This is a genomic window from uncultured Roseobacter sp. (assembly GCF_947501835.1).
Classification (GTDB): Bacteria; Pseudomonadota; Alphaproteobacteria; order Rhodobacterales; family Rhodobacteraceae; genus Roseobacter.
In genome coordinates this window covers 57,672-114,750 of sequence record NZ_CANMXR010000003.1, presented here as the reverse complement: position 1 = coordinate 114,750, position 57,079 = coordinate 57,672, and the positions used below count along the sequence as shown (strand labels likewise).

The 57,079-nt window shown below is 59.4% G+C and carries 55 protein-coding genes and 1 tRNA gene (2 of these 56 only partly in view); 27 read left to right on the top strand and 29 right to left on the bottom strand.

Features of this window, described 5'->3' with window-relative positions:
* A protein-coding gene (locus Q1A20_RS07305; protein WP_299402583.1) for a MurR/RpiR family transcriptional regulator crosses the window boundary here: on the top strand, positions 1-390 show its 3' end. 483 nt of this gene lie to the left of the window's left edge; 390 of the gene's 873 nt are visible here — the last part of the coding sequence; its start codon lies beyond the left edge, outside the window; the stop codon is at positions 388-390.
* Positions 391-423: 33 nt separating this feature from the next.
* Positions 424-2,139, top strand: coding sequence for an AMP-binding protein (locus tag Q1A20_RS07300; protein WP_299402582.1), 1,716 nt, complete (start codon positions 424-426; stop codon positions 2,137-2,139).
* A gap of 62 nt (positions 2,140-2,201) precedes the next feature.
* Here Q1A20_RS07300 and Q1A20_RS07295 read toward each other — a convergent pair whose 3' ends face one another.
* Positions 2,202-2,738 (bottom strand): peroxiredoxin-like family protein, encoded by a 537-nt coding sequence (locus Q1A20_RS07295; RefSeq protein ID WP_298974224.1) that lies wholly within the window; start codon positions 2,736-2,738, stop codon positions 2,202-2,204.
* Between the two features lie 180 nt (positions 2,739-2,918).
* Between Q1A20_RS07295 and Q1A20_RS07290 the strand changes: the two genes are divergently transcribed.
* Positions 2,919-4,256: an MmgE/PrpD family protein gene (locus tag Q1A20_RS07290; RefSeq protein ID WP_299402581.1), complete on the top strand. Its 1,338-nt coding sequence runs from the start codon at positions 2,919-2,921 to the stop codon at positions 4,254-4,256.
* Here Q1A20_RS07290 and Q1A20_RS07285 read toward each other — a convergent pair.
* Genes Q1A20_RS07285 through Q1A20_RS07275 form a run of 3 tightly spaced genes read right to left on the bottom strand, consistent with a single transcriptional unit; the run spans position 4,253 to position 6,832 of the window.
* Positions 4,253-5,047, bottom strand: a complete 795-nt coding sequence (locus tag Q1A20_RS07285) for an ABC transporter permease (protein WP_299402579.1) — start codon at positions 5,045-5,047, stop codon at positions 4,253-4,255. The genes Q1A20_RS07290 and Q1A20_RS07285 overlap by 4 nt on opposite strands.
* A complete protein-coding gene (locus tag Q1A20_RS07280; RefSeq protein WP_299402578.1) occupies positions 5,040-5,807 on the bottom strand; it encodes an ABC transporter ATP-binding protein in 768 nt (255 codons plus the stop codon). Before Q1A20_RS07280 ends, Q1A20_RS07285 begins: the two co-directional genes overlap by 8 nt.
* Positions 5,808-5,812: 5 nt before the next feature.
* On the bottom strand, positions 5,813-6,832 hold the full coding sequence (locus Q1A20_RS07275; RefSeq protein WP_299916601.1) for an ABC transporter substrate-binding protein: 1,020 nt from the start codon (positions 6,830-6,832) through the stop codon (positions 5,813-5,815).
* A gap of 156 nt (positions 6,833-6,988) precedes the next feature.
* On the opposite strand from Q1A20_RS07275, the gene rpe reads away from it, so the two are divergent.
* A complete protein-coding gene (gene rpe, locus Q1A20_RS07270) occupies positions 6,989-7,681 on the top strand; it encodes a ribulose-phosphate 3-epimerase (RefSeq protein ID WP_299402574.1) in 693 nt (230 codons plus the stop codon).
* Positions 7,682-7,712: 31 nt separating this feature from the next.
* On the opposite strand, the gene Q1A20_RS07265 is transcribed toward rpe, so the two are convergent.
* From Q1A20_RS07265 to Q1A20_RS07225, 9 genes are all read right to left on the bottom strand, one after another.
* The gene (locus tag Q1A20_RS07265) at positions 7,713-9,206 is read right to left on the bottom strand and encodes a class I adenylate-forming enzyme family protein (RefSeq protein WP_299402573.1); all 1,494 of its coding nucleotides are present in this window, start codon (positions 9,204-9,206) and stop codon (positions 7,713-7,715) included.
* Positions 9,203-10,204, bottom strand: a complete 1,002-nt coding sequence (locus Q1A20_RS07260; RefSeq protein WP_299402571.1) for a nitronate monooxygenase — start codon at positions 10,202-10,204, stop codon at positions 9,203-9,205. Before Q1A20_RS07260 ends, Q1A20_RS07265 begins: the two co-directional genes overlap by 4 nt.
* Complete coding sequence (locus tag Q1A20_RS07255; protein ID WP_299916598.1) at positions 10,201-10,971, bottom strand: oxepin-CoA hydrolase, alternative type; 771 nt, start codon at positions 10,969-10,971, stop codon at positions 10,201-10,203. Before Q1A20_RS07255 ends, Q1A20_RS07260 begins: the two co-directional genes overlap by 4 nt.
* Positions 10,971-11,372: a PaaI family thioesterase gene (locus Q1A20_RS07250; RefSeq protein ID WP_299916597.1), complete on the bottom strand. Its 402-nt coding sequence runs from the start codon at positions 11,370-11,372 to the stop codon at positions 10,971-10,973. Before Q1A20_RS07250 ends, Q1A20_RS07255 begins: the two co-directional genes overlap by 1 nt.
* Positions 11,353-12,486 (bottom strand): acyl-CoA dehydrogenase, encoded by a 1,134-nt coding sequence (locus Q1A20_RS07245; RefSeq protein ID WP_299916595.1) that lies wholly within the window; start codon positions 12,484-12,486, stop codon positions 11,353-11,355. Before Q1A20_RS07245 ends, Q1A20_RS07250 begins: the two co-directional genes overlap by 20 nt.
* Positions 12,483-13,682, bottom strand: coding sequence for an acyl-CoA dehydrogenase family protein (locus tag Q1A20_RS07240; RefSeq protein ID WP_299402565.1), 1,200 nt, complete (start codon positions 13,680-13,682; stop codon positions 12,483-12,485). The genes Q1A20_RS07245 and Q1A20_RS07240 overlap by 4 nt, the downstream gene beginning before the upstream one ends.
* Before the next feature lie 9 nt (positions 13,683-13,691).
* Complete coding sequence (locus tag Q1A20_RS07235; protein WP_299916593.1) at positions 13,692-14,867, bottom strand: acetyl-CoA C-acyltransferase; 1,176 nt, start codon at positions 14,865-14,867, stop codon at positions 13,692-13,694.
* A gap of 3 nt (positions 14,868-14,870) precedes the next feature.
* A complete protein-coding gene (locus Q1A20_RS07230; RefSeq protein WP_299402561.1) occupies positions 14,871-16,961 on the bottom strand; it encodes an FAD-dependent oxidoreductase in 2,091 nt (696 codons plus the stop codon).
* A 114-nt stretch (positions 16,962-17,075) separates the two neighbouring features.
* Positions 17,076-17,561, bottom strand: a complete 486-nt coding sequence (locus Q1A20_RS07225; protein WP_299402559.1) for a class I SAM-dependent methyltransferase — start codon at positions 17,559-17,561, stop codon at positions 17,076-17,078.
* A 172-nt stretch (positions 17,562-17,733) separates the two neighbouring features.
* Here Q1A20_RS07225 and Q1A20_RS07220 point away from each other — a divergent pair, with 172 nt between their 5' ends.
* From Q1A20_RS07220 to Q1A20_RS07195, 6 genes are all read left to right on the top strand, one after another.
* Entirely contained in the window at positions 17,734-19,506 is a 1,773-nt protein-coding gene (locus Q1A20_RS07220) for an ABC transporter ATP-binding protein (RefSeq protein ID WP_299402557.1), read from the top strand.
* Positions 19,499-21,421 (top strand): ABC transporter substrate-binding protein, encoded by a 1,923-nt coding sequence (locus Q1A20_RS07215; RefSeq protein WP_299402556.1) that lies wholly within the window; start codon positions 19,499-19,501, stop codon positions 21,419-21,421. Before Q1A20_RS07220 ends, Q1A20_RS07215 begins: the two co-directional genes overlap by 8 nt.
* Positions 21,418-22,446 carry an ABC transporter permease gene (locus Q1A20_RS07210; RefSeq protein ID WP_298974247.1) on the top strand — a complete coding sequence of 343 codons (1,029 nt, stop codon included), beginning with the start codon at positions 21,418-21,420 and terminating at the stop codon, positions 22,444-22,446. The genes Q1A20_RS07215 and Q1A20_RS07210 overlap by 4 nt, the downstream gene beginning before the upstream one ends.
* Complete coding sequence (locus Q1A20_RS07205; RefSeq protein ID WP_298974249.1) at positions 22,443-23,597, top strand: ABC transporter permease; 1,155 nt, start codon at positions 22,443-22,445, stop codon at positions 23,595-23,597. The genes Q1A20_RS07210 and Q1A20_RS07205 overlap by 4 nt, the downstream gene beginning before the upstream one ends.
* An 89-nt stretch (positions 23,598-23,686) precedes the next feature.
* Positions 23,687-24,694, top strand: coding sequence for a sterol desaturase family protein (locus Q1A20_RS07200; protein ID WP_299402553.1), 1,008 nt, complete (start codon positions 23,687-23,689; stop codon positions 24,692-24,694).
* Positions 24,691-25,806, top strand: coding sequence for an acyltransferase (locus tag Q1A20_RS07195; RefSeq protein ID WP_299916590.1), 1,116 nt, complete (start codon positions 24,691-24,693; stop codon positions 25,804-25,806). Before Q1A20_RS07200 ends, Q1A20_RS07195 begins: the two co-directional genes overlap by 4 nt.
* Here the strand turns inward: Q1A20_RS07195 and Q1A20_RS07190 are convergent.
* Complete coding sequence (locus tag Q1A20_RS07190; protein ID WP_367180875.1) at positions 25,772-27,973, bottom strand: mechanosensitive ion channel family protein; 2,202 nt, start codon at positions 27,971-27,973, stop codon at positions 25,772-25,774. The two genes, Q1A20_RS07195 and Q1A20_RS07190, sit on opposite strands and share 35 nt — an antisense overlap.
* 429 nt (positions 27,974-28,402) lie before the next feature.
* Between Q1A20_RS07190 and Q1A20_RS07185 the strand changes: the two genes are divergently transcribed.
* From Q1A20_RS07185 to Q1A20_RS07145, 9 genes are all read left to right on the top strand, one after another.
* Complete coding sequence (locus tag Q1A20_RS07185; RefSeq protein WP_299916586.1) at positions 28,403-29,626, top strand: glycosyltransferase; 1,224 nt, start codon at positions 28,403-28,405, stop codon at positions 29,624-29,626.
* The gene (locus Q1A20_RS07180; RefSeq protein WP_299916584.1) at positions 29,623-30,870 is read left to right on the top strand and encodes a glycosyltransferase family 4 protein; all 1,248 of its coding nucleotides are present in this window, start codon (positions 29,623-29,625) and stop codon (positions 30,868-30,870) included. The genes Q1A20_RS07185 and Q1A20_RS07180 overlap by 4 nt, the downstream gene beginning before the upstream one ends.
* Positions 30,867-31,940, top strand: a complete 1,074-nt coding sequence (locus tag Q1A20_RS07175; protein WP_299916582.1) for a glycosyltransferase family 4 protein — start codon at positions 30,867-30,869, stop codon at positions 31,938-31,940. Before Q1A20_RS07180 ends, Q1A20_RS07175 begins: the two co-directional genes overlap by 4 nt.
* Positions 31,937-32,521 (top strand): histidine phosphatase family protein, encoded by a 585-nt coding sequence (locus Q1A20_RS07170; RefSeq protein ID WP_299916580.1) that lies wholly within the window; start codon positions 31,937-31,939, stop codon positions 32,519-32,521. Before Q1A20_RS07175 ends, Q1A20_RS07170 begins: the two co-directional genes overlap by 4 nt.
* Positions 32,518-33,657 carry a glycosyltransferase gene (locus tag Q1A20_RS07165; RefSeq protein WP_299916578.1) on the top strand — a complete coding sequence of 380 codons (1,140 nt, stop codon included), beginning with the start codon at positions 32,518-32,520 and terminating at the stop codon, positions 33,655-33,657. Before Q1A20_RS07170 ends, Q1A20_RS07165 begins: the two co-directional genes overlap by 4 nt.
* Positions 33,654-34,415, top strand: coding sequence for a polysaccharide deacetylase family protein (locus Q1A20_RS07160; protein WP_299916576.1), 762 nt, complete (start codon positions 33,654-33,656; stop codon positions 34,413-34,415). Before Q1A20_RS07165 ends, Q1A20_RS07160 begins: the two co-directional genes overlap by 4 nt.
* Entirely contained in the window at positions 34,412-34,891 is a 480-nt protein-coding gene (locus Q1A20_RS07155; protein WP_299916574.1) for a class I SAM-dependent methyltransferase, read from the top strand. The genes Q1A20_RS07160 and Q1A20_RS07155 overlap by 4 nt, the downstream gene beginning before the upstream one ends.
* A 118-nt stretch (positions 34,892-35,009) precedes the next feature.
* Positions 35,010-35,138, top strand: a complete 129-nt coding sequence (locus tag Q1A20_RS07150) for an entericidin A/B family lipoprotein (protein ID WP_298974271.1) — start codon at positions 35,010-35,012, stop codon at positions 35,136-35,138.
* A gap of 105 nt (positions 35,139-35,243) precedes the next feature.
* On the top strand, positions 35,244-35,360 hold the full coding sequence (locus Q1A20_RS07145; protein WP_298974273.1) for an entericidin A/B family lipoprotein: 117 nt from the start codon (positions 35,244-35,246) through the stop codon (positions 35,358-35,360).
* A 105-nt stretch (positions 35,361-35,465) separates the two neighbouring features.
* Here the strand turns inward: Q1A20_RS07145 and Q1A20_RS07140 are convergent, their stop codons facing one another.
* From Q1A20_RS07140 to lepA, 4 genes are all read right to left on the bottom strand, one after another.
* Complete coding sequence (locus tag Q1A20_RS07140; RefSeq protein WP_299916572.1) at positions 35,466-35,780, bottom strand: TraR/DksA family transcriptional regulator; 315 nt, start codon at positions 35,778-35,780, stop codon at positions 35,466-35,468.
* Positions 35,781-35,923: 143 nt separating this feature from the next.
* Complete coding sequence (locus Q1A20_RS07135) at positions 35,924-36,103, bottom strand: CTP synthetase (RefSeq protein WP_299402532.1); 180 nt, start codon at positions 36,101-36,103, stop codon at positions 35,924-35,926.
* A 796-nt stretch (positions 36,104-36,899) separates the two neighbouring features.
* Positions 36,900-37,982 carry a hypothetical protein gene (locus tag Q1A20_RS07130; protein ID WP_299916570.1) on the bottom strand — a complete coding sequence of 361 codons (1,083 nt, stop codon included), beginning with the start codon at positions 37,980-37,982 and terminating at the stop codon, positions 36,900-36,902.
* Positions 37,983-38,137: 155 nt separating this feature from the next.
* Positions 38,138-39,937, bottom strand: coding sequence for a translation elongation factor 4 (gene lepA / locus Q1A20_RS07125; protein WP_299916784.1), 1,800 nt, complete (start codon positions 39,935-39,937; stop codon positions 38,138-38,140).
* A gap of 581 nt (positions 39,938-40,518) precedes the next feature.
* On the opposite strand from lepA, the gene Q1A20_RS07120 reads away from it, so the two are divergent.
* From Q1A20_RS07120 to Q1A20_RS07110, 3 genes are all read left to right on the top strand, one after another.
* A complete protein-coding gene (locus Q1A20_RS07120) occupies positions 40,519-41,409 on the top strand; it encodes a hypothetical protein (protein WP_299916568.1) in 891 nt (296 codons plus the stop codon).
* Positions 41,410-41,784: 375 nt separating this feature from the next.
* On the top strand, positions 41,785-42,879 hold the full coding sequence (locus tag Q1A20_RS07115; protein ID WP_299402526.1) for a porin: 1,095 nt from the start codon (positions 41,785-41,787) through the stop codon (positions 42,877-42,879).
* A 162-nt stretch (positions 42,880-43,041) separates the two neighbouring features.
* A complete protein-coding gene (locus Q1A20_RS07110) occupies positions 43,042-43,368 on the top strand; it encodes a hypothetical protein (RefSeq protein WP_299402524.1) in 327 nt (108 codons plus the stop codon).
* A gap of 25 nt (positions 43,369-43,393) precedes the next feature.
* Here Q1A20_RS07110 and Q1A20_RS07105 read toward each other — a convergent pair whose 3' ends face one another.
* The 8 genes from Q1A20_RS07105 to Q1A20_RS07070 form a co-directional block, all read right to left on the bottom strand.
* A complete protein-coding gene (locus Q1A20_RS07105) occupies positions 43,394-43,981 on the bottom strand; it encodes a GNAT family N-acetyltransferase (RefSeq protein WP_299916565.1) in 588 nt (195 codons plus the stop codon).
* A gap of 4 nt (positions 43,982-43,985) precedes the next feature.
* Positions 43,986-44,378 (bottom strand): ketosteroid isomerase-related protein, encoded by a 393-nt coding sequence (locus Q1A20_RS07100; RefSeq protein ID WP_299916563.1) that lies wholly within the window; start codon positions 44,376-44,378, stop codon positions 43,986-43,988.
* A gap of 9 nt (positions 44,379-44,387) precedes the next feature.
* Positions 44,388-44,849 (bottom strand): low molecular weight phosphatase family protein, encoded by a 462-nt coding sequence (locus Q1A20_RS07095; RefSeq protein ID WP_299402519.1) that lies wholly within the window; start codon positions 44,847-44,849, stop codon positions 44,388-44,390.
* On the bottom strand, positions 44,850-45,329 hold the full coding sequence (locus Q1A20_RS07090; RefSeq protein ID WP_298974302.1) for a UPF0262 family protein: 480 nt from the start codon (positions 45,327-45,329) through the stop codon (positions 44,850-44,852). It lies immediately after the preceding gene.
* Between the two features lie 83 nt (positions 45,330-45,412).
* Positions 45,413-46,717 carry a histidinol dehydrogenase gene (gene hisD / locus Q1A20_RS07085; protein ID WP_299402517.1) on the bottom strand — a complete coding sequence of 435 codons (1,305 nt, stop codon included), beginning with the start codon at positions 46,715-46,717 and terminating at the stop codon, positions 45,413-45,415.
* 72 nt (positions 46,718-46,789) lie between these two features.
* Positions 46,790-47,257 (bottom strand): DUF2948 family protein, encoded by a 468-nt coding sequence (locus Q1A20_RS07080; protein WP_299402515.1) that lies wholly within the window; start codon positions 47,255-47,257, stop codon positions 46,790-46,792.
* Positions 47,254-48,522 (bottom strand): UDP-N-acetylglucosamine 1-carboxyvinyltransferase, encoded by a 1,269-nt coding sequence (gene murA, locus Q1A20_RS07075; protein WP_299402513.1) that lies wholly within the window; start codon positions 48,520-48,522, stop codon positions 47,254-47,256. Before murA ends, Q1A20_RS07080 begins: the two co-directional genes overlap by 4 nt.
* Positions 48,523-48,526: 4 nt before the next feature.
* On the bottom strand, positions 48,527-48,706 hold the full coding sequence (locus Q1A20_RS07070; protein WP_299402511.1) for a hypothetical protein: 180 nt from the start codon (positions 48,704-48,706) through the stop codon (positions 48,527-48,529).
* Between the two features lie 86 nt (positions 48,707-48,792).
* On the opposite strand from Q1A20_RS07070, the gene Q1A20_RS07065 reads away from it, so the two are divergent.
* The 5 genes from Q1A20_RS07065 (at position 48,793) to Q1A20_RS07045 (ending at position 54,288) form a co-directional block, all read left to right on the top strand.
* Positions 48,793-48,867 (top strand) — tRNA-Thr (locus tag Q1A20_RS07065).
* Positions 48,868-49,814: 947 nt separating this feature from the next.
* Positions 49,815-50,978, top strand: coding sequence for an extracellular solute-binding protein (locus Q1A20_RS07060; RefSeq protein WP_299402509.1), 1,164 nt, complete (start codon positions 49,815-49,817; stop codon positions 50,976-50,978).
* 30 nt (positions 50,979-51,008) lie between these two features.
* Positions 51,009-52,610, top strand: a complete 1,602-nt coding sequence (locus Q1A20_RS07055; protein WP_298975799.1) for a BCCT family transporter — start codon at positions 51,009-51,011, stop codon at positions 52,608-52,610.
* A gap of 279 nt (positions 52,611-52,889) precedes the next feature.
* Positions 52,890-53,486, top strand: coding sequence for a chemotaxis protein CheB (locus tag Q1A20_RS07050; RefSeq protein ID WP_299402507.1), 597 nt, complete (start codon positions 52,890-52,892; stop codon positions 53,484-53,486).
* Positions 53,487-53,949: 463 nt separating this feature from the next.
* Positions 53,950-54,288: a cytochrome c gene (locus Q1A20_RS07045; RefSeq protein WP_299402505.1), complete on the top strand. Its 339-nt coding sequence runs from the start codon at positions 53,950-53,952 to the stop codon at positions 54,286-54,288.
* A 366-nt stretch (positions 54,289-54,654) separates the two neighbouring features.
* Here the strand turns inward: Q1A20_RS07045 and Q1A20_RS07040 are convergent, their stop codons facing one another.
* The 3 genes in view from Q1A20_RS07040 to Q1A20_RS07030 are tightly spaced (at most 29 nt apart) and all read right to left on the bottom strand, a layout consistent with a single transcriptional unit that may run on beyond the window.
* Positions 54,655-55,656 (bottom strand): oligopeptide/dipeptide ABC transporter ATP-binding protein, encoded by a 1,002-nt coding sequence (locus Q1A20_RS07040; RefSeq protein WP_299916559.1) that lies wholly within the window; start codon positions 55,654-55,656, stop codon positions 54,655-54,657.
* The gene (locus Q1A20_RS07035; protein WP_299916557.1) at positions 55,653-56,621 is read right to left on the bottom strand and encodes an oligopeptide/dipeptide ABC transporter ATP-binding protein; all 969 of its coding nucleotides are present in this window, start codon (positions 56,619-56,621) and stop codon (positions 55,653-55,655) included. Before Q1A20_RS07035 ends, Q1A20_RS07040 begins: the two co-directional genes overlap by 4 nt.
* Before the next feature lie 29 nt (positions 56,622-56,650).
* Positions 56,651-57,079, bottom strand: the end of a protein-coding gene (locus tag Q1A20_RS07030) for an ABC transporter permease subunit (RefSeq protein ID WP_298975785.1). It continues 489 nt past the right edge of the window; only the last 429 of its 918 coding nucleotides appear in the window; the start codon falls outside the window, past its right edge — the gene reads right to left on this strand; it ends in the stop codon at positions 56,651-56,653.

The following is a 57,079-nucleotide window of genomic DNA, read 5'->3' as shown; positions in this document are numbered from 1 at the left end:
ATCCGCCCCGACGTGATCCATATCCAATCCACCTCGAACGCCTGGCCACACTATCTGCTGGACGTGAAAGAGGGCGATACCTTCGTGATTTTCGACGTGCGGCGGTATGAGAGCAACACGCTGAAACTGGCAGAAATGGCCCGCGGCAGGGGTGCGCGCATCATCCTGTTCACAGATCAATGGCGATCACCCATTCACAGCCTCGCGGATATCTGCTTTTCCAGCCGCATCGTTGTGCCCTCGGCTTGGGATTCTGCGGCAACGACACTGCTTCTGGTCGAAACGGTCATCGCCGCTGTTCAGGATTTGATGTGGTCGGACACCAAGGAGCGCATGCAAACCCTTGAAGACATGTTCGATCAAACCAAACTCTTCCGCAAGTTCACCTGAACGCTGCGAAGGCCCCCCAGAGGAGGAATTCATATGACGGATCATAATCGACGCCCGCGCAACGGCCTGTCCCATGTGATCGGCGACACCTCCGAGCCGCTGCTGAACCTCGCCATTCCCGCATTGCTTGCGCGCACGGTTGCAGAACACCCCGACCACCCGGCGGCCGTCTTCCGCGCACAGGATATCCGCTGGACCTACGCCGAATTCAGCCGGGAGGTTGACCGCCTGGCCGGTGGCTTGCTGAAGCTTGGCCTCCAAAAGGGTGACCGCGTTGGCATCTGGTCACCAAATCGCGCGGAATGGCTGCTGACACAGTTCGCAACCGCCCGGATCGGCGCCATCCTGGTCTGCATCAACCCTGCCTATCGGCTCTCCGAACTGGAATATGCGCTGAACAAGGTCGCCTGCACCGCGCTCATAACCGCCCGCGCGTTCAAAACCTCCGACTACACCGGCATGCTGGCGGCCCTCGCGCCGGAGTTGGAAACCGCGACCCCGGGCGCGCTCGCCGCCGCGCGCCTGCCCCATCTGCGCAGCATTATCGTTATGGGGGATGATATCCCGCCCGGCATGCTGAGTTTCGACGCGATCTGCGCTCAGGGCGATCAAACACCCGGCGCTGATCTTGACACCATTTCCACGGCGCTTGACCCGCAGGACGTGATCAACATCCAATTCACCTCCGGCACCACGGGCAGCCCCAAAGGCGCCAGCCTGACCCACCACAACATTGTCAACAACGCCCATTTCGTCACGCAGGCCATGGCCTTTACGCCCGCCGACAGGCTCTGCATTCCGGTGCCCTTCTATCACTGTTTCGGCATGGTCATGGGCACCTTGGGCTGCGTCACCAAAGCCGCCACAATCGTCGTGCCCGGTGAAGGGTTCGATCCAAAAGACACCCTCAGCACCGTGTCAGAAGAGGCCTGCACTGCGCTCTTTGGCGTGCCCACAATGTTCGTGAACGAATTGGCATTGCCGGATTTTGACAGCTACAACCTGTCGACGCTGCGCACCGGCGTGATGGCAGGGGCGCCCTGCCCCATCGAAGTGATGAAACAGGTGCAATCCAAAATGCACATGCGCCACGTCACCATCTGTTACGGGATGACCGAAACCTCACCGGTATCCTTCCAGAGCAATGTGGATGACCCCCTGCACCAACGCGTCTCCTCCGTCGGGCGCATTCATCCCCATGTTGAGGTGCGTATTATCGATGACAAGGGTGAGACACGCCCGGTTGGCGCTCAGGGAGAACTGCTGACACGCGGCTACTCGGTGATGCGCGGGTATTGGGGCGAAGACACCCAGACCGCCCGCAGCATCGACGCGGACGGGTGGATGCACACCGGCGACCTCGCCACTCTCGATGCCGAAGGCTATTGCGCGATCACCGGTCGGGTCAAAGACATGATCCTGCGGGGCGGCGAGAATGTCTATCCGCGCGAGATCGAAGAATTCCTCTACACCCACCCCGATATCGCACAGGCGCAGGTTTTCGGCATCCCCGACGATAAATTCGGCGAAATCGTCTGCGCCTGGATCGTTCCGAGAAAGGGCGCGCAGCTGACATCGGATGACCTGCGAAAGTTTTGCAAAGACAATATCGCGCATTTCAAAGTGCCCGCGCATGTGTCTTTCAAAGACGAACTGCCCATGACGGTCACCGGCAAACCGCAAAAATTCATCATGCGGGATCAGATGATCGCTGAGCTCGCCGCCGCGCCAGCACCGGACAAGACCTGAAAGGTCTGGTCCGGGACATGTCGTGCGGCGCAGCCGCGCCTTTGGATCGAGGCGATCTCAGGTTACACCGCGCCTTCGTATTCACCGCGCGCCGGATAGTCGTTCTGGATTGCAAAATCCAACGCCCCCACCAGCTCCGAGAAATGCGGCCGTACGAAAGGCATGGTCTGCACCGACCCATAATAGAGTGTCTGCTGCGGCGTGATCATGAACAGCCCGGGCTCGGAAAAGAGCGCAGGTTCTTCGATCCCGATCGACGTCTTCCCGCGCGAGGTCGAGATATAAAGGCCCCATTCCTTTGCCTTGGCCAGGCTCAGATCATACCCGAACCGCAGCGCTTTTGCGCCGATCTTCTCGGCCATCGCCTGCGCGCGGTCCTCACCATCCGAACTGATCGCAATCGTGGTCACACCGCGTTCGGCGAAATCCGCTGTTTTCTTTTCAAGTTCAGCCAGATAGGTGGCGCACAGCGGGCAATGCAGGCCGCGGTAAAAGCAGACAACGGTGCCTTTCTCCGCCCCGTCCTTTGACAAATCGAACGTGCCGCCACCCAGGAGGGGCAGCAAAAGATCAGGGGTTTTCTGGCGTGGCATCAACATGTCTTGGTTTCCTTTCTCACTGGTTCAAAAAGTGACCTTTCACGAATGCGCGGACATGGCCGGTGCGCGGCGTTCACGTCTGCTTGTGCGATCTTACAGCCCGGCAAATGTCGCAGACAGACGCGCTCATTTCCCCAGCCCAGGGTTTTCTGGGTCTGATCGCTTATGAAAGACGCCACCATGACCAACCCCTTTGATGCCGTTTCCGATTTTGTCTTTCGACCGAAAATTCCAGACACAGCACGACGCAAGGCGGCGCTCCTGCTGATTGACACTTTGGGCGTCGCAGCTGGCGCACATGGCATGACCCCTTCCAGAATTGCACGCGACCATGCCGTGGATTTTCACGCCGCTAGTGCGCCGCAACATGCTGCGCCACTGCTCTTTGACGGCAGGCAGGCCTCCATTCCCGGTGCGGCCTTTGCCACCGCCACCCAGATCGATAATCTGGACGCGCATGATGGGTTCAACCCGGTCAAGGGACATATCGGCTGCGCCGTTGTGCCCGCGCTCTGCGCCTTTGCGCACCATGTACCGGACCTCACCGGCCAGCAGGCACTGGACATTCTGGCGATGTCCTACGAGATCGGCGCGCGGGCCGGATTGGCCCTGCATGCAACGGTCGCTGACTACCACACCTCCGGGGCCTGGAACGCGCTGGCCGTCGCAGCCATTGGCTGCCATTTGCGCGGCGCATCGAAGGCGCAACTGCGCGAGGCTCTGGGCATCGCCGAGTACCACGGGCCGCGCAGCCAGATGATGCGCGAAATTGCCAATCCGACCATGTTGCACGACGGCTCCGGCATGGGTGCCCTGACCGGATCCATGGCCACTCTGCTCGCCCTGCGCGGCTTTACCGGAGCCCCCGCGGTCACCATCGAAGCGCCTGAAGCAGCGCCTTTCTGGGCAGATCTGAGCACCCGCTGGACGATTGAAGAAAACTACATCAAGCCCTATCCGATCTGCCGCTGGGCGCATGCGCCTCTGGACGGGCTCGACCAGATCATGCGCGCGCATGACCTCTCCCAAGATGAGATCAAATCTGTCCGCGTGGGCACTTTCGCCGAAAGTGCTGCCCTCTACCCGCATATGCCGGACACCACCGGTCAGGCCCAGTATTCTCTGCATTTCGCGCTGGCCACGCTGATGCGTCACGGCCAGGTCGGCCCGCAGCACATTGATGGCGCGGGGTTGAAGGACCAGGAGGTGGCGGAGCTTATCCCCCGCATTTCCGTAGAGGTCGAGGATAGGCACAATGCCAGTTTCCCAAAACACCGGATGGCCGATGTCGCCGTGACCCTCACGGATGGGCGGGTCTTTCATTCCGGCGATCTCCACGCGCGCGGCGGGCTGGACGCGCCGATGGATGAGGCGGAGGTGGCGCAAAAATTCCGCAACTTTGCGCAGCCAACGCTTGGCAGTGAGCGAAGTGCCGCGATTTGGGTGATGCGTGAAAAGCTCCTTTTGCCCGACACGCAGTTTGCCGAATTATCCGCTCTTTTGTCCCAGGCTCCTTAAGTGCGCCAGTTCAGCACACGCCGTTCAACCGCGCCAATGACCGCGCTGACCATCACCCCCAGGACCGATAGAATGACCACACCGGCAAAGAGCCGTTCCAGATCATAAAGCGCACCGGCCTCCAGAATGTAGGCCCCAATGCCATATTCCGCGCCCAGCATTTCCGCAGCCACCAATAGGATGATCGCAATGGCAAGGCTGATGCGCAGCCCCGCCAGAATGCCCGGCATTGCGCCGGGCAAAACGATCTTGCGCACAATCGACAACCAAGTGAGCCCAAAACTCTGTCCCATCCGGATCAGTGTACGGTCCACATTGTCCACCGCCGCATAGGTCGCAACAACCGTCGGGGTGAAGGTACCAAAGGCGATCAGCGCGTATTTGCTGCCCTCGTCGATCCCGAACCAGATCACGAAAAGCGGCAGCAGCGCGATCTTGGGGATCGGAAAAATCGCCGCAACCAGCGGCACCAGACCGGCGCGGATGTAGGAGAAGAGCCCCATCAAGAGCCCTACCCCGATACCCGCGACCGCGCCAAGGGCAGCCCCGATGGCAAGACGTGCCAGAGACGGCAACAGATGCTTGAAAAGCAGCCCCGACGCATAAAGCTCCTGAAACGTCCATAAAACATCGCTGGGCCGCGGCAGGGTCAGCGGGGAAATCACGCCCACGCGGGTCCCCCATTCCGCCAAAATCAGCAGCACCGCAAAAACGACAAATCCAACCCAACGCCGGGTGACCGGCGCAAAGCCGCCCCCTCGGAAGGTGACTTTTTGCACAGGCTCAGGCACCCAAAAGCTCCGCGTCCGCTGCCGCAGCCTCCGCGCGCATCACTTCCCAAAGATGTTTTTGCTGCACCTCCAGATCCGCGTCGCCGTAGCCGCGTGCCCCGAGCGGTTTGTCCAATGTGACCACCTCGCGGATTTCGCCCGGACGCCGGGACAGAACCACAATCCGGTGCCCCAGCCGCACCGCTTCTGCGAGATTATGCGTGACATAAACGGCGGTAAACGGCGTGCGCGTCCACAGCCCGATCAGATCGTCCATCAGCAATTCGCGGGTCTGACTGTCGAGCGCGGAGAGCGGTTCATCCATCAGCATCACCGCCGGTTTGACCACCAGCGCCCGCGCAATTGCCACGCGCTGTTTCATGCCCCCGGACAGTTGTCGTGGCAGCGCATCGGCGAATTCCGTCAGCCGCGTGCGGGCCAACACATCGCGGATCATGGCGTCCGCCTCGGCCTTGGCGATGTCGTGGTCTTCCAGCACGAGCGACACATTTCCCGCGACCGACCGCCAGGGCAGCAAGGCGAAATCCTGGAAAATATAGGTCAACGGGTTGAGACAGCCGTCGGGCACCGCGCCGATTTGTGCAATCTCGCCTGTATCCGGTTGCTCCAGCCCACCCATCATCCGCAACAATGTGGATTTGCCGCAGCCCGAGGGCCCGACGATACAGACGACCTGCCCCGCCGGGATCTCCAGATCAATGCCGCGCAACACCTCGCGGTCGCCATAGCGATGACCCACCCCGGTCAGACGGAGTTCCACCGGGCTTAGCTGCCGACCGTTTCAACGTAGGAGGTGTCGAGCAGGGTATCGAGTGAGATATCCGCATCCACCAGCCCTTCGGACTGGAACCAAGCCAGTTGGTCCGCCACAGAGGAGACGTTCAGCTTGGCGCCCTCATTGAGCCGCATGGTGCCGTTGATGATCGAGGGGGCCGCCTTTTCACGCGGACGGTCGGTGTAGACATATTTATGGATCAGATCGACCATCGCATCCACGCCAGCATCTCCACCTTCCTTGGCAATCATCGTGGCGTTGTAATCCGCAACACCCTTGGAATAAGCCGTCAGATAGTCCTGCGTCAGCGCTTTTTCCTCGCTTGCATTGCTCGCAGAGGTGAACACGGTCGTCACCTGATAATCGGGCAGATAATCCGCGATATTGCCAATGATATGCACCGCACCGGAACCTGCCAGCGGCTTGGCGATATGGGGTACAATCGACCAGGCATCGATCTGGCCGGACTTCAACGCGCCGATGATCGCGCCGACCTTTTGTAGTGGCTTGAAGGACATCGATACCCCTTCAGCAGCAGCCACTTTGGAACCCATGTAATGGAAAGAAGAGCCTGCCGTCGACATGCCGAAGCTCTTGCCCTCAAGGCCCGCAGGCGCGGTCAGGCCGGCCTGAAACGCGGCATCACTGGCGAGGATTTTCTGGCCGTCGATGCCCAGCTCTTCGGATAGCGCACCACCGATCACCTTGATTGCGCCCTTGTCCGCCAGCGAGACCAATCCACCCGAAATCGCCGTCACTGCATAATCGACATCCCCGCTGGCGATGGCCACGGCCATGGGCTGCGCCGCCTGAAAGAATTTCAGTTCCACCTCCAACCCGGCATCGGCGAAATAGTTGCGTTCAAAGGCAATGAAGCTGCCAGAATGGCTGGTGAAACGCAGCGCGCCCACGGTGATCTTCTTGCCTGTGGCATAGGCCGGTGCGGCCAGCCCCACGGCGGTTGCGGCGCTCAGTGTTCCGATGGCCTGACGGCGATTGAATTTCAGCATGATGTCCTCCCGGGTGCTCTTCAAAAGACGCCTGCGCGCCGTTTGCGCAAAGCTTACCGCAAGCAGCCAAAGCTGCAAGCAGACAGTCCCCCTTGCCTCGCGTCCCGCGGCAGGGGTATAGCGCCTCTATCAAACCTCAACTGACAAGGTGCGCGCATGTCCTTTGACCGATCCCTGAAAATTGCCCCCTCGATCCTTTCTGCCGATTTCGCCAATTTTGGCGCGGAATGCGAGGCGATTGAGGCACAGGGCGCGGATTGGGTGCATGTCGATGTAATGGACGGTCATTTTGTGCCCAACATCACCTTCGGCCCCGCAACCTGCGCCGCGATCCGGCCGCATATCAAGGGCGTTATGGATGTGCATCTGATGGTTGCGCCGGTTGACCCCTACATCGAAGCCTTCGCGCAGGCGGGTGCCGATGTGATCACAGCCCATGTCGAGGCCGGCCCGCATATTCACCGCACGGTGCAGGCCATCCGTAGCGCGGGCGCGAAGGCCGGTGTCGCGCTGAACCCCGGCACGCCGGCAGCCGCTGTTGAATATCTGCTCGATATGGTCGATCTGATCTGCGTCATGACCGTAAACCCCGGTTTTGGCGGTCAGAAATTCATTCACAGCCAGGTCGAAAAAGTGCGCCAGCTGCGTGCGATGATTGGCGACCGGCCCGTGCACATCGAAATCGACGGTGGTGTCGACCCGACCACAGCACCCCTGGTCGCCAAGGCCGGTGCCGATGTCCTGGTGGCAGGCTCGGCGGTCTTCCGTGGCGGCTCGGTCAGCGACCCGGCCCCCTATGGCGCGAATATCCGGGCGATCAGAGAGGCGGCCTCAGGCACCTACGTCTAAGGGCCACATGCGAGGTTATGGGATCCGGCGATCAGGTCAACTGATCGGTAAAACTGTCTAGAAGTTTGTGCTTTAGAATCTTTCCTGTCGGGGCCGCGGGAAGTTGTGTCGCCAGCACGATGCGGCTTGGGCGCTTGTATCCGGCCAGACGATCCTTGAGAAAATCGCGCAAAGCGTCGCTGGTCAGATCGCACCCCGCCGCCACCTGCACAAAGGCCAGCACTTCCTCATCCCCCGCGGTCATGCGCCCGATCACCGCGGATTGGATGACCTGCGGATGGTCGTTGATCGCCGCTTCCACCTCCGGCGGGTACACGTTGAAACCGCCGTGGATGATCAATTCCTTCGATCTGCCCAGAATATGCAGATGACCCGCCGCATCGAATTTGCCCAGATCGCCCGTATGCATCCACCCCTCGGCATCCAGCACCTGCGCGGTCTCGGCGGGATTGCGGAAGTATCCCAGCATGACGTGCGCGCCCCGTGTCAGCACTTCCCCCATACCCTCGCCACCGCCCGGCACGGTCTCGTCAATGCGCACCTCGACCCCCGGTAAAGGGGGGCCAACAGAAATATCTGCGGACCCCAGCGGGTTGTTTGTAATGGAGACGCCTGCCGTGGTTTCGGTCATGCCGTATCCATTTTGCAGCGGCACGCCATAGAAGGCTTCGGCCTTGCGCTTCCATGCGGGATCCAGAGGCGCGGCCCCGGATGACACATAGCGCAGATCATCCGAGCCAAGTTGGTCATAACCCTGCTCGGCGGTGTATTGTATCAACAGAGCATGCATCTGCGGCACAGCAGACAGCAGCGTCACCCCGTTGCGCAGCGCGGTATAGAGCTTGGCCGCCGAAAACCGCGCTTCGAACCGGATCCGGGCCCCGGTGTAGACGGCTGCCGTCACAATTGATGCCAGACCAAAGACATGGGTGATGGGCAGGACGCCGTAGATCACATCCTCGGCAGTCATTCCACGCAGATTAGCCGACGCCATACCGCCAAACGCGAGGTTTTCATGACTGAGCATCACCCCTTTCGGCGCACCGGTTGTGCCGGTGGTGTAAAGCAGCACTGCGATGCGCGCATCGTCTTCGGCGGGTGAGGCAGGCCGCGTCGCTATATGAACGGTGCCAAAAACCGCCGCGCAGGGCGTTGCCTCCAGCCGCTTTGCATGCGCGCGCGCCTCGGGCGACACGTCGGTCGTTAGGATGATGACAGCGGGGGTGGCATGATCCAGAATACGCGCCACTTCGGAGGTGGATTGGCGCGCATTGACCGGCACGGCAATCGCCCCGATCCGCCAGCAGCCAAACAGAAAGGCGACAGCCGCGGTGCAGTTTTCACAGAGGATGACAACGCGGTCGCCAGCCCGGCAACCCCGCTGCGACAGGCCATCGGCGGCGGCAACGGCGGCGGTTTCCAAATCCCGCCAGGTCCATGCCGCACCGGTGCCATCCGTCATCGCCAAGGCATCGGGCCGCCGCGCGACCTGGTCCGCGAGGAAACGATGCACCCGCGCGGTCATTCCGCCGCCTTCGGCATCAGCGTCACGCCGGCCAGACGCTGCTGTGCAGCCACCGCCTGCGCCTCGATGCGCGCAATGATGTCTGCCATCGGTTCAATCCGGTCGGTCAGCCCCAAGGCATGCCCGGCGGAGAGCAAACCGCGGCTGACATCTCCGGTCTCATAGGCTTTCCGCCCGATCTGACCGGACACCAGCGGCATCAGATCGTGAATGGTGATGCCCGGTACCTCAGCCTCCATGCGCATCACCTCAGCGGTGGTTTCATTGGCGAGGGTCCGGACCGTGTTGCGCAGGGATCCCATGGTCAGCGCCGTGTCGCGCTCCGTCGCCTCCACCAACGCCTGCTTGTATCCGTCATGGGCACAAAGCTCTTCGGACACCAACAGCCGCGTGCCCATCACGACGCCCGCTGCCCCCATGCCCAGGGCTGCAAGCAGCTGGCTGCCGTGTCCGACACCGCCGCCAATGAGAAACGGGATGTCCAACGCATCGCCCGCCATGGCGCCATTCAGAAACGACCCGATCATATCCATCCCCGGATGCCCGCCGCATTCCGCACCGACAATGGAGACCATATCGACACCAACCGCCTGCGCCTTGATCGCATAGCGCACGGCGGGCACCTTGTGCAGCACGGTCAGACCCAGGTCTTTCAGCAGCGGGATGTAAGGTTCAGGATTGCGCCCCGAGGTTTCGACAACGCGGACGCCCTCATCAGCGATGAGACGAAAGATGTCCTCCGTCTGATCCCCCGGCACAAGCTTGGGCAGCATCGAGACATTCACCCCAAAAGGCAGGTCGCCGCAGGCCTTGCGCGCCGCTCTGATTTCGGCGCTCAGGGCGTCGCGCTCCGGAAAGCTGGCCGCCGTGATGAAGCCCATGATCCCTGCTTGTGCCGCCGCCGTGACATAGGGCGCGTTGGCCAGCCACTGCAGCCCGCCCGCCACGATGGGCCGTTTGATACCCAATCGGCGGGTCAGTTCGGTGTCCCAGATCATAGGCCAAACCTCGGCGCGCGTTTTTCCAGAAAAGCCGCGATCCCTTCTGCGGCCTCGTCACCACCTGCAGCGCGGGCCATCGCATCGCGTTCCGCATCCAATTGTGCAGCCTCGGTGGCTTCATAAGCCTGCGCCACAAGACCTCGGATCACACCCTGTGCCGCGCGGGGCCCTTCTGCCAACCGATCCGCCAGGGACATTGCGGCGTGCAGCGCTTCGCCGGGCGGCGTGGTGTCATTCACCGCCCCAAGCGCCATCATCCGTTCCGCCGATATCGGACGCGCCAACAAGCACATTTCCATTGCCAGAGGACGCGGCAGGCACCGTGCCAGAGAGGCCGTGAGGCCTGCGTCCGGTACCAGCCCGGCCTTGACATAGGCGGCGGTGAATTGCGCACCTGCCGCCGCGACGATCAGATCGCAGGCCAAGGCCAGCGACAGCCCGGCCCCCGCCGCTCCACCCTCAACTGCCGCAATCAAGGGCACCGGACAGCCACGCATCGCCCGCACAAGCGCGTGCAGCTCATCCACCTTTTCGCAGCGTTCGGGTTCGGTCAGCTGCCGTCGTTCGATCAGAACGTTCAGATCGCCACCGGCGCAGAAAAAATTGCCTTCTGAGGCCAAGATCACGGCCCGAATGCGCGGTGCCTGCGCCTGGACCATCGCTTGCGCAATGCAATCGTAAAGCGCCGGGCTCAGCGCCCCACGCCGCGCCGCATTGCCGTTCCAGATGATCAGGCGATCACCCTTGTCTTCGATCCGCGCCATTACGATACCCTTTTGAAAACGCCGGAGGCTTTGGCGATCAACGTCCCCGCTGCGTCGTGCAGTTCAGCATCCGCGCAGACGATCTTGCGCCCGCCGCCCGAGATCGTACCCCTGGCCACAACGCGCCCCTCATGCACGGCGGCCATAAATTGCGTGGTCAGCGAAACCGTGACCACGCGCGCCGACTCATCACCACCAAAATGGAGTGAAGCCGCAAACCCCGCAGCACTATCGAGCATCATCGCGATAATCCCGCCGTGCAGGCTTTCGTTGCGGTTCAGGTGCGGGGCCGCGATGTCGAGCACAACTTCCGCGCGCCCAGTCGCGCGATCCAGATCGACCCGGTAGCCGATCAGACCCTGCGCCCCGCTGATCGGAAAGTCAGACGGCGGAGAGGGCAATGAACCGCTCCAGATGATGATCGCAATCGCCGAAGCGGTGCTCCGCCATCACTATGCGCTTTGCGATATGCGCCAGTTCGTATTCCTGTGTCATTGCGATACCGCCGTGCATTTGAATGCTGTCCTCGGCGACCAGGCGGCCCGCGCGCCCCAGCAGATTTTTGGCCGCCGACACATGGCGTTCGCGGAGGGCACAATCCTGTTCCAGATGGCCCGCCGCGTTGATCACAGCGGAACGCGCCTGCTCCATCTCGATCAGCAGATCGGACATGCGGTGGGCCAGCGCCTGAAAGCTGCCAATCGGGCGGCCAAACTGCTTGCGAGTCATCAGATACTCCCGCGTCAGGGCGGTGGCGGTTTCCATCGCGCCGAGCGTTTCGGCACACATCGCAACGTTTGCTGCTGCGATCCGGATTTCGATGGCGGCAAAGGCCTGCCCTGTCCCGCCGAGCCGTGCCGAGGTGGGCAGGGTGACATCCTCCAGGATCACTTCACCCGCCCGGCCACCGGCCAGCAGTGCGTAGCCCTGCACGCTCAGCCCTTGCGTTTCTTTCGGCACCAGAAAAAGGGAAATGCCCGTTTCGTCATCAATCGCCCCATTTTCGCGCGCGGAAACGACGATGCAATCCGCCGCCTCGGCGTTGACCACAACCGTCTTGCGCCCGTTCAGCACGACATTCTCGCCCTGTGCGATGGCCGACGTCTGGACACGGCTCAGATCATAGCGGCTGGTGGGTTCACCATGGGCAAAGGCGAGCTGCAGGGTGCCACTGATGACCTCCGCCACCTGGCCGATCTGATCGGTGCCGCCCAATGCGGCAATCAACCCTCCGGCCAGAACGCCAGTGTCCAGAAACGGCTCCACCACACCCGCGCGCCCGAGTTCCTCAAAGACAACCGCCAGATCGAACCCCAGCCCGCCAAAACCACCCTGGTCTTCGGTAAAAAGCGCGCCGATCACGCCAAGATCGGCAAGGTCTTTCCAAAGCGCCGCGGACATGCCGGTATCACTTTCAAGGATGTCGTCGCGGGTTTTGGTGGTGTAGCGATCCGCCAGAAACCGCCGCAAGCTATCCTGCAGCATCTGCCGCTCTTCGGTGAGATCAAATTTCATTTACCGCCCCCCAACATCGATTTGGCGATGATCTGGCGCTGGATTTCATTGGACCCCCCGAAGATCGAAAGCTTGCGATTGTTGAAATACTGTTTTGCCACCGGGCCTGCCTGCAGCGGATCGGGCAGCGCATCGTTTGCGCCCGCCACAGCCTCCGATGCAAAGGGCATCGCATAGACACCCGCGGCCCGGCGGGCCAGATCGTTGATCTCCTGCCGGATGATCGTGCCCTTGACCTTCAGCATCGAGCTTTCCACGCCCGGCGCCTGCCCGGCAGCGGCCCCGGAGATGATCCGCAGGTTGGTGGTGGACATCGCCATCAGATCAATCTCCACCTGCGCCAGACGCGCGGCGAAATGCGGGTTTTCGATCAGCGGCCTGCCACCCGCCATCTCGGACTTCGCAATCCGTTTTACCGCCGCCAGCCCGGCCTGAGAGAACCCGACACCGGCGATATTCGTGCGCTCGTGGGTCAGCAGGTATTTCGCGTAGGTCCAGCCCTTGTTTTCCTCACCCACCAGATTGTCCACCGGCACACGCACGTCTGTGAACCAGACCTCGTTCACCTCAGCCCCGCCATCCAGCAACACGATCGGGCGCACCTCGATGCCCGGCGTGTCCATGTCGATCAGCAGAAAAGAGATGCCCTCCTGTTGCTTGACGTCCTTGTTCGTGCGCACCAGACAGAAAATCATATTCGCGTGCTGACCCAGCGTCGTCCACGTCTTCTGACCGTTCACAACGTAGTGGTCGCCATCACGCACCGCGGCCGTTGTCAGCGACGCCAGATCAGACCCGGCCCCCGGTTCGGAATAACCCTGACACCACCAATCCGCGCCCGACAGGATGCGTGGCAACCAGTGGTCCTGCTGCGCTTTGGAACCGAACTTCTGCAAAACCGGGCCCAGCATCGACAGCCCGAAAGGCACGATGCGCGGCGCGTAGGCCAATGCGCATGCGTCCTCGAAAATGTGACGCTGCACCGCATTCCACTCCGCCCCGCCAAAGGCTTTGGGCCAGTTCGGTGCAAGCCAGCCCTTCGCATTCAGGATGGCGTGCCAACGTTCATGATCAGCCTTTGACAGGGCGATGCCTGCGCGCACCTTATCCGACAGTTCAGACGGTAGGTGTGCGTCCAGAAAACCGTGCACGTCATCGCGGAAGGCCAGTTCCTCATCGCTATAGCTCAGATCCATATGCCACCCTCACTGATAAATTTCGAATAGTCCCGCAGCCCCCATGCCGCCACCGATGCACATCGTGACAACGCCCAGCTTGGCACCGCGCCGCCTGCCCTCGCGCAAAAGATGCCCGGCCAGCCGCGCACCGGTCATTCCGAACGGATGGCCGACGGCGATGGATCCGCCGTTGACGTTGAACTTTTCGGGATCGATGCCCAGCCTGTCGCGACAATAAAGCGCCTGACTGGCAAAGGCTTCGTTGAGCTCCCAAAGATCGATGTCATCCACTGACAGACCATGGCGTTCCAGCAATCGCGGCACCGCAAAAACCGGGCCGATGCCCATCTCATCCGGCGCGCAGCCCGCAACAGCGAAGCCCTTGAATGCTCCCAGGGGCTCGACACCCTCGCGCTCAGCCTCGCCTGCATCCATCAGAACAAGCGCGGCTGCGCCATCGGACAATTGGCTCGCGTTCCCGGCCGTCACGAACCCGGCGTCCCGCACCGGGTCGAGCTTTGCCAGCCCCTCCTGCGTTGTGTTTGGCCGGTTGCATTCGTCCCGTGCGACCGTCACGGCATGCATTGAAACCTCTTTGGTTTCCTTGTCCTGCACCGCCATCGTGGTTTGCATGGGCACGATTTCCGTATCGAACAAACCCTCTTCCTGCGCAGCGGCAATCCGCATCTGGCTACGCAGGCCGTATGCATCCTGTGCGTCGCGGCTGATGTTATAGCGCTTGGCCACGATGTCCGCCGTGTCGATCATGGCCATGTAGACATCAGGCTGGTGCTCCAGCAGCCATGCCTCGGGCGTGGCTTCGGTCTTGGGCTGCACCAGTGAAATGCTCTCAACCCCGCCCGCAACAATCGGTCCAGTTCCATCAACCGTGATCGCATGTGCCGCCATCGCAATGGCTTGCAGACCGGAGGCACAGTAGCGGTTCACCGTCATGCCGGAGGTGGTTATCGGCAACCCGCCGCGCAGGGCGATCTGGCGCGCGATGTTCTGGCCGGTTGCGCCCTCGGGAAAACCGCAGCCGATGATGCAGTCTTCGATCCGGTCGGGCGCGATGCCCGCCCGCGCGACCGCTGCGGCCACCACATGCCCGCCCATCGTCGCCCCATGCGTCTGATTGAACGACCCCCGGTAGGATTTCGCAAGGCCCGTGCGCGCAGCGGAGACGATAACGGCTTCCTTCATGGCTCAGCCTTCCTTGTTCAGATCGTCAAAATTGCGACCCTCATCCACCAGTTCCTGCAGGAGCGGCGCAAGTTGCCAGAAATAGTCGTCCTCCTGCGCGTAGTGTTCGATATCAGACAAAAGCGCCGGCAATCCCACCAGATCCGCCCACTTGAGCGGCCCACCCCAATAGCGCGGGAACCCATAGCCGAAGAGCAGCACCATATCGACATCAAGCGGGCGGCGCGCGATGCCTTCTCCCACCACTTTCGCCGCCTCATTGGCCATCGCCGCCATGTAGCGGCGCACGATCTCTTCATCGGTGAAGCCGCGCGGCGTGATGCCCCGTTCCGCCCGCTCCGCCTCAATCAGTGTCATGACCTCCGGGTTCGGCACACCACCGCGTTTGCCCTTTTCGTAAATGTAGAACCCCTTGCCGGTTTTCTGCCCGAAATGCCCTGCTTCACAGAGCTTGTCCGGGTACCGGCCCACCCGCTCACGCGCATCCCGTGTGGGTGCCAGTCGCTTCCGCATGGCCCAACCGATGTCCAGCCCGGCCAGATCCGCGACGGCATAAGGCCCCATCGCGAAACCGAAACCGGTCAGGGCCGCATCGATCTGAAACGGGGTCGCACCATCCAGGATCATATGATCTGCCGCCGTCCGGTAGGTGCTGAGAATTCGGTTGCCGATGAACCCGTCGCAGACGCCCGCGCGCACCGAGACCTTGCCCATGCGCTTGCCCAGCGCAAATCCGGTTGCCACGACCTCGGGCGAAGTCTGATCCGCCACGACCACTTCCAACAGCTTCATGACATGCGCGGGCGAAAAGAAATGCAGCCCGATCACATCACCCGGGCGGGACGTGCTTGATGCGATTTCGTTCACATCCAGATAGGAGGTGTTGGTGGCCAGAACCGCACCCGGTTTGCAAATCTCATCCAACTGCCGGAAGACGGATTTCTTGACCTCCATATCCTCAAAGACCGCCTCGATCACCAGATCGGCCTCTTTCAGCGCGCCGTAATCGGTGGCCATGGTGAGCGCGCTGCCCAGCATCTCATCATGCGTTTCCTGCGTGATCTTTCCGCGTTTCAAAGCGCCTGCAAGGTTGCCTGCGATCCGCGCCTTTGCGGCCTCAGCCGCCGCTTCATCCCGTTCGATCAGGGTGACACGCAAACCGGCCAGCAAGGCGGCTGTTGCAATGCCTGCCCCCATCGTCCCGCCGCCAATCACCCCAACCGCCTCCACCGGCCGCGGCGCGATACCCTTGAGCTCAGGCAGATTGCTGACCGCCCTTTCGGAGAAAAACGCATGGATCATGCCTTGGCGCTGATCCGTTTGCATGAGCTCGCGGAACATCTGCCGTTCCGCCTTGAGCCCCTCGGCAAACGGCATCTCGACACTGGCCTGCACCGCGCGCACCGCCTGTGCGGGCGAAATCTGGCCGCGCCCCTTTTTCAATACGGCATCGTAGGCTTCATCCCAATCAATCGCCTCCGGTGCGGGCATCTCGCTGACGGGTCGGCGGTGCGCGCCCTGCGCCAGCAAAGCATTGGCATAATCCAAGCCAACGGCTTGCGGATCCCCTGCCGCCACCTTGTCGATGGCCCCGATGCTCAACGCCTCGGGGGCTTTGACGTGCCGTCCCGATGTAATCATGTCGATGGCAGCCAGAACACCGGTGATCCGGGGCAGCCGCTGTGTGCCACCCGCCCCCGGAATGAGGCCAAGATGCACTTCCGGCAGACCCACACGCGCCTCCGGCTGGGCGATCCGGTAATGCGCCGACAGTGCCACCTCCAGACCGCCGCCCAGGCTGACGCCATGCATCGAAGCAACCACCAGAAGCGGCGAGGCTTCGATCAGGTTGCACACATCCGGCAGGTGCGGCGCCAACGGTGTTTTGCCAAATTCCTTGATGTCGGCGCCCGCGATAAAGGCGCGCCCGTCCCCAACGATCAGCACCGCTTTGACACCGGTGTCCGCCTCGGCACGGTCCATACCGGCCATCAACCCGCTGCGCACCTCTTGGCTGAGCGCGTTGACCGGCGGGTTCTGAAGCAACAACACGGCGATATCACCATGACGCTCATAAGCGATTTTATCTGTCATCACGTCTCTCTTCGTTCCGCTGATCGCCACCAGAGCACTACCCAGGAGATGCTTATGGCAATTTCAGAGACAGAATACGGACGGTGACAGAATTAACAATCGCTGCGGCGCCAACTAGCGCCGATAGATGAAACACCGCCCCGGCACGGCCTCCGGCGGCAGATCGATCTCGGTCAGCTCATCAAAATACATCCGGTCACTGGAAACCATCAACCCGCCCGGTGCCAACAAAGGGGCAATCAAGGGAGAGATTTTCCGCGCAAAGACATCATTCTTCTCGGCACTATGTCCGCCCAGATCCGCGTGGATCAGACGTGCGGTTGCCCCGAATTGCTTCAAGGCGGCGGGCAGGGTTTCGAAGACGTCGCCCAGAAACACGCGATCATCGGGGGGCGTGCTGTCGGGGTGCGAGGCCACCGCCCGCTCGAACACATAGATGTCCCGGGCGGGTAAAATCTCGCACATGTGGTGATAGGTCCGCCCATTGCCCAGGCCCAACTCAAAAACCGGGCCGCGCAGGTCCCTGGTCAACACCGCGGCGTGATTCAAACACGCGCGCTGTGAAACCATTCGATTGATGAAGAGATCCAGGCGGCTCATTGTCGGTACCTTTGCAAAATTGTCACCTTCACATGCCTCTTTTGAATGAAAATTGGTAGCGCAAAGGGGCTCACGTATCTGTGCGCTGGACGTGAGCATCGAAATCAAGTTGACTGATGCCGCCGGGGAGCGGCTTTTTGGGACGTATTTGCATCAAGGAAGAAATAGCAACGTGGTAACCCCATTGCTTGAAGTACAAGATTTGAGCATTGGCTTTGGATCAGCAGATTCTGTCGTCCGAGGTGTCAGTTTTCAGGTTATGCCGGGAGAGACGCTTGCGCTGGTCGGCGAAAGCGGGTCCGGCAAAACCATCACCTGCAGATCCGTGCTTCGCATCCTTCCGGCCAGCGCACAAATTCGCAGCGGGTCCATCAATTTCGACTGCTCCGGCAAGGTGCTGGACCTTCGAAACCTGAACGAACGGTCGATGCGGTCCATTCGCGGAAATCAAATTTCCATGATTTTTCAAGAACCTATGAGGTCACTCTCGCCGTTGCACCGGCTCGGAGATCAGGTGTCGGAAGTGCTGCGCCTGCACCGCGACATGCGCCCCTCCGAGGCCAAGAAAACCGTGTTGGACACCTTCGAACGCGTCGGTTTTCCGGAACCCGCGCGGGTCTGGCGCGCCTACCCGTTCGAGATGTCGGGCGGGATGCGGCAGCGCGCGATGATCGCCATGGCGATGGTCGCCAAGCCGGATCTGCTGATCGCGGATGAGCCGACAACCGCGCTGGATGTCACGACGCAGGCACAGGTTCTGGGGCTGATCAAGGATCTGCAGAAAGAGACGGGAATGGCCGTCATTCTGGTCACGCATGACCTGGGTGTGGTTGCCAATATGGCCGAATCCGTCGTGGTGATGAACAAAGGCCGCGTGATGGAGCGCGGTCCCGCCCCGGCCGTTCTGGGGGATCCCGCCCATGGGTACACGAAAAAGCTCTTTGCCGCCGCCCCGATAATCCCTGAGGTTGCTGCCCCTGCGCGTGCGGAAAAACACGACGACCTCATCCTTGATCTGCGCGATGTGTCCAAGACCTATACGATGCGTGCAGGCGGGTGGAGCAAGCCGATGACGGTCACGGCCTGCCACGAGGTTAATCTGGAATTGCAACGCGGCAAAACGCTGGCCGTGGTCGGTGAAAGCGGGTCGGGCAAAACCACCTGCGCACGGATCGCCCTGGGCGCGGAAATGCCCGATCCCGGCGGTGAGGTTGTGTTCACACCGACCAAAGACGCGCCGCCCGTCAAGATCAACGCAATGTCGCTGGCGGAGCGTGTGTCGTTCCAAAGGCAAGCGCAGATGGTGTTTCAGGACCCCTATTCATCCCTGTCTCCGCGCATGCGGGTGCAGGATGCGCTGACAGAGCCGATGGAAATCCACAATCTGGGATCACGATCGGACCGACGCGAGAAGGCGGCGGAAATGCTGCGCTGGGTTGGCCTTGATCCGTCGATGCTGGGGCGATATCCGCATGCGTTTTCGGGCGGCCAGCGTCAGCGTCTGTCGATTGCCCGCGCCCTGACACTCGATCCGGTATTGCTGGTCTGCGACGAACCAACCTCGGCGCTTGATGTCTCGGTGCAGGAGCAAATCCTCTGCCTGCTCGAAGATATCCGCGATCGGGTTGGCCTCAGCTATCTCTTCATCAGTCATGACCTGGCTGTGGTCGCCCGCATCGCGGATGAGGTAGCCGTGATGCGCCAGGGTGTCGTCGTCGAACAGGCCCCGCCTGACACGTTGTTCTACAATCCGCGCCATCCCTACACCAAGGCCCTGATCGCAGCACAACCCGAACCGGATGTGAGCCGGCCCATCGATCTTGGCCTTGTGGCAAAAGGGGCGGGCAAACCCTCAAGCTGGCCGGACGCATTCCGCTTTGAAGGCGTTGCCGCCCCCGCTTTGACCGAACTGGAACCCGGCCATAAGGTGCGTTGTCATGTTTAGAGTTTTCGCTGCCTTTCTTATTGTGCTGACGACCGCCACAAGCGGACATGCCGACACGCCGACCCCATCTGAGAGCAGTTTCTGGCAAAAGGAAGTGGGCAAAGGCATTCTGCCACCCGTGACCCAACGCCTGCCGCAAGAGCCGCTGGTCGTTGACCTCGAAGCCAAAGGGCGCACCTTGGGGGAGCAGGGCGGCACGTTGCGCACGCTGGTGTCGCGCTCCAAAGATGTGCGGCAGATGGTGGTCTATGGCTACGCGCGGCTCGTAGGCTATGACCAGAACTACAATCTCTATGCGGACATCCTGCGCGATATCGAGGTCGTCGAGGGCCGCAAATTCACGCTGCACCTGCGCAAAGGGCATCGCTGGTCCGATGGGCATCCCTTTACCTCCGCGGATTTCGAGTACTACTGGAAACACGTCGCCCAGAACAAGGAACTGAGCCCCGCCGGTCCGCCACAACATATGGTCGTGGACGGCGTTCTAGCGGATGTCACCTTTCCCGATGCGCATACCGTGGTGATCGAATGGCCGACGCCGAACCCGCAGTTCTTGCAGCTGCTGGCACAGGCAAGCCCCTTTTTCATCTACCGGCCCGCGCATTACCTGAAACAGTTTCACGCGGAGTTCACAGACGCCAAGACCCTGAAGAAAAAGATTAAAAAGGCGCGTGTGCGGGCCTGGGCAGCGCTGCACAACGACCGCGACAACATGTATAAATTCGACAATCCGGACCTGCCGACGCTGCAGCCCTGGATGAACGCATCTGGCACGAAATCCAGCCGTCATCTCTTTGTGCGCAACCCCTATTATCATCGGATCGACACGCAAGGTGTGCAATTGCCCTACATCGATATCGTGGAAATGACGATTGTCGGCGGCGGGTTGATCGCGGCCAAGGCCAACGCGGGCGAGGTGGATCTGCAGGCACGGGGGCTGGATTTCCCGGACATCTCGATCCTGAAAAAAGGCGAGACCGATGGCGCGGGGTACAAGACGCTGCTCTGGGCCAATGGCGCGGCAAACCAGATCACCATCTATCCCAATCTGAACTTCGCCGACCCGGTGTGGCGCGAGGTGATCCGCGATGTGCGCTTTCGCCGCGCGCTGAGCCTTGGCATCGACCGGCGCATGATCAACCGCGCGCTGTACTTTGGCCTGGCGAAGGAAGGCGGCATGACCGCGCTGGCCAAAAGTCCATTCTTTGACCCCGCCAATCTCTTTTCATGGTCCATCTACTACCCGGCCAAGGCCAACGCGCTGCTGAATGAAATGGGGCTGACGGAGCGCACCCCCGATGGCATCCGCAAGCTGCCGGACGGGCGCCCGATGGAATTTGTGATTGAAACCGCAGGTGAGCGGCAGGAGGTCGAAAACGCGCTGGCCATCGTGACAGACACCTGGCGCGAGATCGGCATCAAGCTGATCATGCGCCCGCTGGACCGCGATATTCTGCGCAACCGGGTCTATTCCGGTCTGTCAATGTCTGCGGTCTGGTTCGGCTGGGACAATGGCCTGCCGCAGGCCTACACGCCGCCCGAATACCTCGCGCCGACGCATCAGGAGTTCTTCGCCTGGCCCAAGTGGGGGCAGTACTATCAAACCGGTGGCGAGGTTGGCGAAGCCCCGGACATGCCTGCGGCCAAACGGTTGATGCAGCTGAGTTGGGATTGGGATCACACCACCGACACGGACGAACGGGCCGCGATCTGGCGCGAAATGCTGGCCATTCACGCAGATCACCAGTTTGGCATCGGCATTCTATCGGAAGCGCCACAACCCGTTGTCGTCTCGGACCGGCTGCGCAATGTCCCCGAAGTGGCCAAATGGGCCTGGGACCCCGGTGCCCATTTCGGCATTCACCGGATTGATGAATTCTACTACGACGAACCGTTCCAGCAGCTCACGCAATGATGTTTCTCCGCTACGCCATCTATCGGTTCATCACGATGCTGCTCACCCTCTGGGTGGTGTCGATCATGATTTTCGTGATCATCAACCTGCCACCGGGCGACTATCTGTCCAACCAGATCGCAGAGCTGCGCGCCACGGGACAAGCCGAGGGGGTGGCCAAGGCCGAGTTCTTGCGCACCGAATATGCGCTCGACCGACCGATCTGGGAGCAGTATCTGATCTGGGTCGGCATGGCGCCCGGCCCGCAGGGCTGGTACGGGCTCATTCAGGGTAATTTTGGCTGGTCGTTCGAATTTGACCGGCCTGTGTCTGAAATCGTGGGCGATGCGTTGTGGCTGACGGTTCTGGTGAACCTTGCCGCCGTGCTCTTTGTCTATCTGGTCGCCCTGCCGCTGGGCGTCATCGCTGCGGCAAGATCCGAGACATGGGTGGATTATACCGCGGCCTTTGTCGGCTACCTTGGGCTGGCCACACCAAACTTCCTGCTTGCGCTGATGCTGTTTTATTATGGCAACAAGTATTTCGATCTGCCGATCGGCGGGCTGATGGATCCGCAGTTCGAGGGTGAACCGATGTCCTTTGACAAGGTGAAATCCATCCTTGTCCACCTGATCGTACCAACCTTTGTGATCGGGACCTCGGGGGCCGCTGCCATGATGCAACGGCTGCGCGCCAATATGCTGGACGAGCTCAGCAAACCCTATGTCGAGACCGCCAAGGCCAAAGGTCTGGCGCCGTCAAAGCTGCTCGCCAAATATCCCCTGCGCATGGCGTTCAACCCCTTTGTGGCCGATATCGGGAACCTGCTGCCCGCGATGGTATCTGGGTCGGTTCTGGTCTCTGTGGTTTTGGGCCTGCAAACCATCGGTCCATCGCTGCTGACTGCGTTGAAGTCACAGGACCAGTTTCTGGCAGGCTTCGTATTGATGTTCGTCGCCCTGCTCACCCTCATCGGCACGATGATTTCGGATCTTTTGCTGGTTCTGCTTGATCCGCGCATCCGCTACGGAGCCCGCGGCACATGACCCAATTGCCTGATGGTCGCTATGTCGACGACGCCCCCTATTCCGACACCACCGACCTCAGTGCGCTGGAACGCTCTGATATGGACGCACCCAACTGGGTGTTGGTCTGGCGCAAATTCAAGCGGCACAAGCTGGGTCTGATATCGGGTATCTTTCTGCTGCTCAGCTACCTGATGCTGCCTGTTGCGGGGTTCATCGCGCCTTATACGCCCAATGAACGCAGTGCGGATTACCTCTATGCGCCACCGCAATCCGTGCACCTGTGGCATGAGGGCGAGTTTATCGGGCCTTTCGTTTACCCCACCACCGCCACGGCGGATCTGGTCAACTACCGCTGGACCTATGAGACCGACACGACACGGCCCATGCCGCTGCAATTCTTTTGTGATGGCGACCAGTACAAGCTCTTTGGCCTGATACGCTCTGACACGCATCTCTTCTGCGCGCCTGAGGGTGCCACGATCTTCTTGTGGGGGTCTGATCGGTTGGGGCGGGATGTGTTCAGCCGTATTCTCTACGGCGCACAACTCTCGCTCACGGTGGGCCTCATCGGCATTACGGTGTCCTTTGCCCTTGGTATCTTTTTTGGCTCCATCGCGGGGTATTTCGGCGGCAAGACGGATTGGGTCATCAACCGGGTCATCGAGATTCTGCGCTCCTTGCCGGAACTGCCACTGTGGCTGGCACTTTCGGCTGCGGTGCCGTCGAACTGGAGCCCGGTGGCGGTTTTCTTCATCATCTCGATCATTCTGGGCATACTCGACTGGCCGGGATTGGCGCGGGCGGTCCGAAGTAAGTTCCTCTCGTTGAGAGAGGAAGAATATGTCAGAGCGGCAGAGATGATGGGGGCGAAACCCGGTCGGGTCATTCGCAGGCACCTGTTGCCCAATTTCATGTCCCACCTCATCGCTTCTGCCACGCTGTCGATCCCGGCGATGATCCTCGGTGAAACAGCGCTCAGCTTTCTGGGTCTCGGCCTGCGCGCACCCGCGGTGAGTTGGGGGGTAATGCTCAATGACGCGCAGAACCTGGCCAGCATCGAGATTTACCCGTGGACGGCCATCCCGATGCTGCCGATCATCTTTGTGGTACTGGCCTTCAACTTTCTGGGCGACGGATTACGCGCCTCTCTGGATCCTTATAAATCCTGAGAAATCGTTGAAGTTTGGGCAACAATTCGCCACGCAAATACCAGATTTCACATTCAGTCTGACGCGACGAACACGCGTGAGGAATATAAATGGATGTGATGTTTGCTCTGTTGGAGCGGTTCACCAGCTTTCTGTTCAACTGGGAATCCCGCCTCGCGGTGATTTATCTCTGCGCGACAGTGGTGCTGGTTTACGTACTCTGGATCCTGCGCGGCCGATCTGGCAGTTTTACCGCCTACCTGCTGCCGAAAGAAACCTATCTGCACAAATCCAATCTGGTTGATATCAAGATTTTCCTGTTCAACAGCCTTCTGTCGGTCGCGGGCATTTTCACCATGCTCACATTCACGCCGGCGATGACAATCTTCCTACTCGACGCGCTGCTCACTGCAAGCGGGTCCCAAAGACCTGATGCAGCTGCGCCCATCGCCTGGACAACCACCCTCATCGCAACGGTCATCATGATCCTAACGATGGACTTCTGTGTCTATTGGATCCATCGCATTCACCACGAGGTGCAAAGCCTCTGGCCCTATCACGCGGTGCATCACTCTGCCGAAGTGATGACGCCGTTGACGGTAAATCGCAAACACCCGATGTACATCCTGTTCGGCATTCTGTTTCGCGGCTTTGTCATCGGCACGGTCCAGGCTCTGATGCTTTTCCTGGTAGTGGGCAAGGTCAACGTCCTGACCATTGGCAGCGTGAATGCGGGGTATTTCCTGTTCAACGCGCTGGGATCCAACCTGCGCCACAGCCACATCTGGCTCAGCTACGGGCGTGTGCTGGAGCATATCTTCATTTCACCCGCGCAACACCACATTCACCACTCCATCGAACGCAAACACTACAACAAGAACTACGGCGAGGTTTTTGCCTTTTGGGACTGGATGTTCGGTACGCTCTATGTTCCGGCGAGCTATGAAAACATCAATTACGGCCTCTCGGACGAAGAGGGGAACCGCATTGAGCAACCGCATCCTACCCTGCGCGCCGCCCTGTTACATCCTTTTGTCGAAAGCTGGGAGGCGCTGTGGAAAGGCACCTCGCGCGATCCAGACCTGACGCCCGACGCGGATCAGACGGCACTGCAATGAACCGCGGTCTTTCCCTTTGGCTCGACGTTCTGCGGGTGGCCGCAACGCTTGTGGTCGTCTTGTCGCATATCGCCTATGCCCGTTTCACGCGCGGTGATTATCAGTTCATGCGCGATCTCAATCTGGGCAGCGATGCTGTCATCGTTTTCTTCGTGATTTCGGGATTTGTGATCGCTTACGCCGCCGAACGCGACAAGCATCTGCCGACCTATACCTTCAACCGCGGCACGCGGCTGCTGTCGGTTCTGCTTCCTGCTCTACTGTTGACCTTTGTTTTTGACCAGATGGGGCAGAGCATTGACCCTGGTGCCTATCCGGCTGGGTATTACGGGGCCTTGCCGCTTTGGGAGATGCTGCTGCGCGGGCTGAGCTTTTCCAACGAATGGGGCGCATTTGAGCGCGTGCGTCTGGGCACCAACGGGCCGCTTTGGTCACTGAGTTACGAGGCCGCCTATTACATCCTCTTTGGTGTCGCATTCTTCCTGTCAGGCGCGCGCCGGGTGATCATCCTGCTGGGCTTGGTCGTGCTCTTCGGTCCGTGGGTTTTGCTGTTGATGCCTGCATGGCTGATGGGCGTCTGGCTCTGGCGCAAACTGGCCGCCGGTGGCGCGGGCCTGCTCACGTCAACGACGGCGCGCATGATGGCATGGGGTGCACCCGTGCTCTACGCGGTCTGCTTGTGGATCGGCGTGCCCGACATGCTCGCACATCTGACTGCCGAGGCCATGGCCCCCGCCCGCTACCGGCATGTGCTGGCCTTCTCCGACGAATTTATCTGGAATGCGCTGATAGGTGTTTTCACGACCATGCATATCTTCGGTATGGCCCGCCTTTTGCAAAACCAAACGCAGGACAACCGCGCCGTGCGCTGGTGGGCCGGTGCGAGCTTCTCCATTTATGTGACTCATTATCCTGCGTTGCACCTGATCGACGCTGTGTTTCCGGCGGAAACGCTGGCGCGAGACGCCCTTTTTGTGGTCGGATCCATCGGCATAGGCCTGATCTTTGCCCAGATCTTCGAAAGGCGGATCGCGGGGCTGCGCAGCTGCATCCGTGCGCTCATCGGGCATTGGGGCCCTAGCGGTCGTCGCCCGCGTCCTCACCATCCATAAGCTCCTCTTCCATGGAAGCCTGCGCCGCCGCCGAGATGGATTTCTTATCCTCTTCGGACAGGTCCTCGACCTTGCCATCCTTCAGCCGCACGGTGACCTCTTTATGCGCGAACTGGATGCCCTCGCGCTCGAAAAGGATGCGGATTTCTTCGTAGACCCGCTTGCGCACCAACCATTGATCGCCGGGTTTGGTCATGAATTTGACCCGAATGATCATCGCTGAATCCTGCATTTCGATGACACCCTGAGACTTCAGCGGCTGGATGAAATTCTCGCCAATCACCGGATCGTCCAATAGTTCGACCCCCAGCTTCTTGATCAGCTTGCGCACCTTCTCCACATCGGTGTCATAGGTCACGCGCAGGGGCAGTTTCATGATCACCCAGTCGCGCGAATAATTCGTCATGACCTGAATTTCGCCAAAGGGGATGGTATGCAATGCCCCCAGGTGATGGCGCAGTTGGAAAGACCGAACCGAGATTTTTTCCACCGTGCCTTTAACGCCACCAATGTCCAGATACTCACCTTTGCGAAAAGCATCGTCAAAGAGGAAGAACCCGCCCGAGAAGATGTCGCGTACCAGCGCCTGAGACCCAAAGCCCACAGCCACACCGACCACACCGGCACCGGCAAAAAGCGGGCCAACGTTCACGCCCATTTCCAGCAGAATGATGAGGCTGATCGTGACCAGCACCACGATCAGGATGAAATTGCGGAACAGCGGCAGCAGCGTCGCCAGGCGGCTGGCACCGGTCCCACCGCCATCGCCGCCCATGTCCTCCTCTGTCACGTCTCCCTGCTCTTCGAGGATCTTGTTGTCGATCCAGATGCGAAAGGTGTGATAGACGATATAGCCGATGAATATGATCACCATAATGTCGAGAAGCTGGGCGGCGTAGCTTTCCACCATCTGGGCCGAATTATTGTCCCAGATGTAGAAAAACGCATAGACCCCGGCGACAAACGCCAGAATACCCGCCACACGCCGCGCCAGCGCTTCGAAGGAATTCAACGCATGCCGCGGACGCAGCGGCATTGGCGCCTCTTCCATCGGGATGTCGTCCGGGGTGACCCCATCTGCCGCGCCTGCTTCGTTCAATTCGCGCAAGGCCCGGGCGCGTTGAAAGCTGCGTTCGATCATGAAATTGATCACGCCATAGACCACGATAATGGACATCAGGATGATATACGCCCCGGCGATCAGCGGGATCGACGACGGGTGCCCCAGCACCAGATCATAGGTCAGTTCGAGCCACGCAAAGATCACGTAGAGGATGACCACCGGGGCCCAGATCGTTGTCATGAACTTCACAGCCCAGCTGACCTGGGTCACGGATTTACCGTTCCGCATCGCGTTGGAAATGGCGGCGCGGTTCACCAGCACCATAACGATATTCAGCAACACCACGATGGCCGACATCAGCGAAGACAGGAAGGCGTAGACGTCGTAATTCAGGCCCAGCTCACCAATCCAGACACCAAACAGAATGGCCGTGATATCAAAGGTGCCCAGCACCCAGAGCCAGGTGTGAAGCCGTTTGGCATCCCGGTTGCTCATCACAGGCACCCGGTATTGTTCAAGGTAGGGGGATAGCACCATGCGCCACAGGTTCGCGACCAGACGGCACATGAAATAGGCGGTATTGATCACGCTGACGGTGAACTGCATCGCCTTGTCTTCCAGCGGGCCAAAGATCAGCGCCCCAAGGACATAGGCCACCAGCATGGACACCAGAATGCCGATGACGCCCATGAAAAACCGGAAGACGAGAAAGGGCATCTTCTCGGCGTATCCCACCGGGTTTTCCCGAATGCGGGAGACCACGAAATTCCTGACAATCCTCTTGCCATAGACCTGGCTCTCGAAAACCATCCCCACAGCGAAAAGCAGCAGCGAGACAATCAGCGCATAGGCAAAAGCCCAGATCGTGCCATCCGGGCTGGTGGCGCGCAGGATGTAGATCACCTCGTTGAAGGCATTGGGCAAATCCAGGATGCGATCCACCAGCGCCGTGCGGAATCGCACCACCGTGTCCTGCGCCTTCATCAGGCGCGATCCTTCGACGCCTTCGGCCGGGGCATCCTCGACCTCGGCGGCTGTGCTCAGAATCTCGCCGTCATTGTTGATGACGACCACACCAACACCATTCTCCGACGCTTGACGCATGATCTCCGAAATTTGATCGCTGCTTTCGCTGCTCGACGAATTCGCACCGGGCAGGAGAGAGCCCAAACCCTGTGCATCTGTATCTGTGGGAGAAATCGAACAAAAGAGCGCCAAAAAGCAGAGAAGAATGGCAAAAAAGCGCACGCGCATAAAGAAAGTCCGGGCAATGTTAATTTGGTGTTTGACGGTAGGGGAGCGCATGACCCATTGCAATTGCACATCAGCGCAATATCTCGCGATCACTGGTGTTTTGCACATAATTCGCTTTTGTGCCAAATATGCAGTGAAAACGGGGCAAAGCGCCCCTCACCCGACCCAAGGACCGGCCGATGCGCCTGAATTATTTGCTTTGCACCGCGGCTGGTGTTCCCAAATTCCCCACGACAGGTATACGCTCCCCTGGCTCTGACAGGCGGGACATCCGGTAACATGAACGTGCATCATCAAGCCGGGTCAACGGCCCAACCGGAAAGTGCCGCGGAGCCCGAGCGGTCGCTGCGTGTCATGCTTTACAGCCATGACACCTTTGGTCTGGGGCATCTGCGGCGCTCACGTGCGCTGGCGTCGGCACTGACGGCGGCAGACCCGAAAGCCTCTGCCATCATTCTGACCGGATCCCCGGTTGCCGGGCGCTTCACCTTTCCGGAGCGGGTTGACCACATGCGGCTGCCGGGCGTTACGAAGCTGCCCGACGGGACCTATGTGAGCCAGACCCTGGGCCTGGACATCGATGATACGACCAACCTGCGCTCGGGCCTGATCCAAACGGCGGTGGAGCAGTATGAACCGGACCTGCTGATCGTCGATAAAGAACCCACAGGGTTTCGCGGGGAATTGCTGCCGACACTGGAATGGCTTGAGGGGCGCGATCAGACCCGCTGTGTTCTGGGCCTGCGCGATGTGCTCGACGCGCCCTCGGTGCTGGCGGCTGAATGGGATCGCAAGGGTGCGGTCGCAGCAACCGAACGGTTCTATGATCAGATATGGGTCTATGGGCCTCGCTCGGTTTATGACCCGACAGAGGGGTTGCAGCTGTCGGAGGCCACGCGGGCGCGGATTTTCTGGACCGGGTATTTGCGCCGCGAAGTGATTGATGCCGCAGATACCCCGGACACCCCCTATGTCTTGATCACACCCGGCGGCGGCGGCGACGGTCAGGCAATGGTCAGCCTTGTCCTCGAAGCTTACGAAAAAGACCCGACCTTGAAACCCGACGCGGTACTGGTCTATGGCCCCTTCCTGTCCGGCGAGGTCCGCGAGGCTTTTGAAGCCCGCGTTGCGAAGTTGAATGGCCGGGTGACGGCGGTCGGGTTCGACGCCAAGATCGAGGCGCTTTTTGCCGGGGCCGAAGGCGTTGTATGCATGGGGGGCTACAACACGTTTTGCGAAGTCCTGTCATTCGATAAACGGGCTGTGATCGTGCCGCGGACGATCCCACGGCTAGAACAGTGGATCAGAGCATCGCGCGCCGAAGAGCTTGGCCTTGTCCGAATGCTGGACGAAGAGCGCGACGGGATGACGCCAGAGACGATGATCGCATTCATCCGCGGGTTACCGTCCCAGAGAAAACCATCGCACGCCGGTGCGAACGGATTGCTGGATGGTTTGGATGTCGTCGTGGCACGCGCCGCACAATTGATGGCGGATAAATGACATCAAACCGCGCGCGCCTGGGCGTGATCGTTAAAGGATGGCCGCGCCTGTCAGAGACATTCATCGCCCAGGAGCTTGTGGCGCTGGAGGAGGCTGGCCTGACTTTCGAGATCTGGTCGTTGCGCCATCCCACGGATCACAAAACCCATCCGCTGCATGATCGGCTGCGCGCGCCGGTGCATTATCTGCCGGAATACCTGAAAGATGAACCGCTGCGGGTGCTCAAGGGGTTTTTCAGCGCGCTCGCCCGCCCCGGTTTCGCCGCCGCCTGGCGCGCCATTCGTGCAGATTATCCGCGCGACCGCACGCCAAATCGTTTGCGCCGGTTCGGGCAGGCCTGTGTCCTCGCGCGCGAACTGCCGCCGGAAACGCGCGGGCTCTATGCACATTTCTTGCATACCCCGTCTTCCGTCGCCCGCTACGCGGCGATACTCACCGGCGTGCCGTGGTCATTCTCGGCCCATGCCAAGGACATCTGGACCTCGCCAGAATGGGAGTTGCGCGAAAAGCTCTCCGCAGAAAGCCATGGCGCCACCTTTGGCGCCACCTGCACCAGTTTTGGGGCGGCGTATTTAAAAGACCTCACTGACACGCCCGACCGGGTGGATCTGGTCTATCACGGGCTTGATCTGGCGCGGTTTCCAGCCCCCCCGCTGCGAAAGCCACGGCGCCCGGGTGATCCGATCAAATTGATGTCCGTCGGGCGTCTTGTCGAAAAGAAGGGGTTTGACCGGCTTATCCAAGCCTTCGGTCTGCTGCCTGCATCGGTTGACTGGCACTGGACCCATATCGGTGGCGGCGCCTTGAAAGATGAGTTGCAGGCGCTGGCGCGGACGCAGGGCGTTGCCGAGCGGATCACCTGGCATGGCCCCAGCGATCAACCGGAAGTCATCGAGGAGATGCGCGCGGCGGACCTCTTTGTGCTGCCCAGCCGGATCGCTTCCAATGGTGATCGCGACGGGCTGCCCAATGTTCTGATGGAAGCGGCCAGCCAGAAGCTGCCCATTCTATCGACCCCGGTCTCCGCCATCCCGGAATTCATCGATACCGGGACCCATGGCATTCTGACCGATGATGCCCCTCCAAGCCTTGCCGACCAGATCGAATTGATTGCCGCCAGTCCGGAGAACGCCCAAAAAATGGCGGACGCGGCCTATGACAGGCTGGTATCCGCCTTCCAGATGCACCCGGGCATTGCGCAGCTGAAAGCGCGACTGACGCAGATGTTGAGCGGCGGGCCATGACCAAAGTTGCCTTCTATGCGCCGATGAAACCGCCGACCCATCCGGTGCCCTCGGGAGATCGTGCGATGGGCCGCGCCATCCTCGCTGCGCTCAGATACGGCGGGATAGAGGCTGAACTGGTCTCAAAACTGCAGACACGCGACAAGGACGGCAATGCTGACACCCAAGCGCGGCTGCTGGCGCTGGCAGAGGCGGAAGCAACACGGTTGATCGCGCAAGGGCGCTATACGGATTGGCAGGTATGGATCACCTATCACTGCTATTACAAAGCCCCTGATCTCGTCGGCCCGACGGTGGCGGCGGCGTTGAACCTGCCATATTTCCAGATCGAGGCCACACGGGCACGCAAGCGGTTGAACGGACCGTGGTCCACCTTTGCCCAGGCGGCAGAAGCGGCCAGCGATGCAGCGGATGTGATTTTCCACCTGACCGCCAGAGACGCAGAATCCCTTTATGCCTATGCGCCTGCACACCAGCGGATCGTTCACCTACCGCCTTTCCTGCCGCGCAACGATTTACCCCCCGCCAGCTCCGGCGATGGCCCAATGCTCAGCGTCGGCATGCTGCGCCATGGCGACAAATTCGCGTCCTACGAGCTTATCGCCGACACGCTGACCCTTCTCAAAACGCCCGACTGGCGTCTGGTGATCGCGGGTGACGGGCCAGCGCTCAATGCCGTCGCCTCCATCATGCAACCCTTCGGAGATCGGGTAGAGTTGCGCGGATCGCTGGACGACGCGGCATTGGGGGAGGCTTACGGGCAGGCCAGCCTGCTGTTTTGGCCCGGTGTCAACGAAGCCTTCGGCATGACCTACCTCGAAGCACAGGCCGCAGGGCTGCCCGTCGTCGCGCAGGACAGACCGGGTGTGATTGACGTTCTGGCGCCGCACCAGCATCCAACGCCCGCAGGCGGGCCGGAGGCATTGGCGCAGGAAATTGATTTGCTCCTCGGTGATTGCGCGGAACGCGCGCGGCGCGGACAGGCCGCACGCGACTATCTTGCGACCCACCATCTGCTCGGGGCTGCAAGCAAGACACTCTGCGATGCCATCACCGGGGCAATTGCATGATACGTCTCGCATTGATCCGCCACGGCCACACCGCCTGGAACCGGCAGGGCCGCATTCAGGGACGCACCGATGTGCCGCTGGATGCAGAAGCCGAAGCGCAACTTGCCAGACTGACATTGCCGGATGACTGGCGCGCAGCGATGCTTTGGTCGAGCCCTTTGCAACGTGCAACGCGCACGGCAACCCTGCTGGCGGGCAGGCCCCCCAAGACCGACCCCGCGTTGACAGAGATGGATTGGGGCGATTGGGAGGGTCAGGAGGGCGCAGTCCTGCGCGCCGATCCCTCGTCCGGATACCGGGACATAGAGGATTGGGGGTGGGATTTCCGCCCCCCAAAGGGTGAAACCCCCGCAGAGCTGCGCGCGCGCCTTCTGCCCTGGGCGCAGGACCTGCGTGAGGACGCAGTAGCGGTCTGCCATATCGGCATCATGCGCGTTCTGATGGCCCTGGCCACGGGCTGGAATTTCAAAGGTCCCGCCCCCTTCCAGATCAAGCGCAACAGGCTGTTCGTAATCACGATCTCCGATGATATCTGGACCACTGCAGATACCCCCATCAAACTAAGGGAACGCGCGTCATGAAGATCATGATCGCCGTGACACATCTTTTGGGCACGGGTCATCTGACCCGCGCGCTTACGCTTGCGCGGGCCTTCGCGGCAGAAGGACATGCCAGCACGGTTGTGACCGGCGGGATGCCTGCGCCCCAGCTGGACAGCACGAATGTGTCCCTTGTCCAACTGCCGCCACTGCGGTCGGACGGGGTGAACTTCACGCGGCTCCTGAACGCCGAGGGGCTGGATGCCGGTGAAGAGGTAATGCAGGCCCGGATGCAGGCGTTAGAAACGACGCTGCACGACCTCAGGCCCGACGTTCTGATCACGGAGCTCTTTCCCTTCGGACGTCGGGTGCTGCGTGCGGAATTCTTGCATCTGCTCACCTGCGCCGCGACACAGCTCAAGCGGCCGCTGATCTGCGCTTCGGTCCGAGATATCCTCGCACCCCCTTCCAAACCCGAAAAGGCCCATGCCACCGAAAACATCATCACCTCCCACTACGATGCAGTGCTGGTGCATTCGGATCGGGCGATAACACCGTTGGACATCAGCTGGCCGGTGACCGAAACGCTGGAGGATTACCTGCACTATACCGGATTTGTGGCCCCGCCCGCGCCGACCCCGCATCCGCAACACCTGGGATCGGGAGAGGTCCTGGTCAGTGCGGGCGGCGGCGATGTCGGCACAGATCTCTTCGCAGTGGCTATTAACGCTGCACGCCGCGATCCGGCACGGTCCTGGCGGTTGCTGATCGGGGGGGCAAATGCCCAGAATAGGGTAGCGGCGCTGCAGGTCGGTGCCCCCACAAACGTCGTCATTGAACCCGCCCGGCCCGACTTCAGACACATGCTGCACCACGCGGCGGCATCCATTTCGATGGCAGGCTACAACACCGCGCTTGATCTTCTGCAAACCGGCACACCAGCTGTCTTTGTCCCCTTCGATGCCGGTGGCGAAGTCGAGCAGAGCCTGCGCGCCAAAGCATTGGCAGCGCTGCCCGGCATATCCGTGCTCCCTACGGCGCAGTTGAGCGGCGACGCGCTCTTGCACCATCTGGCGCAGGTGATGACCGCACCCCAAAGACCGCCGCAAACCAACGCACTAGACGGCGCGCGCAAGACCGTTGAAATCGTCGAAACCCTCGTGAGCACCCGCCGATGAGCATCGACTGGTCCCCTCTGCACGCGGAGCTGGCCCTTTGGCGCGCGGAACAGATGGTCCTGCCCCTGTGGTGGCGGGATGATGATGCGATTGCTGCAACCTCCAAACTGGACCGTTTGGCGCAGCTGTCTGACGATCTTTCGCTGCCTGTGCATCTGGCCGTCATCCCCGCCCACGCGGAGGCGTCACTCGCCACCATGGTCACGACGCATCCCAATCTCATCCCAACGGTGCATGGCTGGGCGCATGAAAACAGGGCGCCCAGCGGGTCAAAGAAAGCTGAGTTTGGCCATCCGCGCGTTGGTGCCAACGACGAACTTCGGAGAGCTCTAAGCACCTTGCGCGACCTTTTCGGGTCAAGCCTGGTGCCTGCCTTTGTTGCCCCATGGAACCGTCTGCATCCCTCCTTCATGCAAAATCTGTCCGATCTGGGCTATGCGGCGGTCTCCACGTTTCTGCCCCGACACTCGGCGTATCCCGCGCCGGGATTGCTGGCCGTCAACACACATATCGACCCGATTGATTGGCGGGGCACACGTGGCTTGCTGGACCCTGATCGCATCATCGCGGGCACCATCGCCCAGCTTCAGGCCCGACGCCGAGGGGATGTCGACCGGACAGAGCCATTTGGCTACCTCACACACCACCTCGTGCACACCCCCGATGTCTGGACATTCTCACGCACCTTTCTGAGCGAAATGCTCAACGGCGGTGCGACGTGCAAACTACTGACCGAAGCCATAAAGGAGACGAAATGAGCCGATTGGAATCCATGCGCAGGCGATTGTCCGCACAGATCGATGGCCTGAACTGGGCGGCGGAACTGATCGCGGACATGCCCGGCGATGTTCTGGAATTGGGGCTCGGGAACGGGCGGACCTTCGATCACCTGCGCGAGTGCATGCCTGATCGTCGGATCTGGGTGATCGACCGGGTGCTGAAACCGCATCCGTCCTGTATTCCGCCAGAGGAGGATTTCCTGTTGGGTGAGGCCGACGACATGTTGATGGAACTGGCCAGCCGCGGTGCCAAGATGGTTTTGGCCCACTATGATTTTGGATTTGGCGTCAAGGAACTGGACGTCGAAGAGGGCGCGCGCCTCTCACCCTTCATCGCCCCCCTGATGCATCCTGGCGGCCTGATCGTGAGCCAACAACCTCTGATCGGGTTCACCCAGATCACAGGCCCGGACACCATTGATCCGGAACGCTATCTCTTTTACCGCGCCCCGTAATATCCCGCGCGGCTTGCAGGAATAGGTCGTTTGGAAAAGAGGTGCAAAGCGTCCTAATCTCGGGAACTCTTTGCACTGTCAGCGCGTTCTCCTGGTGGAACTGGAAAGGAAAAAAAACATGCTTAGAATTGCTACGTTGTGCGCTGCCCTGATCGCTCTTGCTGCTTGTGAAACCACAAAGGGTGCGGGAGAGGACATTCAGGACCTTGGTGAGGCGATTGAAGGGGCCGCAACCAACCCGACCTGATCGCTCAAATGCATCTCGCTGGTGGGAGAATGCCGTTTTTTGCGTGAAGTCAGGTCCTGAATCGGGTTATCCTGCTCTGGACAATCTTCAACAAAGGACCATCCGATGATCAGACTTGCTTTTGCACTCGCTGCCGTTCTGGCTTTGACCGCATGCGAAACCACCAAGGGCCTTGGGCGCGACGTCCAGAATGCGGGCGAAGCGCTGGATCAGGCCATCTGATCGGGGCGTCCCACGATGCTATGGGCCGCGGTGCACCGCGCCCACCCCTAACCCGGCCCAATATGCGGCCGGGTTTTTTCGTGAACCCTCTATGTTATCACCTGATCACGCGGTGCAGGATCTGCAAAACGGGGTCGCCGGCACCAGAACAAGCCGCGCATCGCTGATCTCCTCGCCACAGGTGACGCAGACGCCATAGGTGCCTTTTTCAATCCGGTCCAAAGCGGCATCGATGCTTCTCAGCTCCGCTTGATCCGCCAATCCCATGGCCTCCAGAACATCATCACCCTGCCGCTCCGAAGAACGGTCTTCCCAGTCTTTCGACGGCGACTCGTCAAGCTGGTGCTCAATCCATTGCATCATGCTTGCGAGCTCTTCACGACGGGCCAGCAAAATCTTTTTCTGCGCAGTGATATTCATGACGGCGCTCCCATTCGGCGCAGGCAGGGTGGCACACTCCCAGCCGCGCCGCATTGATTTGGGTCAAGCTGGCGAGCATGGCGATGGCGCGCGCTGTCTCACCGCCCGCAATTCGCCCGAGACCGACCGCCAAGCGCTCCGAACTACTGGCCGATTTTCCGCGCCACCAGATACGACGCGGGCAGGGCCAGCACCGCACCCGCCGCCGCCGCGATCACGATCGGCAGCACATCCGTCATACCCGCGCTGAGCACGGCAATAACGCCGCTTCCGGCCAGGGTGGCGGCAATGAAGCAATACAGGATGGCAGTGAGGCGGAACATTTTCAGGGCCCTTTGTCAGGCGCACGCAGGCGCGGTTTCAGTCTGCGCACAACCTATGCCCGGGCGGCAGAAAACGCCTTGATTTGGGTCAATCTCAGAATGGGTTTGAACGATGTGCGACGCGCCGCCGCAATAGCGAAAGGCGTCAGGGGATCGGACCGAAATCCTTTCCATGCCTTGCGGCACATCCTGACGCCTTCTTGAACCTATCATCCCCCCAGAGGGCGATATATATGGCCCAGCTTGCATAAGAGCGTTACCCCTCTCAGCCGAGACGCCTGGTCCAAAAACCAACCATCCCCCGCTCAACCCTGCCGAAACCTATCGTCCGTCCTGATCCTTGCGGACCCGTCAGGTAAGATCTGCCTCTGCTTATCCAGACCCTCGCCACGGCTCTTTCGAGCCCACACGATCCGGCCTGTATCCTCCTGATGTTCTGCGATCCGGACCTGACCCCGAGGAGCCTATCCCGTTCCGCGTTCCACCCTGAGGGGCTTTTGCGTCCACTCCTTCGTTCGAAGAACTCCGTTGCGGTGATTTAAAGGTGCACCCAAAGGTTGAGTCGCGCAACAGAAAAATGACGGTTTCGCGAAATTTCTTGTGGATAAGCTGTTGATTTATTTGGTATTTCTATTGTGGGTAACTTGGGGATAAGCGCGAAATATCGTTTAAGTCAGGCGGCTTGCCGCGCTGCGGAAAGTCTGTGGATTGGGATGGATCTGCGCGGGTTATTTTTTGTGAAGAACAAAGATCCAGCGGCCCCTTTTCGTCGAGAACGGACGGAACCCGACAGATACTAAGCTTTAGCTTGACTTCCACCCTGTCGATTGACGGTTTTGTACTTTTCGTGATGTCTCTTCTGGATGCTCTCCGCCATTTCTCGACCTGTATCTGAACAAACCATACGCACGATTTCCTCTTCAAAGACGACATCCAAAAAAGCACTATTTCCGACGTTCAAAGAGGCACCCACATCGCTTCTGGAAAACGTATAGATTAGTCGAGGAACGAACTTTTCGAAGTCCGAGTTAACAACTGCGTCATGCGGAATATCCAAAATGCGAGGAACAAAAAAGTCCAATGCCTCGTATTGGTTCGTTTCCTCTAACGCAATAACCTTGAAAATGTGTGTTCCAAAGCTGCTAGGCATAAAAAAAATTGACTGTGCCAACCCGACGCTGAGTGCCTCGCTCGAGGCGTCCTGGACGATAAGGCTGTCGAGCCTCCAACTTATACGACAAAATCCATTGGGCCGATTTGGCTCGAACATCTCGTAACCAGCTCCAAAACGCATGTCGATGTGTTCTGGGTCTTCCCATTCGCTCCTGAAAAGTATTTCGATCCAATTGTATACCATCGCCAACATTGGTTGGTACTCGTGATCAGGGCCAGAATAAGGTGCCGGCTCATTGTGAGCTTCCCAGACCAATGCATCAGCACCACTGCCAGCAACGATCACTTTAAACTCTGGATACTCCAAAATTCGGCAGTTCCAATTCTTCGAAGAACTAGTACCTTCTTTGTTGTGGCAATGAATGACGCTGATTTTTTCAGAAATGTTGTTCTGGATAATTGCATTGATTTCGGAAAAAGAGCTTGGCTTCTCTCTTGCGATCTGGATGCAAATAACCTTTGCAGCCAGTGCGCTTCCGGCAAACAAGATTAGCGAGTTCTCCCAGATGAATGATTTTTGTGTAATCGCTGCTTCATAATTTCTTTGTTGCGGTAAAGAATTTATTGACAAAGGCAGCACCACCGGGCTTGCTCGTTCAGCTGGTGTGCTGCTCGCTAGCATGTCCGAAATGGCAACTAGATTGTTATCTGAGATTGCTACAGCGATCAGCGTCATGCTTTTAAAAATAGCACAGCGAATGCCCATTTGACATGCTTATCAAATCACCAATAAACGGTGGCGTTGCGGCAGTTTTGTTCGCGTTTGCTGAAATCGTATACTGATCGCAACCAAGTGGATCCGCTAGTTGTCTGCGACAACCGCTGCCACCCACCGGCCTTCCTCAGCGCTAAAATGGACAGTCAACTGTCCATTTTCAGGGCGCTGATGAAGGCCTCCTGTGGAATATCCACCTTCCCAAACTGCCGCATCTTCTTCTTCCCCGCCTTCTGCTTGTCCAGCAGCTTGCGTTTCCGCGTGGCGTCGCCGCCATAGCACTTAGCCGTCACGTCCTTGCGCATCGCCGAGAGCGTCTCGCGCGCGATCACCTTGCCTCCGATGGCCGCCTGGATCGGGATTTTGAACATATGACGGGGGATCAGGTCCTTGAGCTTTTCGACCATCGCGCGGCCACGTTGCTCGGCCCGGTCGCGGTGCACCATGGTGGAGAGCGCATCGACGGGTTCGTCATTCACCAGGATCGACATTTTCACCAGCTGGTCCTGCCGGTAGCCGATCATCGCGTAGTCAAATGAGGCATAGCCCTTGGTCACCGATTTCAGCCGGTCGTAGAAATCAAACACCACCTCATTGAGCGGCAGATCGTAGACGACCATCGCGCGGGACCCGGCATAGGTGAGGTCCTGCTGGATGCCGCGCCGGTCCTGACAGAGTTTCAGCACATCGCCGAGGTAGTCGTCGGGCACCAGAATGGTCGCCTTGATGCGCGGCTCTTCGAGGTGATCGACCAGCGTGAGGTCGGGCATGTCGGCGGGGTTGTGCAGTTCCATCATCTCGCCATCCTTCATGTGGATGTGGTAGATGACGGAGGGCGCCGTGGTGATCAGTTCGATGTCATATTCACGCTCGATCCTGTCGCGGATGACCTCAAGGTGCAGCAAGCCCAGAAAGCCGCAGCGGAAGCCGAACCCGAGGGCCGCGGAGGTTTCCATTTCGTAAGAGAACGACGCATCGTTCAGCGCCAGTTTTTCGATGGCATCGCGCAGGTCTTCGAACTCCGCAGAGTCCACCGGGAAGAGGCCGCAGAAGACCACGGGTTGCGAGGGTTTGAAACCCGGCAGCGCGTCCTCGGTGCCCTTCTTTTCATGGGTGATGGTGTCGCCGACGCGGGTGTCGCGGACCTGTTTAATCGAGGCGGTCAGAAAGCCGATCTCCCCCGGACCCAGCTCATCGATCACGGTCATTTCGGGGCGGAAGACGCCGATGCGGTCCACGTGGTGGGTCGAGTTGTTCGACAGCATGCGGATGCGCTCACCCTTCTTCAGCACCCCGTCCATGATCCGCACCAGAACGATCACGCCAAGGTAGCTATCATACCAGCTGTCCACCAGCATTGCCTTGAGCGGCGCATCGCGGTCACCGGTGGGCGCGGGCAGGTTCTGGACAATGCTCTCCAGCGTTTCCATGATCCCCTGCCCGGTCTTGGCGGAGACCTGAATGGCCCCGGAGGCATCGATGCCGATGACATCCTCGATCTGCTCGGCCACGCGGTCACAATCCGACGCGGGCAGGTCGATCTTGTTCAGCACCGGCACGATTTCATGATCGGCGTCGATGGCGTGATAGACATTGGCGAGCGTCTGCGCCTCGACCCCTTGGGTGCTGTCCACGACCAGCAGCGAGCCTTCGACCGCGCGCATGGAGCGGCTGACCTCATAGGCGAAATCGACGTGGCCGGGGGTGTCGATCAGGTTGAGGACGTAATCCTCGCCGTTCTGGGCAGTATAGTTGATGCGCACGGTCTGCGCCTTGATGGTGATGCCGCGCTCACGCTCAATGTCCATGCTGTCGAGCATCTGCTCCTTCATATCCCGGTCGGCCACCGTATTCGTGGACTGAATGAGCCGGTCGGCCAACGTGGATTTCCCGTGGTCAATGTGCGCGACAATGGAAAAATTGCGGATATGTGAAAGCGATGTCATGGTGATGGGATATGGGGCGGAATCCATAAAGGGTCAATGGGGTTGGATGGACGAAATCACCGACGAGAACAGCGCCCGCACTTGGCTAGACCAACAGGATCATCAAACGCAAGTCTGGTTTGCTGCGCGATGCGCACTGCGCAGCTTTCCTGCTCTTGGTGTTGAGACAAGCGCAGACACCGCTATCCTCATTTTTTTGAGTTGTCGAGCATTACTAATCGGTACAGCTTCAGCCACGTGCTCTGATCGAAAGCGAAAAAGGCTCATGGACGCGGCCAGTTCGGCTAACCAAGCCGTCACGGATGCGATGATCCGAATAACTTTGACAGTTGTTGGTGGTCCGAGCGAGTCCGAGCCAACCGCATTCCCCGCGTTGGCAGCCGCACATTCAGCTAGCGACAGCTTACCACACAGATGCTTGGTCACCTAGCGAAGTTGCCGCCTCAAGCAGCGAACAATGCGCGAAAGCGCTTGAAAGACTGCACGCTTCCAATAGCTATGCCTATTTAGCTGCTTCCGCCGACGCCTCGGTTGCTCTTTATTGGCCCTCACTTTGGACCGCGTCCGCACAGCCCTTAGAATTGGCCAGCGCATGGGACACTCTCAAGGTCCAACTAGATGAAGATAAAGCCGACTGGTCCTTCTGGATCGATTGGTACGAGGCAGTCCTTGCCGGAAAATGGGAGGACTGGGGCCTGGTCTTCGAAATTGCTACTCAACTAGACGACGCCGATTGGGACAAAGGGCCCGCTCATGTCGCCGAACAGATCAAACTTATCCGGCGCAGTTATCGCACATCAGTTTCGACCCGACTGATCCGACTCGAAATCGGAAAATGGGATGTTGAACAGGATGCAGATATTCCCGCCGAACCCATTGAGTTTGCCATAGCGCAAGTAGAAATCGCGCTGGCTGCGGCACTCGCTACCGACCAGGGCAATGGCCTCTCTGAGACCTCCGGCGAAACGATCCTCATCAGAAAGGCTGGCTCCGACTTCAAGTCGCTTCCCAGCGCGGTCGCCACCTCCTATTGGAACGCCTGCATGGGGTTGCAGAGAAACCTCGGGAACCTCTACCCAGAAGATGCGCCGCTCATCGCGCTTCAGAACGTACTCTATACGTCTGTCGAAGAACTCTGCGCGCAAGATCCGCTTATCCGAGATCGTGTCGCCAAACTGGCGGCGCTGGAAACACGGCGCATGCCGACGACGCAGGAGCGCGAGGATTTGCAGCAAGTGCCAGACCTGGTCGCGGAAGATTTAACTGCGCCCGCACTAGAACAACTCTCTGATGCAATAGACGCGGTATCAACGACCGAGAGACCCGCTCGGTTCTGGCGCGCAAAGCTGGTCAATTGGCTGAACACTCTTGGCAGAGGGTTGGATCAAGCCCAGAAAAACGAAAAACGGGCAATGTGGCTGTTGAAACTGGCCCACAGGATTTCCGGATGGTTCTTCGATGGAGACGAGTGACAACCCAATGCCCAATCTACGCTTGGGCAGCGCCCGAACCGCCCCTCGGTTCGGGCGCGATACACTAAATTGAGCGCGCTGAATCAATTGTGCGTCCTCGGCGCTCCGCCTATCCAATCCCGAAGCCATTAGCCAGACAGTTTCGGAGAATAGCATGCACGCAGGATGCGGCGGATCAAACACGATCGCGGCCTGACCGGGCAATTCAGCTTTGCGGTCCTGCGGATGCGAAATTTTACCCTTCATAGTTGAACTTTCTGAATTTCTCTGGGACCATGCGTATAATTTGACAGGACATGTGCGAAATTGCGCAGTGGCACGGCGCGGAGCAATTCTTAAGTCGCTCCTGTAAATCCCTGAATATGAGGTCTTCCAATGAGCCACTCCCCCTTTCTCCGCACCATTGCCCCTGTCGTCGGTGGCCTGGCCATTGCAGCCCCGCATGTGGCCAGCGCCCAGGACGCCACATTCGAATTCTACGGGCAACTCAACTTTGGCCTCTTCAGCGTCGATGATGGTACCCAGAGCGAAAGCTTCATCACCGACAATGACAATTCCAACACGCGGTTTGGGGCCATCTGGGAATCTCCGCTCGCCAATGGCGCAAAGCTCAAATTTCATTTTGAAACGGCTGTCGGCCTGAACGGCTCCGGGTCCGTGTCGATTGACGATACGGATTTGGAATTCGACTGGCGCCGGACCGAACTGCGCAAGGTCGAAGTGGTTTATACGACCCCAACCATCGGTGCGTTCTCCTTCGGTCAGGGCAGCACGGCCACGGATGGGTTTGCGGAGGCAGATTTTTCCGGCACCTCGGTGATCGCCTATTCCGCGCTGGGTGATCTGGCGGGCGGCATTGATTTCCGCCCCTTGGGCGGCGCAGCATCCGGTATCGATGTGGGGGACGCTTTTTCGAACTTTGACGGCGCACGTCGGTTCCGCATCCGCTACGACACACCGGACTTCAATGGGTTTTCCGTCAGCGCCTCCGCGGGAGAAGAGGTCCTGCGCGAGGGCGATGATCGTGAATTCTATGATCTTGGCCTGAAATATGCGCGCGACTATGGCGACATCAAGGTCGATGGTCGTCTGGGCTATTCCTGGATCGACAGCGACGAAGAAGTCGCATTTGGCTCACTGGCCGTGCTGCATGAGCCGAGCGGCTTGAACGCGGCGGTCTCCACCGGACGGCAGCAAGAAGGCGATGACGACTATGTCTATGTCAAACTGGGATACATCCAGAACTGGTTCACGGTCGGTTCGACCGCGCTTTCCGTTGACGTCTACGAAGGCAATGATTTCGCCATCACCGGATCGGAAAGCTCCTCTGTGGGCCTGGGCGTGGTGCAGCGGTTCGATGACCAGAACCTGGAGGTTTATGCGACATATCGGACCCTCGAATTTACCGAAGCGTCGACACCTGTCGAAGATATCGACGTGATGGTCATCGGCGCGCGCTGGAAGTTCTGATCCCATCGCTGCGCGCGATCTGACTGGGCGGGCAGGTGAAATTGCGCCTTTTGTGCAATTGCAACCTGGCCGCGCCTGCGGCATAGCTTTTGGAAAAGGCTAAAAAGCGGGGCATCGGATCGGATGTTGAAGGGGTTTGTAATAGTAGCAGCAGTTGGCCTGATGGCGGCCGGATGCTCCGGCAGGGCACCTGAACCGACGCCCGGGCGTCTCAACATCAGCGATGCAAACGCGTTTTCGTCAGGGCCCATTCAATCTGCCTGTCTGGTCCAGCGACGCCCCGATGCAACCCCGGAACGCTGCGGCTGTATTCAGCACGCCGCCAATCGCACGCTCAGTGCGTCACAGCAGCAGCGTGGTCTGCAATACTTCGAAGAGCCCCACCTTTTGCAAGAGGTGCGCCAGTCGGGCACGCCCAAGAATGAACGGTTTTGGGAGGCCTGGAAGACCTTTGCAGAAACCGCCGGGGCGCTCTGCCAAGGGGTTTAGGACCGCACCGCTTGTGAACTTCAGATCACAGCTCCCGCATCCAGAACTGCAACGGCTTGGCTGTCTCTTCTATCTCGCCCACATCTTTCCAGGAAAATGACGCGATGACATCCGGCAGTGGCGCATAGCCCCTTTTGCGCCAGAACCTGTCCAGCGGCCTGTAATCTACTGGTCGTTTTGGGTGGTCTTCGGGTCGGATAACTGAACAGAAACAGACCTTTGAGTAGCCGAACGCTTGCGCATGTGCTTCGCGGACATCGAAAAAAGCGTGTCCAACCCCCTGCCCGCGATATGCAGGCAACAACACGCTTTCTGCGCAATAAAATACCTCCGAAAGCGCCACACCCGTGCCAGCGAAGGCGCCGGCAAAATCATCCGCGTGATCCGTGAGCGGCGCACCGGTTGCGGCCCCGACCAGCCGCGCGCCGTCAAAAGCACCCACAACCAGCGCGCCCGCGCTCTCAACATAGTGGCTCAGGTAAGCTTGCTCATAGGCCGCATCGCCATCGTAGAGATAGGGCCAATCGCGAAACACTTCGATCCGAAGTGCGGCGACATCCGCCAGCACATTTTTCAACGCGTCACCGGTCAAAGGGCGGATGTCGAGCGCCATCGCCTCAGGACACCTGCGAAATCCAGTCGTTGAGATTATACCGAGTTGTTACCCGTGTGATTTTCCCATCCGCGAGGTCAAAGAATGACCCCGCCGTCAAAGTATACCGCTGGCCTCTGGCCTCGGGCAGACCGTCATCGGTGGCGATATAGCGCCCCTCGACAACATATTCCGCCGCGGCCCGATCAAACTCGGGCGCCTCAAAGATCACCATATCCACCAGCGTTTCATCATAGCAGAGCGACATGTGGGTGCAGAATTCCGCAAAGGCCTCTTTGCCCATGCGCACCGTGCCTTCGTTGACGTGATGGGCCACGTCATCAGAAAGGCACGCCAGCATCGCCGGGATATCCTTGGCATTGAACGCGTCGAAGTATTGCTTGACGATATCTGGCATTGGGTCCCCTCAGATCATCTCGGTAGGTGGACCGAACCGCGCGATGAGCCGTTCCATGATCTGGTCACGCGCCTGCCGGTAGCTCACCAGTTTCGCCTCGCGGGTCTCGCCCAACCCGGTCGGATCAAGGATCGGCCAGTATTCGACGTCCAGATGATAAAACCGCGTCAAATCTAGCGCGCGGCGTTGGGAGGCCGGGCTGAGCGCGATCACCAGATCAAACGAGCCCAGATCATCGCCCCAGTTTTCCATCTCGTCAAAACTGCGGCTGCGGTGCCTGGACAGTTCCACATCCATCTCCTGACAGACCGCGATGGAAAACCCGTCGATTTCCATATCATTGGTTACGCCCGCTGATTGCACATAGGTGCCTGTGCCATAGAGCTTTTTCATGATCCCCTCGGCCATCGGTGAGCGCACTGCGTTGTGATCGCAACAAAACAGGACCGACTGGGGAAGCTCCTGGCTCATTCAGCCCCCGAAATGCAAAACGCAGATCAGCGTGAAGAGGCGGCGCGCCGTGTCGGTATCCACTTCCGCCTTGCCTTCAAGGCGTTCTTGCAACACGCGGGAGCCTTCATTGTGGATCCCCCGCCGCGCCATATCGATGGTCTCAATCTGGCTGGGCGGCAGCTTCTTGACGGCCTCAAAATAGCTTTCGCAGATCTGAAAGTAGTCTTTGACCACCTGACGGAAGGGCCCAAGCGACAGGTGGAACTCCGCCGCCTTCTCCGCGCTTTCCGTATTCACGTCAAAGACCAGCCGCTTGTCGCGGATCGCCAGCCCGACATGATAGGGGCCGTCCGGCACCACACGTCCGTCTCTTTGGGGCAGGACAAATGTGTTGTCTTCCAACAGGTCGAACATCGCAACGCGACGTTCCTGTTCAATTTCCGGTGTCGCGGGCGGCAGGCCGGAATCGTCTAGAATGATCTCAGATATACGGGACATGGTCAGGATTCTTTACGCGGGTACAAGTCAGTCGACAATCCTTAGCGCAGGTGCCCGCCCGCGCGCAATGATCAAGGAGGCCGCTAGCCCTCGTTGAGTTTTCTCAGCCGCGCCGTCACGGAGAGACCGTGTGCTTCAAGGCTTTCGGTCTGGGCCAATACTTCCGCTGCCGGACCAATGGCGCGAAGGGCAGCAGGCGTCATTCGGGCCAGTGTTGTGCGCTTCATGAAGTCGAGCACCGAAAGACCGGAGGAAAACCGCGCCGACCGGGCGGTGGGCAGGACGTGGTTGGGTCCGCCGACATAATCGCCGATGGCCTCGGGTGTCCACTGCCCCAGAAAGATTGCACCGGCATGGGTAATCTGCGCGCTCAGGCTCTCGGGGTCTGCGACGCAAAGTTCCAGATGTTCGGGGGCAATCCGGTCGGTCAGACGCGCGGCTGTTGCAAGGTCCGGCACCGTGATGACCGCGCCAAAGTCGCGCCAGCTTGGTCCCGCGATCACTCGGCGTTTTAGCGTCTCCAAACGCGTGTTCACCGCGTCGGCCACCGCCTGCCCGAAAGCGGTATCAGTCGTGATCAGAATGGATTGCGCGCTTTCGTCATGCTCGGCCTGGCTCAGCAAATCCAGCGCAATCCAATCGGGGTCGTTGTCGGCATCGGCAATCACAAGGATCTCGGACGGACCCGCTATCATATCGATGCCGACCTTGCCGAAAACCCTGCGCTTTGCGGCTGCGACAAATGCATTTCCCGGTCCGGTGATCTTATCGACCGGCGCGATGGATTGCGTGCCATAGGCCAGCGCCGCGATGGCCTGCGCGCCACCGATCCGGTAAACCTCATCGACACCCGCCAACTGTGCCGCCGCCAAGACCAGCGGGTTCAGCTCACCTTCGGGCGCGGGAACGACCATCGCCAGGCGCGGCACCCCGGCAACCTTGGCGGGCACGGCGTTCATCAGGACAGAGGATGGATAGGAGGCCAGCCCACCCGGCACATAAAGCCCTGCGGCGGCAACCGGCGTCCAGCGCCACCCCAACGTTGCGCCCGTGTCATCTGTCCACTCTTTGTCTTCAGGGCGCTGGTGTTCGTGATAGGCGCGAATACGGTCCGCGGCGAGGCTGAGCGCATCCCGCTGATCCTGTGGCACATTGGCGGCCGCTTCGACAATTTCGGCGTCAGACACCCGCAAGGTGTCCGGTGTCAGGCTAAGCCGGTCGAACTTTTGGGTCAGGTCAATAACCGCCGCATCCCCCTCCTCACGCACCCGCGCGATGATTGCGGCGACCGTGTCATCCACATCTGGACTGTCCTCACGCTTTGCACTAAGCAGCGCTTGAAAACCGGTTTCGAAATCTGCGTCGTCGGTGTTCAAAAAAACGGGCATTTTGGAACCTTTGGCGGATCACCAGAAGAGAATAGTGCCTTCGGCGAGGATATTTGCGGCCAGAAGAATGGCCTATTCGGGATGCTGCGGTGTTTTCTTTGAGGGCGCCTGGTAGGGCTTGGTCACATCTTTCAATGTCACCTCAAGGGCTTCCACGGCGAGGCGAATGGCACCATCACCGGCCAGAGTCAGCAGAACATGCCCCGCTGGCGCTTCTGTTTCCTCGAAACTGGTCGAGAGGATCGACAGTACCGTATCGGTGTCCTTGCGATCAATCCCGTTGCTGGCAACGGCGGTGACCCCTTCGAAGACCAGAAGCGATTGGACGCGTTCCGGAGAAGCAACACGCGCGGGTCCTTCCTCCCACCGGAACCGATTGATCAATAGCACAAAACGATTGGCAGCGCGCTCCCAGCGCATTTCACTTGCCGGGAATACGGAATCCTGCACCAGCGCCGAGATCACCGAGAGATCTTCGGCATCCAGCGCGCCGAGATTTAGCGGCGCCTCGCGGCTGTCCTCAAAACGTGCGTCTGTCATGTGTCTGAAATCCGTTCGATATTCGCGCCGACGCCGGAGAGCTTTGTCACCACATGCTCGTAGCCACGATCAAGATGGTACACCCTGCCGACACGGGTTTCGCCCTCTGCGGCCAAGCCTGCGAGGATCAGAGAGACGGAGGCGCGCAAATCTGTGGCCATGACCGGCGCCCCTTTGAGTTTCTCAACACCTCTGACCGTTGCGGTCCCGCCATGCACTTCGATATCCGCGCCCATCCGCATCAATTCCGGCGCATGCATGAAGCGGTTTTCGAAGATCTTTTCTTCCAGCACAGACGTGCCGCTTGCTATGCACAAAAGCGCCATCATCTGCGCCTGCAGGTCCGTAGGAAAGCCCGGGAAGGGCTCTGTGGTCACATCGACCGCGTGAATATCACTGTTGCGGCGTTTAACCGACAATCCGTTTTCCGTCTCTGCCACATCAATTCCTGCAGCGTCCAGCTTTTCGCAGAAGGCCTCAACCAGATTGATCCGCCCCTCCAACAACTCGACCTCACCACCGCAAATCGCAGGCGCCAACATATAGGTGCCCAATTCGATCCGGTCGGTCACAACAGTGTGCGTGGCACCGCCCAGACGGTCGACACCTTCAATGGTGATGATCGGCGTTCCTTCACCCGCGATGCGCGCGCCCATCGCCCGGAGGCAGCGCGCCAGGTCCACGATTTCGGGTTCGCGCGCGGCGTTGTTGAGCACAGTTGTGCCCTTGGCCAACGTGGCCGCCATCAACGCGTTTTCCGTGGCCCCGACGGAGGCGAAATCGAAATCGACAGTGCCGCCCTGCAATCCGCGTGGCGCTTTGGCGTGCACATATCCGTCTCTAAGCTCCAATTCCGCCCCCATCGCTTCAAGCGCTTTGAGGTGCAGATCGACAGGCCGTGCACCAATTGCGCAACCGCCTGGCAGAGACACAACAGCATGGCCTTCGCGCGCCAGCATCGGCCCCAGCACCAGGATAGACGCGCGCATTTTACGTACAATGTCATAGTGTGCTGTGTGGTTATTGATTTCGTGGCTGGACAGGGCAATCACCTGACCGCCTTGTAAAGATGTGACTTCAGCGCCCAGCGATTGCAGCAGTTGGGTCATCGTGCGGATGTCGCTGAGGCGCGGCGCATTGATTAAAGTCAGCGGTTCCTCAGACAACAGCGTTGCTGGCATCAGCGTCAGGCAGGCGTTTTTGGCACCCGCAATGGGGATTTGCCCGGAAAGCGGGCCGCCGCCTGTAACAAGAATGGAATCCATACGCCTATGCGTCCTTTTCTGATCCGGTGGCTACCGGGTTGCCTGTTTGCGCCCCTTTCACGCCTGCCCGCGCGCGCGTTTGCGCCTTGCGCCGCGCCAGGTTCGCTTTCAACGCAGCCTTGAGCCGGTCTTCGCGCGTGTCCGCGACTGCGTTGGGCGTTTTGGGGTCTGTTTTCTTCGCCATGGCGCTTGTCTACCGCAGGGTGCAGGCAGGGTCCAGATTAGGCTTGCGCAGATGTCCGATTGGGTCTAATCAGCCACCGCATCGGCGCTGCTGTAGCTCAGAGGTAGAGCACTCCCTTGGTAAGGGAGAGGTCGAGAGTTCAATTCTCTCCAGCAGCACCAGTTTGTCTCCTTGTTTTTAGGACTGTCCCTGTATTTAAGGGCGAAGCGTTGCCACCACTGGTACATGAAGGCGGTACATGATGAGACTGATAGTACCCAACCCTACATTGCTGAACGGCGTATACCATATCCGAATGAGCATTCCCTCGGACATCGCCGAAAGGGTACGAGGAATACGAATTACAATCCCGATAAGCCAACTGTTGAACAGGCCTTGTTCAACGATGATGCGATCCCTGAAAAACAACAATTGTTCGCACAATGAAAGTTGTGCGACTGTGCTATTCCAATCTGCCAGAGGATGATCAGGAGGCAGCACGGCAGCGCGTGGTCGCTGCGATAGGGTCGATTGAGACTGCAAAAAAGACCCTGACAAGCTTGAAGAAGAAGGCGCCGAAATCAAACCAAACACTCATCTATTGGATGGAACTAGGCGGTACGTGATGGATGTTCGAGACTTGGACGTCCGTCTCATTGATACAATCAATCCGTTTCAATCCGCGTATTCTATCCTTTCTAAGAATGTGGATGAAGGAACCCACCCCAAAATAGGTCGGGTCTGGCTCTCGCGAACTGAACCCGCTGCGGGGTTTCAGCCATTCGGCTTCGATCCCCTTCGCGTAAACTGCCAGCCTTGGAAGGTTGGCAATTTCTCTTTGTTGAAGTGGGGTTGCGGCCCCCAGGCTATCAAGACCTGAGCACCCTTAGCCGATTGGTACCATCGCAGGCCCAGGCGCACCTAGCTTAGCAAAATTTTCTTGCTTGTTCATGCATTCTGGGTGGATGGTGGCGTTGGGACGGTGAAATGTCGATCAAGCAACACAGAGAAAAACGAGCCTTTGACCAGCATTTGAAATCTGCGGTCAACGGCACTGCTGTGCGCGCTACGTAACCAACATTGATCACTTACGTCCCGGTAAAAGAATAGCCTGAAAGGGAGGTAATTTATGCTCAACTGTCGAAAGCGTGCTTATCGATGGCGGCCAGCGGCATGCGCGGCGCTGTTTCTTGTATTTCAACCGGGGATCACCAGCGCTCAGGAAGCGCAAGGAGCAGAAACACTTGTCGCACCGCCTGCGCCAGAAATCACCTTCACCTCCTGGACCGGCCCCTACATGCGGAGCCAGATGCTGGGCTTTGTGCGCCCCTATGAGCAGGAAAACAACACCAGCGTGCACGTCGCGCATTACAACGGCGGGATCAATGAAATCCGCGATCAGGTCGAAAGCGCCAATGTGATCTGGGACGTGGTGGACCTGACCCAGGCCGACAGCCTGCGCGCCTGTCGCGAGGGTTTGCTCGAAGATCTCTCGGACATCGATCTGCCGACGGGCGCGGATGGGACAGCCGCGAGCGAGGATTTTGTGCCCGGCGCGCTGAATGAATGTGGCGTGGGTGTGATCGTCTGGGCCACGGCTTTTGCGCATAGCAATTCGACCTATGGGGACAATCCGCCGAGCACCATTCAGGACTTCTTTGACGTCGACACCTATCCCGGGGCACGGGCCATCCGAAACGATCCATCGGTCATCATGGAATGGGCTCTGATGGCGGATGGCGTGGCGCGCGAAGACGTCTACCCCATGCTGGAGACCGAAGAGGGTGTCGAACGTGCCTTTGACATGATGGACAATATCCGGTCGGGTTTGCAGCTCTGGAGCGCGGGGCGCGAGCCCGTCCGCATGCTCAACGCCGGCGATGTCGCAATGTCGATGATCTGGGCGACGACGGGGGCCACTGCCTCTCAGGAGGATGGCGCGGACTTCTCGGTGAACATGGATGGGCGGGTGATCGAGCTTGATCTCTTCGGCATCCCGAAGGGCAGCCGCTACAAGCAGGAAGCGATAGATTTCATCCGCTACGCCAGCAGCACGCAAGCCCTGGCTGACATGGTCGGATACCTGCCAAACGGCCCGGCGCGCAACTCTTCGCTTGACCTGCTCAGCGCGGAGACCCTGGCGCAGATCCCGAATGGCCCAGCCTATGAGGACCAGGCTTTCATCCGGTCGGATGCCGAATGGTGGGCTGCCAATCACGCCCGCCTCGAAGAAGCATTCAAGATCTGGACATCCGCCGGGGCCCGTCAGGGCGCGGCCGGAACCGTGCGCTAAGCGCGGACCAACAGGAAAAAAGGTAAGAAAATGAGTGAACAAACAACACAAAAACCCGATAATCTTGTTGCCAAGTCCGGGCTGTTTGCCGGGATGAACCCGGTCATGGGCATCTTGTCGATGATCATGATCATCGGCTTTGTCGGCTATACGATCATGGACGTCGAACGCTCCTCGGAGGTGTTCCTGTTGGGCAAGGACTTCATCATCAACACGATGGACTGGTTCTACGTGATCGTGGTGAATGCCGCGCTGTTCTTCGTCATCTGGCTGATGATCAGCCGCTTTGGCGACGTGAAATTGGGCAAGGATGACGACACACCGGATTTCTCGACATTTTCATGGATCTGCATGCTCTTCTCAGCCGGGCTTGGCTCGGGCCTGATTTACTGGGGTGTGGCGGAGCCAATGTTCCACATCCAGGGCAGCCCTTTCATGGAACGCGCAGGATATGAAGCCGGCAGCGTGGACGCTGCGGTCAAGGCCGTCACCGTGACCAATTTCCATTGGGGGTTCCATGGCTGGGGTCTTTATGTGCTTGTGGGCCTCTGTCTGGCTTACTTTTCATACCGTCGCGATCTGCCGCTCACCCTGCGCACAGCGCTCTACCCGGTGCTGAAGGAAAAGATCTACGGCCCCTGGGGTCATCTGGTTGACCTTATCGGCGTCTTTGGCACCATTTTTGGTCTGGCCACATCGCTGGGGCTGGGGGTCACGCCCATCGCCGCCGGATTGGAAAATCTTGGCTGGATGGCGAACACGCAAACCAACCAATTGATCCTCGTCGCCATCATTACCTGCCTCGGCACCGCGTCGGCAGCCTCCGGCGTGGGCAAAGGCGTGCGCATTTTGTCGGAATGCAATGTGATGGCATCAATTGGCCTGCTGGTGCTCTTCATTATTCTCGGACCAACTGCCTTCCTGCTGGGGATCACGATCTCCGGCTTTGGCGACTATCTGTGGAATGTCATCCCGATGGGCTTCTGGATCAACGGCGATCCCGAGGTGCAATGGCAGGGCTGGTGGACGATCTTCTACTGGGGTTGGTGGATTGCCTGGTGCCCCTTTGTCGGGCTCTTTATTGCCCGTGTCTCAAAGGGACGCACAATCAAGCAATTCTGCTTCTGCGTGCTGCTCATTCCAACCTCGGTTGTGATGCTATGGATGGGCGTTTTTGGCGGTGCGGCCACCGGTGTGGATCTGTTCAACAACGCCGGTGTTGTGGACGCGGTGAACAATGACTACGCCGCTGGTGTATTTGCCACCGTTGCGGGGTTTGGCTTTGACTGGCTGACCTATCCGATCACGGTGCTGATCACGATCCTGCTGATTTCCTGGTTCGTGACGTCATCGGATTCCGGGACGTTGGTGATGTGCACGATGCTGTCGATGGGGGATGAGCATCCGCCGGTCAAGTTTCGCATCTTCTGGGGTCTGACTGCGGGCCTTGTGGCTGCTGTGCTGATGCTGGCCGGAGGTTTGAGTGCCTTGCAGACGGCCTCCATCGTGGCCGGTCTGCCCATTGCGGTGATCTTGCTCCTGATGATCTACGGCATCGTCAAAGCGCTGCACGAGGACAATCCAGCTCCGGAGTATGTGGACAAATTCGACCTCGAATTCCTGAACCGCTGAGGGCATAGGACCATACGAGGGGGAAATGGCATTTCCCCCTCGATATTTTCGATCCACCAGCGTTCTGAGATTTTTGCCTTACGATTGTCTTTGCAAGGCGTGGATGATGATGACGTCGAAACCCGTGTCATCAGCAGTAAAAAGTAGAACGGAAAGCGCCGCGGCAAGAGGTCCTTTTATGCCAACATCCAACGGCAAATTCTGTCTAGCCGGTAGTCTTTGAATCACTCCGAACGCGTGAATGATTGCGAATGCGCGCCGAAGCCCTATGCTACGATCATGGAACACCCGCAACCTGATGACGAACGAGAAACTTCATTCAATTATGTCGTGGCAATCGGTGCCTCTGCGGGTGGTCTGAAGGCTATTCAGGAACTGATTGCCGAACTGCCCGCGGATCTGGACGCCCCAATTGTCATTGGGGTCCACAGCGAACCGTCTTCGAAACTTACCGAGATTTTGAAGTCCAAGAGTTCCCTTAAAATCAGAAAGACCATGGACGGCGACATCCTGAAAAAGGGGTGGATCTATGTGGTTCCCGGAGCAAAACATGCTTTGTTTCAAAACCAGAGGATTCACCTGTCCGATGTGGTCCGGGACTCGGGTTTTCGTCCGTCCATCGATGCGATGTTCATGACACTTGCTGCGGAATACGGGGGGCGTGGCATCGCGGTGGTTCTTTCCGGAACGATGAAAGACGGCATGAGGGGGGCCCAGGTTGTTTATGACATGGGAGGGCAAACGATTGTTCAGGATCCTGAGGATGCGCAGCACGCGGGTATGCCGAACAGCGTGATTTACAACGATCATCCTGAGACAATCCGAACCGCCTCCGAGCTAGGTGTTTGGTTGCGTAACCTTATCGGAGATAGATGATCCTACTGTTACACGTGTTTCTAGGTTTGGGCATGTAAGATTGGGTCAGGCTCATCTTCCGCAGTCCGGCCCTTTCTTGAACGTCAGCTCCGAGGCGCCTGTGTGGCTGGAGTTCAGACGCGGGCGGATTGGCGACTGGAAGAAGGTGCAGACTTGAAGCTGGACCAACCTCAGCAGATATTCACAAAGCCTGAAACCTATCCATCTGAGCAAGAGGGGCGTTCCGCCCTCCTCCTTTGAGGTTGCGTGCAACCCGAAACCCATTTCGAGAGTGTCATTTATCCAATAAGGGAAATTCCGCGCGAGATACGCGCGGTTTGACATGGGTCAATGGTAGCGAACTCATTTTCACGAAAATGAATACAACTCAAAAAAGGAAGGAGTTGTTGTGCCCGCAAACCATTGGAAAAAAGTATTGCTTGTTCCCCTACTCATGGGACTGTTCTCTTGCACGGAGGAAGCGATGCCGGACGCTTCAGATGGTGCCGCTTTCTTTGCCGAGAACTGTGTCGCGTGTCATGGCGCAACAGGACAAGGCGATGGGCAGAACGCAGACGATTTGTCGGCTGTGCCAACCGATTTGACAGATCTGAGCCGTCGAAATGGTGGCGTCTTTCCCGCAGCGCGGGCTCTCAGCTATATTTATGGCGATCCGCAACAGGGCCACCTTGCACGCGTGATGCCGCAATTTGGCGGTGCAATGGCGGAAGATTTGGTTCCGGTGGAAATTGACGGCGTATTTACCCCGACCCCCCGTGCTTTGGCTGGCCTACTCTTCTATCTTGAGAGCATTCAGCGCTAGCTTTGTTTCGAATGTGATCGCACTGCCCTGACTGTGAACACAGTCGACATTTGTTACCCCGCACTGCCAGCTTTCGGCGGTCTTTAGGTAAGATGGAAAGCCTGCTTGCGTGATTGATCAACCAATGTAGAACTGATGCGGTATCCCGCAGTTTAGTCAGTGGCGACAAGCCTGCCCGTTCCTTATTCGAGCTGGGCACGAAAATGAATTCGCTCCAACATATCCAACTCGGCGAACGATTGAGGGAGGGACGGCGATCCGTCCCTAGGGAGCAGATGCAAAACGACGAACTTCGGCTTCGAAAGAAAGCCGAGTTGCAGGCTGTTCAGCAGCGTATTGCACCCGATCTGTCGTCGTATAGTCCGTTTATGAGGGTGTTTCCGCTTCGGAATGATAGGGGCATGCGACAAAGTGGTCGTTTTCGAGCACTGCAACCGCGGGCATCGCCTCTGCGCAGCTCGCGCGGGCGATGGGACAACGCGTGCGAAAAACACAGCCGGACGGTGGCGCCATTGGCGACGGCAGCTCACCCTCCAGAACCGGGCGGTGGCGTTGTCGTTCTGCTTTTGGTGAGGGGATCGGCACCGAGGCAATCAGCGCCTTGGTGTAGGGGTGGCGCGGATTTGCAATCAACTCAGGCGCCGCTGCGGTCTCCACAATCCGGCCCAGATACATGACCGCGATCCGGTGCGAGATATGCCGCACGACGCTGAGATCATGCGCGATGAACAAAAGCGCGAGCCCCATGTCGCGTTGCAGATCCTGCAGCAGATTCACGACCTGCGCCTGTACGGAAACATCCAGCGCACTGACCGGCTCATCACAGATCAGCAGTTCAGGGCCGGTGATCAGCGCGCGGGCAATCCCGATCCGTTGGCATTGCCCGCCTGAGAACTCATGCGGGTATCGATTGATAAGCGCAGGCAGAAGGCCAACCCGTTCCATCATTCCACCAACCTTGGCGCGGACCTCTTCCTTCGAGAGGTCCGGGAAATGGGTCAGCAGCGGCTCAGCGACGATCTGGCCAACGGTCATCCGCGGGTTCAGAGCGTCCAGCGGATCCTGAAATACCATCTGCACATGCCGTCCGCGCGCCCGTTGGTGGGCAGCACTCAAGCCCACCACATCCTCGCCACGCCACAGCACCTTTCCGGCGCTGATCGGTACGGTGCCAACAATCGCGCGTGCCAGCGTGGATTTGCCCGAACCACTTTCCCCCACAAGGCCAAGTGTCTGGCCGGGTTCCAGCATGATCGAAGCCTGCTTCACGGCCTGCAATGCATGCGGCGGCGTCCAAGGCCAACTACCCTGCCGGGCCACATCGAATGTGACGCTGACGTCGTGGACCTCAAGCAGCGGCGCGCTCACACCACGGCCTCCCGTGCAGCATGACAGGCCCGAATGCGCCCGGTGCCGAACCCTTCGAGCGACGGCATGGCTTGCAGGCAGGGTTCATGGCTGGCCGGGCAGCGGGGGCTGAACGGGCATCCCGGCGGCAGCGCTGTCAGATCGGGTGGGTCCCCCGGAATGGTCTGCAGCTTGTCCTGCGGCACATCAAGGCGCGGCACCGCTTTCAACAGGCCCAACGTGTAAGGATGGGAGGGTGCTTCGAACACATCATCGGTGGCGCCAATCTCCATCACCCGCCCGCCATACATGACCAGTGTTTCAAGACAGGACCCTGCGACAATCGCCAGATCATGCGTGATCAGGATCAGCGCCGTGCCGAAATCACGCTGGATCTCAGCCATGAGGTTCATGATCTGGTTTTGCACGGTCACGTCGAGGGCCGTGGTCGGCTCGTCCGCAATCAAGAGTTTGGGACGACAAAGCAGCGCCATCGCGGCCATGATCCGCTGACGCATCCCGCCGGAGAACTCGTGCGGGTACATCCTGAGCCGCGCGCGCGCGTCGGGGATGCGCACTGCATCGAGCATTTTCGCGCTTTCATCCAGCGCCTGGCGCTTTGACGTGCCCTTGTGCAGCATCAGCACCTCGGCCATTTGGTCGCCAACGCGCATAAAGGGATTGAGCGAGGTCATCGGGTCCTGAAAGATCATCGCGATCTCATTGGCGCGGATCGCGTTCAGCTTGGCCTCTGGCAGGTTCAGGATCTCCTGCCCGTCAAACCGCACAGAGCCCGCAGCCATTCCGTTCTTTGCCAGAAGTCCCAGGATTGCAAAGGCCAGCTGGGTCTTGCCCGACCCACTTTCGCCGACGATGGCCAGACTGTCGCCGGGTTTGAGCGTGAGGTTCATGCCGTTCACGGCTTTGACGACCCCATCGGGGGTGTCGAAACTGACGGTGAGATCGGTGACGTCGAGCAGTGCCATGGGTTACCGGTCCTTCGGAAAGTTTGTCATTACCGATCCTTCGGGTCGAGCGCGTCACGCAGCCCATCGCCGACAAAGAAGAAGCCGAAGAGCGTGATCACGAAGAAGAAAAGTGGCACCAGCAGCATCCAGAGCGTGCCGTTGTTCATCTCGGAGGCGCCATCGTTGATCAGCGCGCCCCAGCTTGTGAGCGGTTCCTGCACACCGAGGCCGAGAAAGCTGATGAAGCTTTCATAGATGATCATCGAGGGCACCAGCAGCGTGGCATAGACGATCACCACACCCAGAAGGTTTGGGATGATGTGGCGCAGGATGATGGTGAACGGCCGCACCCCCGTGGCGACCGCGGCTTCAATATAGGCCTTGCCCTTCAGTGTCAGCGTCTGGCCCCGTGCGATGCGGGCCATGTCCAGCCAGCTGATCAGCCCGATGCCGATGAAAAGCATCAGCAACGAACG

Excerpts from the sequence above, each read along its gene's own strand:
- Q1A20_RS07300 (WP_299402582.1), top strand. The coding sequence starts at position 424 with ATGACGGATCATAATCGACGCCCGCGCAACGGCCTGTCCCATGTGATC.
- Q1A20_RS07295 (WP_298974224.1), bottom strand. The coding sequence starts at position 2,738 with ATGTTGATGCCACGCCAGAAAACCCCTGATCTTTTGCTGCCCCTCCTG.
- Q1A20_RS07290 (WP_299402581.1), top strand. The coding sequence starts at position 2,919 with ATGACCAACCCCTTTGATGCCGTTTCCGATTTTGTCTTTCGACCGAAA.
- Q1A20_RS07275 (WP_299916601.1), bottom strand. The coding sequence starts at position 6,832 with ATGCTGAAATTCAATCGCCGTCAGGCCATCGGAACACTGAGCGCCGCA.
- rpe (WP_299402574.1), top strand. The coding sequence starts at position 6,989 with ATGTCCTTTGACCGATCCCTGAAAATTGCCCCCTCGATCCTTTCTGCC.
- Q1A20_RS07265 (WP_299402573.1), bottom strand. The coding sequence starts at position 9,206 with ATGACCGCGCGGGTGCATCGTTTCCTCGCGGACCAGGTCGCGCGGCGG.
- Q1A20_RS07260 (WP_299402571.1), bottom strand. The coding sequence starts at position 10,204 with ATGATCTGGGACACCGAACTGACCCGCCGATTGGGTATCAAACGGCCC.
- Q1A20_RS07255 (WP_299916598.1), bottom strand. The coding sequence starts at position 10,971 with ATGGCGCGGATCGAAGACAAGGGTGATCGCCTGATCATCTGGAACGGC.
- Q1A20_RS07245 (WP_299916595.1), bottom strand. The coding sequence starts at position 12,486 with ATGAAATTTGATCTCACCGAAGAGCGGCAGATGCTGCAGGATAGCTTG.
- Q1A20_RS07240 (WP_299402565.1), bottom strand. The coding sequence starts at position 13,682 with ATGGATCTGAGCTATAGCGATGAGGAACTGGCCTTCCGCGATGACGTG.
- Q1A20_RS07235 (WP_299916593.1), bottom strand. The coding sequence starts at position 14,867 with ATGAAGGAAGCCGTTATCGTCTCCGCTGCGCGCACGGGCCTTGCGAAA.
- Q1A20_RS07230 (WP_299402561.1), bottom strand. The coding sequence starts at position 16,961 with ATGACAGATAAAATCGCTTATGAGCGTCATGGTGATATCGCCGTGTTG.
- Q1A20_RS07225 (WP_299402559.1), bottom strand. The coding sequence starts at position 17,561 with ATGAGCCGCCTGGATCTCTTCATCAATCGAATGGTTTCACAGCGCGCG.
- Q1A20_RS07215 (WP_299402556.1), top strand. The coding sequence starts at position 19,499 with ATGTTTAGAGTTTTCGCTGCCTTTCTTATTGTGCTGACGACCGCCACA.
- Q1A20_RS07210 (WP_298974247.1), top strand. The coding sequence starts at position 21,418 with ATGATGTTTCTCCGCTACGCCATCTATCGGTTCATCACGATGCTGCTC.
- Q1A20_RS07205 (WP_298974249.1), top strand. The coding sequence starts at position 22,443 with ATGACCCAATTGCCTGATGGTCGCTATGTCGACGACGCCCCCTATTCC.
- Q1A20_RS07200 (WP_299402553.1), top strand. The coding sequence starts at position 23,687 with ATGGATGTGATGTTTGCTCTGTTGGAGCGGTTCACCAGCTTTCTGTTC.
- Q1A20_RS07195 (WP_299916590.1), top strand. The coding sequence starts at position 24,691 with ATGAACCGCGGTCTTTCCCTTTGGCTCGACGTTCTGCGGGTGGCCGCA.
- Q1A20_RS07190 (WP_367180875.1), bottom strand. The coding sequence starts at position 27,973 with ATGCGTCAAGCGTCGGAGAATGGTGTTGGTGTGGTCGTCATCAACAAT.
- Q1A20_RS07185 (WP_299916586.1), top strand. The coding sequence starts at position 28,403 with ATGAACGTGCATCATCAAGCCGGGTCAACGGCCCAACCGGAAAGTGCC.
- Q1A20_RS07180 (WP_299916584.1), top strand. The coding sequence starts at position 29,623 with ATGACATCAAACCGCGCGCGCCTGGGCGTGATCGTTAAAGGATGGCCG.
- Q1A20_RS07175 (WP_299916582.1), top strand. The coding sequence starts at position 30,867 with ATGACCAAAGTTGCCTTCTATGCGCCGATGAAACCGCCGACCCATCCG.
- Q1A20_RS07170 (WP_299916580.1), top strand. The coding sequence starts at position 31,937 with ATGATACGTCTCGCATTGATCCGCCACGGCCACACCGCCTGGAACCGG.
- Q1A20_RS07165 (WP_299916578.1), top strand. The coding sequence starts at position 32,518 with ATGAAGATCATGATCGCCGTGACACATCTTTTGGGCACGGGTCATCTG.
- Q1A20_RS07160 (WP_299916576.1), top strand. The coding sequence starts at position 33,654 with ATGAGCATCGACTGGTCCCCTCTGCACGCGGAGCTGGCCCTTTGGCGC.
- Q1A20_RS07155 (WP_299916574.1), top strand. The coding sequence starts at position 34,412 with ATGAGCCGATTGGAATCCATGCGCAGGCGATTGTCCGCACAGATCGAT.
- Q1A20_RS07150 (WP_298974271.1), top strand. The coding sequence starts at position 35,010 with ATGCTTAGAATTGCTACGTTGTGCGCTGCCCTGATCGCTCTTGCTGCT.
- Q1A20_RS07145 (WP_298974273.1), top strand. The coding sequence starts at position 35,244 with ATGATCAGACTTGCTTTTGCACTCGCTGCCGTTCTGGCTTTGACCGCA.
- Q1A20_RS07140 (WP_299916572.1), bottom strand. The coding sequence starts at position 35,780 with ATGAATATCACTGCGCAGAAAAAGATTTTGCTGGCCCGTCGTGAAGAG.
- Q1A20_RS07135 (WP_299402532.1), bottom strand. The coding sequence starts at position 36,103 with ATGTTCCGCCTCACTGCCATCCTGTATTGCTTCATTGCCGCCACCCTG.
- Q1A20_RS07130 (WP_299916570.1), bottom strand. The coding sequence starts at position 37,982 with ATGGGCATTCGCTGTGCTATTTTTAAAAGCATGACGCTGATCGCTGTA.
- lepA (WP_299916784.1), bottom strand. The coding sequence starts at position 39,937 with ATGACATCGCTTTCACATATCCGCAATTTTTCCATTGTCGCGCACATT.
- Q1A20_RS07115 (WP_299402526.1), top strand. The coding sequence starts at position 41,785 with ATGAGCCACTCCCCCTTTCTCCGCACCATTGCCCCTGTCGTCGGTGGC.
- Q1A20_RS07110 (WP_299402524.1), top strand. The coding sequence starts at position 43,042 with ATGGCGGCCGGATGCTCCGGCAGGGCACCTGAACCGACGCCCGGGCGT.
- Q1A20_RS07105 (WP_299916565.1), bottom strand. The coding sequence starts at position 43,981 with ATGGCGCTCGACATCCGCCCTTTGACCGGTGACGCGTTGAAAAATGTG.
- Q1A20_RS07100 (WP_299916563.1), bottom strand. The coding sequence starts at position 44,378 with ATGCCAGATATCGTCAAGCAATACTTCGACGCGTTCAATGCCAAGGAT.
- Q1A20_RS07095 (WP_299402519.1), bottom strand. The coding sequence starts at position 44,849 with ATGAGCCAGGAGCTTCCCCAGTCGGTCCTGTTTTGTTGCGATCACAAC.
- Q1A20_RS07090 (WP_298974302.1), bottom strand. The coding sequence starts at position 45,329 with ATGTCCCGTATATCTGAGATCATTCTAGACGATTCCGGCCTGCCGCCC.
- hisD (WP_299402517.1), bottom strand. The coding sequence starts at position 46,717 with ATGCCCGTTTTTTTGAACACCGACGACGCAGATTTCGAAACCGGTTTT.
- Q1A20_RS07080 (WP_299402515.1), bottom strand. The coding sequence starts at position 47,257 with ATGACAGACGCACGTTTTGAGGACAGCCGCGAGGCGCCGCTAAATCTC.
- murA (WP_299402513.1), bottom strand. The coding sequence starts at position 48,522 with ATGGATTCCATTCTTGTTACAGGCGGCGGCCCGCTTTCCGGGCAAATC.
- Q1A20_RS07070 (WP_299402511.1), bottom strand. The coding sequence starts at position 48,706 with ATGGCGAAGAAAACAGACCCCAAAACGCCCAACGCAGTCGCGGACACG.
- Q1A20_RS07060 (WP_299402509.1), top strand. The coding sequence starts at position 49,815 with ATGCTCAACTGTCGAAAGCGTGCTTATCGATGGCGGCCAGCGGCATGC.
- Q1A20_RS07055 (WP_298975799.1), top strand. The coding sequence starts at position 51,009 with ATGAGTGAACAAACAACACAAAAACCCGATAATCTTGTTGCCAAGTCC.
- Q1A20_RS07050 (WP_299402507.1), top strand. The coding sequence starts at position 52,890 with ATGGAACACCCGCAACCTGATGACGAACGAGAAACTTCATTCAATTAT.
- Q1A20_RS07045 (WP_299402505.1), top strand. The coding sequence starts at position 53,950 with ATGCCGGACGCTTCAGATGGTGCCGCTTTCTTTGCCGAGAACTGTGTC.
- Q1A20_RS07035 (WP_299916557.1), bottom strand. The coding sequence starts at position 56,621 with ATGGCACTGCTCGACGTCACCGATCTCACCGTCAGTTTCGACACCCCC.